Here is a 52,345-nt window from a genome sequence, read left to right as displayed (position 1 = left end):
AACCCCCACTCCAACTCCGACGCCGGCGCCAACTCCGACGCCGGCGCCAACTCCGACTCCAACTCCCACGCCCGCGCCAACTCCGACGCCCGCGCCAACTCCGACGCCGGCGCCAACTCCGACTCCAACTCCGACGCCGGCGCCAACTCCGACTCCAACTCCGACTCCGACTCCAACTCCGACGCCGGCGCCAACTCCCACTCCCGCGCCAACTCCGACGCCGGCGCCAACTCCCACTGAGACACCGACACCGACGCCGGCGCCCACTCCGACACCGACACCGACACCGACACCGACGCCCGCGCCAACTCCGACTCCAACACCGACTCCGGCGCCGACTCCCACGCCCGCGCCAACTCCCACTCCGACACCGACTCCGGCACCGACTCCCACGCCCGCGCCAACTCCCACTCCGACACCGACTCCGGCACCGACTCCCACGCCCGCGCCGACTCCGACTCCGGCCTCGGATGGTTCCCTGCTCGATGACCTAAACGCCCCGCAACTCGACTCTGCCACCATCACCCCCAACCCCGTCGAACAAACTCTCAACGGCGGCGAAGGTACCGATTTCATCATGGGCGGCGACATCAACGAGTCGATTAACGGACTTGTCGGCAACGATATTCTTTACGGTATGGGCGGCAATGACAACATTGACGGCGGTGCAGATAACGACTCCATCTTCGGCAATAAAGGCAGCGATTTCATCTCTGGCGACGCTGGCAACGATACCATCTACGCTGGCAAAGATAATGACACTGTTGTTGGTGGTGAGGGCGACGACTTGTTGAGGGGAGATCTCGGCAATGATACAGTTGCCGGCGGCGTTGGTAACGACAGCATTTTCGGCGGTAAAGATGACGATATCTTACTCGGTGAAGATGGCGACGACTACATTTTAGGCAACTTAGGAAATGACACAATTAATGCTGGAAATGGCAACGATATTGCCTTTGGCAATGAAGGTGCAGACCTGATTTTTGGCTTATTGGGAAATGACACGCTTTACGGCGGCAAAGAAAACGACAGTCTCGATGGCGGTGAGGGCAACGACTTGTTGTTCGGCGGCAATGAAAACGATGTGCTCTTCGGCGACACCGATAACGATACCCTGTACGGAGGCAAAGGTAATGATATCCTCAGCGGCGGTGCTGGTTCCGATTTCCTTTCCGGGGATGTTGGGGACGATACTTTGACCGGAGGTTCGGGAAATGATGTGTTTTTCCTGAATCAAATTTTGGGTAGCGACATCATTAATGATTTCCGCAAGGGAGAGGATTTAATTGGGTTGAATTCTGCTTTGAGTTTTAATCAACTCAGTATTACTTCCAGCAACAATCAAACTTTGATTACTGTGACGGATACCAATCAATTGTTGGCGAAGCTTAACAATATTACCCCCGGTATTCTCACTGCTAGCGATTTCACTCAGGTAACAATCTAACTGCCAGGGGTAGGGTGCGCTATAAGCAGCCAGCCCGCTTAGAAGTGGTGAAGAAAGCTCTCAAACTCCTGAAATTTGGTGGATGACGTTAGCGCCGATCGCCCCTACGGGCAGGGCTGTTTCATTCTCTTGTAAGGGCAGCCCCCCCTGGCAGCCCCAATATTTGAAACACCGATTCCCTCGTCCGTGGAGGGGGTAGGAGGGGGTAGGCACGGGGAGTAGGGGTAGCACTACCCCTACAAAAGGATGATTTCCCTGAGAATGAAACAGCCCGCCCCTACGGGGGCTACGCCCACGAATAGGAGCGATCGATCTGATTCTTTTCAACAGCGATGGGTAATAAATCTTGTTTATTGCCGATCGCCCCCACCTAGAATGAGGCACATCCGTCTATTGCAATCCTGAGCTGGCTAGCCAGCTCAGGATTGCCCGAATAAAGCAAGCTTTCTCAACCACTAAATTTCTGATTTTTGGGAAGTTTTTGCGAGGATAAAAAAAGTTAAATTTATCAAAGATTTAGGCAATTTTCCTGGTTTTCCCTAATGTGAATGTATCAGGTACTAGCTAGAGCAATTGTCAGGAATTCGGAAGGCCATAAAATCTTTTATGAATTTTACCTGACCAAGGCTTTCAAATGGTTTGATGCACTACTTATCTCGCTAATGGTGTGCATGGCAAATCTACATATAGAGGTTACCCGTGCCGGACTATTTACATTACATCCTCTGCTGTTAATTGCTTGCTATAAAAATCGCAAGTTTCACACAGCTTAAGCTGATTTGGGAGACAAGTCTCGGATTTCACTTAGGGATAAAATTAAAGTTTTCCCCTAAATTTTAATCTCCCCGATGGATCACCGAGGTTTTAATTCTGCCTACTGCCTTCTGCATCTCTAGCCTTCTGCTTTCAAGGTGAATCTACCAGCAAATAGTAAACATTCTCATGGGTATGCGAAATGAGTTCAACTTTTGCCACTAACATGGATTCACAATCTGTTCTCCACAATGCTGGTTCTAAATCTATTGTCTTCATTGATTCCGACTTAGATGACTATCAAACTCTTGCGGGTGGCGTGCTTCCCGGTGCAGAGATTATCATTTTAGATAAAAATGGTAACGGAGTAGAGCAAATTACTGCGAAACTGCAAACAATTTCTGCTGCGGGGGAAAGTGTAGACCAACTTCACGTTTTTTCTCACGGCAATTCTGGCAGCTTGCAGCTAGGTTCGGCAACGCTGACTTCGGATAATTTATCACAATATGAAAGCCTGTTGCAAGGGTGGCGAAATGCGCTAAGCGACAAAGCAGATATTGTGCTTTATGGTTGCGATGTTGCGGCGGGTTCGGGAAGCGATTTTGTCGATCGCCTGGGCGAGTTAACCGGAGCTGATATTGCGGCATCTAGCGATCGCACTGGCCGCGGTGGTAACTGGAATTTGGAGTTTGCCAAGGGTGATATTGAAGCACCGCTAGCCTTGACTCCAGAGGCAATGGCGGATTATCAAGGGACTTTAAAGACTATTACCGTTACCAACAATAATGATAGCGGGCCCGGTTCCTTGAGAAATGCGATCGCCTCCGCAGCAACCGGCGATACCATTCAATTTGCCTCCACTCTTGCGAGCCAAACAATTACTCTTACTTCCGGTCAACTTGTCATCAACAAAAACTTGACAATTGATGCAGTTGGTGCAGCCAATTTAACCATCAGTGGCAACAATGCTTCGCGGGTAATCCTCACTGAAGCTTCAACCAATGTTACTCTAAAAAACCTGATTGTTGCCAACGGCAAAGTTTCTGGTACTGACCCCAATAATCAGACAACTAGCGCAGGTGGTGGCATTCAAACAGGAGGTAGCAGCACTTTAACTTTAGAAAATTGCCAAGTCAATAATAATGTTGCCGGTTTTGGTGGTGGCATTTACACGGGTTTCCGCAGCACGACAAATGTAATTAACAGCAAGTTTAGCGGCAATGACGGTTCGCGAGCGGACAATACCGAACGTGGTGGGGGCGCGATCGCCACTAAAAGCGGCGGTGTTCTGACTATCAGAGATAGCGAATTTACCAACAACAAAGGCAGCTATGGTGGTGCTGTTAATAACCTGTTGGGCAGCATGACGATCGAAAACTCTAAATTCATCGGCAACCGCACAGAAAAAGGCGTTGGTGGGGCCGTTTACGTCGATGGCGCTAATGCTTCCGGCCCGAATGCAACCCCCGGCCCGGTGGCCGGAAATATTGCCATCCGCCACAGCGTTTTTGATGGCAATATCGGAGCGAGAGAAGGAGGAGCAGGGTTTTTATTTGGCTATCTTCAAGATAAGATAGTTTTGGAAAATAGCACTTTTGTTAACAATAAAGCTGTTAAGGATCTAGCAGGAGTTGGAGGTTCGGGAGGCGCAATTCGTCACGGAAATGTGGATCTTACTGTCACAAACTCCACTTTTGCTAACAACCAAGCTGAAGATAATGGGGGCGGTTTGTGGGCAGGAGGGAATGGAAATATTAGCGTTGTCAACAGTACCTTTTCTGGCAACAGCGCTGCTAAGCAGGGCGGAGGAATGCTGGTCGCTAACAGAGATTCCTTTTCGACTAACATCGTCAATTCGACTTTTGCTAAGAATACTGCTGAATTTTCGGGAGGTATTGCTACTTTTAACGATCCTGTGAAATCGCCAATTACTGTCAAGAATTCGATTTTTGATAGGAATACGGCAAGTAATTCTTTTAAAACTAGGCAGCACACGGGCCGGCAGCTAATCGATGGGGGAAACAATCTTCAATTTCCCGCTAAACTGACGACCGGAGATCCTAATGATAGTAATGTTACGGCAAATGTGACGATCGCAGATCCCTTACTCGGCCCTTTACAAAATATTAACGGCGCTTTCGTGCTGCCGCTGCTAACAGGAAGTCCGGCAATTGATACGGGTACTGGTGCGGGCGCGCCGGCAGCAGATCAGCGCGGTGTGAGTCGCCCTCAAGATGGTGATAATAACGGAAGTGCGATCGTTGATATTGGCGCTTATGAATTTAACCCTACAGTCACGCCGACTCCAACTCCGACTCCAACTCCAACTGAGACTCCCACACCGACTCCCACACCGACTCCCACACCGACTCCCACACCGACTCCGACTCCGACTCCCACACCGACTCCGACTCCGACTCCCACACCGACTCCGACTCCGACTCCCACACCGGAACCAACTCCCACGCCCACACCGGAACCAACTCCCACGCCCACACCGGAACCAACTCCCACGCCCACACCAACTCCGGCCGTAGATGATTGCCTACTCGATAGCCTCAACGCCCCGCAACTCGACTCTGCCACCATCACCCCCAACCCCGTCCAACAAACTATCAACGGTGGCGACACTACCGACTTCATCATGGGCGGTGTCATCAACGATTCAATTAACGGACTTACCGGCAACGATACACTCTACGGCATGGGCGGCAATGACAACATTGACGGCGGTGCAGATAACGACTCCATCTTCGGCAATGAAGGCAGCGATTTCATCTCTGGCGGCGCTGGCAACGATACCATCTACGCTGGCAAAGATCCTGACACTGTTGTTGGGGGAGATGACGAGGACTTTTTGAGGGGAGATATCGGCAATGATACAGTTGCCGGCGGCGTTGGTAACGACAGCATTTTCGGCGGTAAAGATGACGATATCTTGCTCGGTGAAGATGGGGACGACTACATTTTAGGCAACTTAGGAAATGACACAATTAATGCTGGAAATGGCAACGATATTGCCTTTGGCAATGAAGGTGCAGACCTGATTTTTGGCGACATCGGTAACGATACCCTGTACGGCGGCAAAGAAAACGACAGTCTCGATGGCGGTGAGGGCAACGACTTGCTGCTGGGTGGCAATGAAAACGATGTGATCTGTGGCGACATCGGTAACGATACGCTTTACGGAGGCAAAGGCAACGATATTCTCAGTGGCGGCAGCGGTGCTGATTTCCTCAGTGGCGATGTTGGGGACGATACTTTGACAGGCGGTTCGGGAAATGATGTGTTTTTCCTCAATCAAAGTGTGGGTAGCGACATCATTAATGATTTCCGCAGGGGAGAGGATTTAATTGGGTTGAATCCTGATTTGAGTTTCAATCAACTCAGTATTACTTCTAGCAACAATCAAACTTTGATTACTGTGACGGACACCAATCAATTGTTGGCGAAGCTTAACAATATTACCCCCGGTATTCTCACCGCTAGCGATTTTATTACTCTGTAGTTATTATAATTAAATCCGGTTTGGCTATACCTCGATCGTTCTGCGTATCCTTCGGCGGTTGAAACCAGGGCAACCACGGGGGGATTGCCCCTACAAAAACGAAGTCCGCCTCTGCAGACTGAGAGATAAAGGGAGTAGTTAAGCCGGATTTAGTATTATACAATCTTTCAATAAAAAGTAGCCAAGCCTGATAAAAATTCTCTAATCTTATGATGATCTAGCCACACATATTAATCTCTTTTTCCTAATAAAGCGGACTTGATATTATTCCGTTTTAATACGATCGCACAAATGTCTGTCCTCCTCCTTCACATCGGCATTAGTTCGCAGATAATCCCCCACGCGATCGCACGCATAACCCAGTTCATCGAGTTTGAGAATGGGCTCTAGATCCCATAAAATCACCGTGCGATCGTCCCCAACAGAAGCAATTTGTTTGCCATCGGGACTAAACGCCACCGCCCAAACATTCCCCTCATGTCGGGTTAGCGTCGTTATTTCCGTGCCGTCAATTTTCCAGAGTTTGACAGCGCCAGATGCGCCTCCCGCCACCAGCATTAGACCGTCTGGACTTAAATCAACCGCCATCATGCCTCTAGTATTTCCCTTGATAGTTTTCAGCAACGTGCCATCGATCGTCCAAAGTTTAATCGTGTCATCCATGCTCGCACTTGCCAAAGTCCGACCGTCTGGACTGACAGCCACTTCCCAAATTCCACTGCGATGACCTTTCAAAGTCTTGTTCAAGCGACCGTCCATACTCCACAACCGAACTGTGCCATCTGCACTGACAGAAACCAGCCTGTTTCCGTCGGGGGTAAAGTCCACATCGTAAACCCTAGCCTCATGTCCTGTGAACGTTCGTAGGGGCGGTGCCCCCGTGCCCGCCCTGCCCTCTGGCTTCCACAGTTTGACGGTTTTGTCGTCGCTGGCAGAAGCGAAGAACTGACCGTCTGGACTGACGGAGACATCCCAAACGCTCGCCCCATGTCCTGTTATGGTTTTCAGCAGCGTCCCGTCGAACTGCCAGAGTTTAATCGTTTTATCTGTACCAGCAAAAGCGAGTACAGGCGAGATATCTTCTTTGGCAAAGCTAGCAGGAGAGACGAAAGCAACCGAGTAAACGGGAGCCTTGTATCCCGCCAAAGACTTCAGCAACGTACCGTCTTTTGCCCACACTTTGAAGCTGCCATCCGAACTAGCTGAAGCTAACATCTGACCGTCCCGGCTGAAGTCCACATCCCAAATGATGCCGCTATGTCCGTACAGGACTTTCGAGAAAGGGTTTGTCGGGTTCCATAGCCGGACGGTATTGTCGTCGCTGGCGGAGACAGCGATTTGAGTGTTGGGAATAAAGGTAACGCCGCGGATTCCAGATTGATGCCCTTTGAGGACTTTCAAAAGCGTCCCGTCCGGCTTCCAGAGGTTGATGGTTCCGTCGGCGCTGGCGGAAGCAATGACATCGCCCGTATCGCTGACGGCAATTTCCAACACTTCCGAACTATGACCCCTGAGAGTTCGTAGCAGCGTTCCGTCGGGCTGCCAGATTTTAACCGTGTTGTCAGCGCTGGCAGAGAGAATAGCGAGACGTTTTGTGCCGTCACTGTCTGCGAGGAAGGCGAACTTAACGTCCCAAACGGCAGCCGGGTGCCCTTCCAGAGTTCTCACTCCTTTGCCGTCCTTGGTCCAGACCTTGACCGTACCGTCGGTGCTACTAGAGGCGAGCAGGTTTCCATCCGAACTGAAGGCAAGACCCCAAACCCCACCTTGATGTCCGCTTAGTGTCTCGATCAGTTTGCCATTAAAGTCCCACAGGCGAATCGTGCTGTCTTCGCTGCCAGTGGCAATGCGATCGCCGCCCGGACTGACGGCAATGTCCCATATTGCAGCGCTGTGTCCCTGAAAGGTTTTGAGGAGCTTGCCGTCTCGATCCCACAGATAAATGCTGCCGTTGAGACTGGATGTGACCAAGCGCTGGCTGTCGGGACTGAATTTGAGCCCGAAGACAGCAGCCTGGTGTTGCAGGTTGTGGAGCAGCGCACCGTCCCGCTGCCACAGCTTGACTGTTCGGTCGCCGCCGCCGGTGGCGATGAGTTGGGCGTCGGGGCTGATATCAAGGCCCAGAACCACGCTGGAATGCCCCGTCAGGCGATTGAATTCTGCCGTTCCGTAGATGGCCTGTTGCAGGACTTGTCGAACTTGCGATCGCAACTGGGGGTTGGAATTAGGGAGGCCATCGAGCCTGCGTCTGGCTTTGATGGCAGTGACGAGGGCGTCTAATCGCTGTTGGGAGGCGAATTGCCCTGTGGAGGAGATGCTGAGGGCTTGTATTTCGCTTTTGGCGGCGCGGTAATATTGCCAGAGGGCGAACATGGCGGATGCGATCGCAACTATCAGCAACCCACTCAACGCTGCAATAAACTTGCGCTGTCGCTGTGCTGTCTTTCTTTCATAAGCTACGCGCTTGCGTTCTTCTACCAGTCGTGCTTCGACTTCTTTTACTCGTTCTGCTTCCAGTGCTTGCTGCATTTCCAACTTGTCTAATTCACCAGAAGCAGCTAAAAATTGATAGTCCAAATCGCTCAAACTTTTTCCTTGCGCCCAAAATTGAGCGTCTTTCAGCGCTTGACCGCGCAACAGCCGCGATTCATCCTGTTGTTTAGAAGCAATCCAAGCATCGAAGGCTTGGGAGTAAGGGCGCAGTTTCCCTAATTGTTTCTCTACCCATTCGAGGTTAAATACTTCTCCATAAATTCGGTTTTTTACCTGCAAATAACCCGGCTGTTTGACGACTAATCCCGATAGCAATAGTTCGATTTGCTCTCGGCTGTCATCGGTTTCCACTTTTACACCTTGTAAGATTTGCTGATAAATGCCTAGCAATCTAGCTGCGCGTTGTTCGTTGCGAAGAAGGCGATCGCGTATCGTTTTCAAATGCTCTGGTTCGTCTTGCGATTCCCAGTTATCGATAACTTGCGCTTTGACCACAGATTCGACAAAAAATCCTTCAGTTATCGGTAGTATTGTTAAATCACCGCCGTAGGATTCTTTAGCAGTTTTTACCACCAATTCACATATTTTTTGGGTCATAAATGGCTGCCCTCCAGTCCAAGCTAATATTTCTTTTATAACTGCTGGTGGATTGGGGATTATATTTTGTAATCCTAAAGCTAATGGTTGTGATTCCTCACAACAAAAACCCTGCAAATCTATCGGTCGTCCGATATTAAAAGGAGTCCGATTTTTATCTACTATTAAATCGCTGGGCGTCGCTACTCCGAAAATGGCGAAGGTAATTCGATTGTATTCTGGATTGATGGCTCTTTGGTTGTAACAATACCTAATCAAGGCAAAAAAATCATCGACGGGAAAATCTAAACTTAAAATGCTATCAATTTCATCAACAAATATAATAATTCTGTCTTCTGGAAATTGGGCTAACAAGATGTCTTCGATGAAATGGCTCAATCTTTGGAGGAGAGAAACTTTTTCTTCTTGTTTCCACCAACTTTTCAAATTAACTTGTCCTAATAAGTTGAAACTTCGCCACAAATCCCCAACAATTCCTTTGTACCACTGTAAAGGAGTAATGTTTTCACTGCCGATGCGCGTCATGTCGATCGTGCTGCATTGAAATCCTTCGGCTTGCAATCGATGGAAGGTGCGAACGAGAAGGGAAGATTTGCCCATTTGTCGCGAGTTGAGGACGTAACAAAACTCGCCGTTTTTTAATGCTTGGTAGATTTGGTCATCAGCTTTTCGCTTGACATAAGTGAGTGCATCTGTATTGAGACTGCCGCCAATTTGATAGGTGATTTCCGTCATAGGTAATAGTAAGTTTGGAGCGGGCGAAGATTTAATTTATTAGTAAAAAAATCACTGTTTTTGAGTATTGTTGGTAATTCGATCGCACAAATGTCTGTCCTCCTCCTTGACTTCAGCATTGGTTCGCAGATAATCCCCCACGCGATCGCACGCATAACCCAGTTCATCGAGTTTGAGAATACGCTCTAGATCCCATAAAATCACAGTGCGATCGTCCCCGGCGGAGGCAATGAGTTTACCATCGGGACTAAACGCCACCCCCCAAACGTTCCCTTCATGTCCCGTTAGCGTCGTTATTTCTGTCCCGTCGGTTTTCCAAAGCTGGAGTGCCCCAGTTGAGCCTCCCCCCACCAGCATTTGACCGTCTGGACTGAAATCAACCGCCATCATGCCTCTAGTATTTCCCTTGAGGGTTTTGAGCAACGCGCCATCACTCGTCCAGAGTTTAATCGTGTCATCCCTGCTAGCAGTTGCCAAAGTGCGACCGTCTGGACTGATGGCAACTTCCCAAACAGGGCTGCGATGACCCTTTAGGGTCTTGGAAAATCTACCGTCAAGACTCCACAACCGAGCAGTGCTGTCGCTACTGGCTGAAAGCAGCCTCTGTCCGTCAGGGGTAAAATCCACATCGTAAACCCTGGCCCGATGCCCTGTGAAAGTTCGTAGGGGCGGTGCCCCCGTGCCCGCCCTGCCGTCCTTGTTCCACAGTTTCACAGTTTTATCGTTGCTAGCAGAAGCCAGTAGCCCATCTGGACTGACGGAGATATCCCAAACTCCAGCTTCATGACCTGTTATGGTTTTCAGTAGCGTCCCGTCGAACTGCCAGAATTTAATTGTTTTATCTTCACTAGCGGTAGCAAGGAAAGGTGCGATCGCAGGATTGGCAAAGCTAGCACCAGAGAGGAAAGCAACCGAGTGAACGGCAGTATCGTTTCCGGCAAAAGACTTCAGCAACGTGCCGTCTCGCGCCCACAGTTTGAAACTGCCATCGGAAGAGGCGGAAGCTAGCATCTGACCTTCGGGGGAGAAATCCACATCCCAAATCGTGCCGCCATGTCCGTAAAGGACTTTCGAGAAGGGGTTTATCGGGTTCCACAGTCGAGCGGTATTGTCGTCGCTAGCGGAGACAACCATTTTACTGTTGGGAATAAAAGCAAGCCCTCGAATTCCAGATTGATGCCCTTTGAGGACTTTCAACAGCGTCCCGTCCGGCTTCCAGAGATTGATAGTTTGGTCGGCGCTGGCGGAAGCAATCACATCGCCTGCTGTACTGACAGCGACTTCAAACACTTCCGAACTGTGACCGCTAAGAGTAAGTAGGGGCTGTGCCCCCGTGCCAGCCCTTCCGTCTGGTTGCCAGAGTTTGACAGTGTTGTCAGCGCTGGCAGAGACAATGGTGGGACGTTTTGTGCCACTATTGTCTGCAAGCAAAGCAAACTCAACGTCCCAAACTGCGGCGCTGTGACCTTCCAGGGTTCTCACGAGTTCGCCATCTAGAGTCCAGACCTTGACCGTATTATCTGTGCTGCTAGAGGCGAGGAGGTTTCCATCCGGGCTAAAGGCAACACCCCAAACTGCACCTTGATGTCCTGTCAGAGTCTTGAGCGGTTTGCCATCAAAGCTCCACAGGCGAATGGTGCTGTCTTCACTGGCGGAGGCGATGCGCTCACCGTCTGGACTCACGGCGATCGCCCAGATCGCAGCGTTGTGTCCCTGAAAGGTTTTGAGCAGTTTGCCTTCCCGACTCCACAGATAAATGTTGCCGTCCACGCTGGATGTTACCAGGCGCTGGCTGTTGGGAGTAAAACGGAGGGCGTAGACGCTGCTGATTGTGTGTTGGAGAGTATGCAGCAAGGTACCATCCCGTTGCCACACCTTGGCTGTTTGGTCGCCGCCTCCGGTGGCGATGAGTTGACCGTCTGGGCTGACATCAACTGCCAGAACCGGGCTGGAATGCCCCAACAGGCGATTAAATTCTGCCGTTCCATAGATGGCTTGTTGCAGCACTTGTTGAACTTGAGATGGCAACTGGGGGCTGGAATTAGCTAGGCTGTCGAGCCTGCGTCTGGCTTTGATGGCGCTCACGAGGGCATCTAATCGCTGTTGGGAGGCGAATTGCCCTGCAGATGAGGAGGATAGAGCTTGAACTTCGCTGATGCGGGCTTGCTGCTCGCTGGTGATGGCGTAATGATATTGCCAAAGGGCGAGAATGCCAAAGGCGATCGCAACTATTAGCGCTGCACTCAGCGCCCCAAGAAATCTTCGCTGCCGCTTCGCTGTCTCTCGCTCCAAAACCAACCGCTTGCGTTCTTCTGTGAGTCTGGCTTCAACTTCTCTGAGCCTCGCTGCTTCGAGCGCTTGCTGCACTTCCAGCCTGTCTAATTCAACAGAAGCGGCTAAAAAGTGATAATCCAAATCGCTCAAACTTTTTCCCTGGGCCCAGTAGGAAGCGTCTTTTAACGATTGTCCGCGCAACAATCGCGATTCATCGGTTTGTTTTGAAGCGATCCAAGCGTTGAAAGCTTGGGAGTAAGGACGCAGTTGCTCTAACTGTTTTTCTACCCATTGTAGGTGAAACACTGCTTGATAAATCGGGTTACTGACCTTTAAAAAACCTTGTTGCTTTACTACCAAACCTGACAGCAGCAATTCGATCTGCTCTCGACTATCATCCGCTTCACTTTCACCAGCTTGTAAGAGGTTTTGATAGATACCTAAGCTACGTGCAGTAAGTTGTTCGTTGCGAAGGATGCGATCGCGAATTGTCTTTAAATGCTCAGGCTCATCTTGCGATTCCCATTTATTGATGATGTTTTCTGTCACCAAGGATTCCACAAAAAATCCCTCGGTTCCCCGTGGAATTTTTAAATCACCCGTGTGGGCTTCCCCCGCCATTTTTACTACTAATTCACATATTTTTTGCGTTAAAAAGGGCTGTCCTCCCGTCCAATATAAGATTTCTTTGAGAACTGCCTGCGGATTGGCTATGACCTTTTCTAACCCTTGCGCTAATGGTTGCGCTTCTTCTACGCTAAATCCTGACAAATCGATCGAGTGTCCGATATTAAAAGGTGTCCGATTTTTATCTACTATTAAATCGCTGGGTGTAGCTACTCCGAAAATCGCGAAGGTAATCCGGTTATATTCTGGATTAATGGCTCGTTGGTTGTAACAATAACGAATCAAGGCGAAAAAGTCATCGACGGGAAAATCTAAGCCTAAAATACTATCAATCTCATCGACAAATATAAAAATTCGCTCGTTAGCAAAGGTTTTTAATAAAATTTCTTCAATAAATTGACTCAATTTTTGCAGGAGAGAAACTTCTTCTTGTTCTTGCCACCAGGTTTTTAAGTTGACTTTTCCTACAAGATTGAAACTGCGCCACAAATCCCCAACAATTCCTTTGTACCACTGTAAAGGAGTAATGTTTTCACTGCCGATGCGGGTCATGTCGATCGTGCTGCATTGAAATCCTTCGGCTTGCAGTCGATGGAAGGTGCGAACGAGAAGGGAAGATTTGCCCATTTGTCGCGAATTGAGAATGTAGCAAAACTCGCCTCGTTTTAAGGCTTGATAAAGTTCGATATCTGCTTGTCGTTCGACATAGGTAGGCGCATCAGTTGTGAGACTGCCACCAATTTGATAAGAGTAATCTTTCATAATTGATAGTTAATTTTTTCGGATAATTTAGCGATCGCCCACGGCATCGCACAAATGTCTATCTTCCTCCTTCACTTCGGCATTTGTTCGCAAATAATCCCGCACGCGATCGCATCCAGAGGCTAGTACCCGATCTAACTCTACACTCTCCTCTAAATTCCAGAGAATTACTGTTTTATCCTCTGAAGCAGAAGCAAGAGTTTTGCCCTCAGAACTAAAAACTAAAGACCCCACCCGTGCGTTATGTCCAATTAAAGTGGTAATCTCATTGCCGTCACGTTGCCAAAGTTTAATCATACCGTCACTACCCCCTGTAGCGATCGTTTTATTGTCTGGACTAAAAGCCACACTCCAAATTCCAGAAATATGTCCCTTGAGAGTGTGTAGCAACTTACCATCACGACTCCAAAGTTTAGCCGTTTTGTCATCACTCGCCGAAACAATTACCTCGCCGTCCGGGCTGAAAGCTACACCAAAAACTAAACTACTGTGACCTTGAAGGGTCTTAATTAACCTACCATCAAGCCGCCAAAGCTTAACTGTCTTATCTCCACTTGTTGAAGCAATAACCTTCCCATCAGGACTAAAAGCTACCCCCCAAACCCCAGCTTTATGTCCTCTGAGGGGAGCCAATTCGGTTCCGTCTAACCGCCAAAGTTTGACTGTTCTATCCCCACTGGAAGAAGCTATAATTTTGCCGTCAGGACTAAAAACGACTCTCCTCATATCAACTCCTGCTGCGAGAGTCTTTAATAAAGTGCCATCAGCACTCCAAAGTTTAACTGATTTGTCTGCACTAGCTACAGCAATAATTTTGCTATCGGGACTGATAGCAACACCACTAAACGCAGAGTTACGCCCCTCAAATCGCCTCAGTAACTTACCGTTTCTGTGCCAAAGGAAAACTTCGTTTCCGCTTGATGAAACAACTAATCCTTGATTTTTGCTTAAAGCTACTCCCCAAACGCCAGCAGTATGTCTCCGTAGAATTGTCAGCAAGGAATTACTGAATTTCCAGAGTTTAACAGTGCCATCAAAAGAAGTCGATGCCAGATATTCCCCATTGTGACTAAATGAAAGATCGCTAATTGCGCTGCCATGTGCTTTGATTGTGGTGAGTAAGGTGCCGTCAATGTTCCAGAGTTTGAGTATTTGGTTATCAGAACCAGAGGCGATCGTTTCTCCATCGGGGCTAAAAGCTAATGCCTGAATTCCGGCCTCATGGGCGGCAATTGTTCTTAACAAAGTGCCGTCACGGTGCCAGAGTTTAATAGTACCATCTCCAGTGCCCGCAGCAATGGTATTACCATCAGGACTAAAGGTAATGGATAAGACAGGAGATTCATTTTGTGAAAGCGTTTTGAGCAAGGTGCCATCGCGCCGCCAGATTTTCACAGTGCTATCTTCAGAAGCTGAGGCAATTAACTCTCCATCTGGGCTAAAAATGGCTTTCCTGACTACGCCGAGATGCCCTGTTAATGTCTTGAATAATGTGCCATTGCGCCGCCACAGTTTCACCGTACTATCTTGGGAAGCTGAGACAATTAATTCTCCATCTTGGCTAAACTTGACGCTGTAAATTGGAGCTTTATGTCCTGTGAGAGTGTGTAAAGGTAGTGCTGCTTTATCTGTGCTACTGTTAAGCTGCCAGAGTTTAATTGTTAAGTCTCCACTCCCAGAAACGATAAGCTGACGATCGGGACTGATCGCAATTCCTAGAACGGGTGCTATATGTGCTTTGAAGGTGCGAATTAATCTGCCATCTTGATGCCAAATTTGCACTTCCCCGTCGCTTGTCCCCACAGCGATCTTCTCATCATCAGGACTAATGGCTAAGGCATTCATCCAACCACTATTGCCTGAAAAACGGTTATATTCAATTGCTCCATAAATTGCTCGACGTAGCGCCGATTCAACCATGTCATTTGTCGGGCGATCTGTACCGTTTAATAGTTGTAGTTCTTTTCTGGCTTTGAGGGCTTCTATTAAGGCATCTAACCGCTTATCTAAGGCAAACAAGGCTTCGGAATACCGCGTTATGCTTTGAATTTTACCAATTTTTTCGTTGCGTTGGCTTTGAGTAGCTTGATGATATTGTGAAAAGGCGATCGCTCCCAATCCTAAAGCTAAGATTAATGCCATACTTAGTGTTACTATAAAGTGTTTTTGTCGTTTGGCATTTTTTTTCTGCTCGAACAGTCGCGCTTCAACCTCTGTTAGTCGTGCTGCTTCTAGTGCTTGTTGCACTTCGATTCGGTCTAATTCTTCACTTTGGGATAAAAACTGATAATCTAGGTCACTTAAACTTTTTCCTCGCGCCCAATTCTGAGCGTCTTGCAATGCTTTTCCCCGCAATAGGCGCGATTTATCTTGTTGTTTTGCCGCCCACCACGCATCTAAGTTTTGCGAGTAAGGACGTAGTAATCCTAATTTGGTTTCGATCCATTCGCTGTCAAAAACTTTTTGATAAATTCGATTTTTTACTTTCAGGAAACCTTGTTTTTTTTCTACCAAGCCACTGAGTAGCAATTCTATTTGTTCTCGACTGTCATCGGTTGGCACTGCCACGCCTTGCCAAATTTTCTGGTAAATTCCCAGCCATCTACCCATGCGTTGCTCGTTTCGCAAGATGCGATCGCGGATTGTCTTTAAATGCTCAGGTTCATCTTGCGATTCCCAGTTATTGATGATGTTTTCTGTCACTACCGATTCCACAAAAAATTCCTCGGTTCCCGGTGGTATTTTTAAATCCCCGCTGTGGGATGCGCCCGCTATTCTTACCACTAATTCACATATTTTTTGAGTTAAAAATGGCTGCCCTCCAGTCCAAGCTAAGATTTCTTTGAGAACTGCTTGCGGATTTGCTATGACATTTTCTAACCCTTTCGCTAATGGTTGCGCTTCTTCTAAGCTAAATCCTGACAAATCGATTGCTTGTCCGATATTAAAAGGTGTCCGATTTTTATCGGCGATTAAATCGCTTGGTGTAGCTACTCCAAAAATCGCGAAGGTAATCCGGTTGTATTCTGGATTAATGGATCGTTGGTTGTAACAATAACGAATCAAGGCAAAAAAGTCATCAACGGGAAAATCTAAGCTTAAAATACTATCAATCTCATCGACAAATATAAAAATTCGCTCGTTAGCAAAGTTTTCTAATAAAAGATCTTCAATAAATTGACTCAATCTTTGCAGAAGAGAAACTTCTTCTTGTTCTTTCCACCAAGTTTTTAAATTAACTTTTTCTAACAAATTGAAGCTGCGCCACAAATCCCCAACAATTCCTTTATACCATTGTAATGGAGTGATATTTTCGCTGCCGATGCGGGTCATGTCGATCGTGCTGCATTGAAATCCTTCGGCTTGCAGTCGGTGCAGGGTACGGACTAAGAGAGAAGATTTGCCCATTTGCCGGGAGTTAAGCACGTAACAAAATTCGCCAGCTTTTAAGGCTTCATAAAGTTCGGAATCTGCTTGTCGCACTACGTATGTAGGCGCATCACTGGCGAGACTGCCACCAATTTGGTATGTTACCTGGGTCATGCCGTTTATGGGTGGGTTTAAAGATGAGTATTTAGTAAATTTATTTAGAGGTGAGGATGTGGTGCTGGAGCTTCATTATAATATAAATAATTCCAAATATTGGTTAATTACCCCCTTTTTTTTAGTCCGCCTATGCGGACTTTGTTTGTATAGCAGCGATTTCCAATCGCCAGAAAACGTCGAGTTTTTAAGGCTGATATTGGACGCAAAGAAACTGTAAAGTGGGGTCTAAATAAAGTTGTGCGAACCAAAATAGAGGCGGTACAACTCGCAGCTTAGCGTACAGCGGTTGTTATCGATATGAATCAGCCCCATACTCAATAATTTAGAAGCCACTATCGGATCTAATTCGACTCCGTGTTCCGATTTTACCACTTGTTTAAGTGCAACCGCAAGTTCGGGATAGTCTTGCAATGTTGCCCAAAAACTCCGCAGGTAATCTTTATAAATTCCCGCTATTGTCGGAGCTTGTTGTAGTACCTGATCTAGCGTTACACTGTTTTGACAGAGGTGGTAAAGAGCTAGCCGCACCAGATAAGGATGTCCCCCCACCATTGCCATCAGTCGATCGGCATCGGGGCTATCTGTCCAATCCAGTCCGTGACGCTGGGCTAAAGCAAGTATCTGCTCTTCTGTAAAATAGGGCAATTGCAGCGGTAAACCGACATTAAAAGGCGATTCAGTTATCTTTAAAGGAATATAAATTTCTGTGGAGTGAAGAACAATTAACCGCAGTTTTCCCAAAGTTTCAATCCGCTTTGCTTCTTCATGCCAGCTTCGCAGCAGCGGCAAAAATTCTCTAGCAATTTTGGGATATTCAAAAATTATATTTACTTCATTTAAAGCTAACACAAGAGGAGTATTTATTTCTGCTAATACATATTGTTGCAAATAGATGGTGCAGCTTACTTTGCTACCCATGTCTTCATCCCAATAATCATCTAATAGAGGTGGTAATTCTAGGTTACGGCTGATGTTGGCACAAAACCAGCGTAAAAATTTATCGATATTGGCTAAGACAGCTTCCTCGGCTTGCTGAAAATCTAAACTTACAGTTCGATAGTCAAGAGAAGTCGCGCGATCTAAAATCCGTAGCAGAAGGGAACTTTTTCCCATCTTCCTGGGAGCTTTAATCCGCAGCACACTTCCTGGTTTGGTAATCTCTCGATAGGCGAGTTCTTCAATTAGCGGGTGAGGGATATAAAATGGCGAATCCAGGGGCACGGGAGAACCGGGAAATTCTAAAGGTGTTGCTAGGCATTTGCTGCGGGTGAATGCTTCAATTAATTCTCGTTCCTCTGCGGTGAGGGAACGTGATTCTACACAAGAGCGAAAATTTGATTTGCTAATAGATGTCTGCAAGATTTGAGAGAGAGATTGCCACAAAGACGAGGCGATGTTTCTCAGGTAATGCTCTCCGTAATGAGAGCCCGATGCAATACTTGTATAAGTCTTTCCTTCCCAAACTTGGCGGAGTATGATTTCTTGTACTGGATATAAATCTTTTTGTAATCGCACACGAGTTAGCTGTAGTACCTCATCTATCGTCATAACTGGCAATAACTATATAAGTGTATCGTTGATATTATCACTTATGATTGACTGTAAAGCTGAAAGCGATCGCCTATTGGATTGCCACACGATCCTGTCGCGACATTTCTCAGGGGGTAATTGGTCACATCGGTTAATTATCCCCCGAAGAGTATCACTATCAATAAATAATTCCCTCGCGGGGTGGGGACGGGTGTATTTAACCTGTCTGCACTCTTCAAGGGTACAAGAGTGAACCGACCTCTAGAGGTTTTTGAGAATGGTTCTCTTGATTATGTTAAATCCGTGACATCCGTTAAATCTGGTGATTACCCCGTTGCCTGACTGATCGCTGAGTGCTATAACCTAATTTCAATGGGCGCTGGCGCTCTTACTGGAAAGGAATCTGCGCTCAGTTTGTCTTGATCCTTTGCCAAAATGTCATGCCGGTGTCACAGTTGGTAGTAAAGGCAGAATAAAAAATGTGACAGTTGACTTTGCTAAAGCTTAGTCGATTGATGTTAATTTAATTAACAGTAGTTTCAGATCGCTGCATTTACTCATCACAAGCGTTAACTCCAAAAGCATAATTCTTCTTTTTGTGCTAGCAGGTTTTTTGATTTCCCTGTAATCCTGTTTTAAAAACTTTAGCAAATAACCTAGTTGATTTAATGCAAATGGTTCATAAAATATTTCCTAATTATTTTATTCCTCACGGTCATTGCTACTTGTGGAAGCCGGGATTAGTGGGGCTACACGTTTTGTCCGATGGCTTGATAGCCGTCGCTTACTTTGTGATACCGCTCACGCTGATTTATATTGTCAAAAAGCGGAAAGATGTGCCTTTTGACTGGGTTTTCATGCTGTTTAGCTCTTTTATTATCTGCTGCGGGATTACCCATATTATGGAAATATGGACGCTGTGGCATCCTAATTATTGGTTCTCTGGTTTTCTTAAAGCGATTACGGCGCTGATTTCGCTATCTACAGCAGCAGTGCTGGTGGAACTAATCCCAAAAATCTTGGCTATTCCCAGTCCAGATCAATTGGCGGTGGCAAATGTAGCTTTACAAAAGGAGATTGGCGAGCGCAAACAAGCTCAAGAAGCACTCTCGGAATTAATGCTAGAATTGGAAAAACGGGTTATTGAGAGGACGATCGCTTTAGAATCCACTAATGAACTTTTGCTACAGGAAAATCGCGATCGCTCTTTGGCTGAAAATTCATTGCGGCACTCGGAAGCTAAACTGCTAGAACAAACTCAGCATTTAGAAAACGCTCTGCAACAACTTAAAGGCGCTCAAGCTCAACTCGTGCAAACTGAAAAAATGTCGTCTTTGGGGCAAATGGTAGCTGGGGTTGCCCACGAAATAAATAACCCTGTCAACTTCATTTATGGCAATCTGATTCCGGCTGAGGAATACATTAAAGATATTGTGGCATTGATTAAGGCTTATCAAGTTTATTACCCCACTCCTGCGCCGGAAATTGCAGACAAAATTCACACTATCGAACTCGATTTTATTTTAAAAGACCTGCAAAAACTTTTGGGTTCGATCAAAATTGGAGCAGAGCGAATTAGGGAGATTGTTAAATCTTTACGGACTTTCTCTCGGTTAGACGAAGCCGACATGAAAAAGGTAAATATCCATGAAGGTCTCGATAGCACTTTAATGATTTTGCAGCACCGCTTGAAAGAACAACCAAACCGTCCGCCTATCCAAGTGATTAAAGAGTATGGAGATTTGCCAAAATTGGAATGCTACGCTGGGCAGCTTAACCAAGTATTTATGAATATTTGTTCTAATGCTATTGACGCTTTAGAACAGATGGCACAGCAGGGAGATTTGGCCAACGGCTATTGGGAAAATAATTTCTCTGGCAACTTACAAAACACCTATTGCCCACTTCTAAAAATTCGCATCCGCACGCTTTTAGTTGATGGCAAGTGGGTGCAGATTCACATTGCTGATAATGGCACTGGCATAGATTATGATGCGATCGCAAAAATTTACGATCCATTTTATACGACGAAACCTATCGGTGCTGGTACCGGGCTGGGTTTGGCAATTTCTTATCAGATTATTCAAGCCCATGAAGGTTATTTGCGCTGCACTTCCGAGGTTGGGAGAGGTACTGAGTTTATCATTGAAATTCCTTTGCGATCGCAATTTGGCGATCGCCACCTAGTGCAAAAGCAAGCTGTTATGAACAAGCTGGGTTGAGGCGTTAATAAATAATAAATAATGCTGAATCCAGCTACAATTTTCGTTTTTTTTATTTTTTGCCTAACTGAGGCATCATCAAATTCATACTATCTACCAATAACAAGTATTATGTGGGAAGCACTCAAAAATATCTTTTCCCCAACTCAGTATATGCCTCACGGTCATTGCTATCTTTGGCAAACGCCTTTAGTGTGGCTGCACGTAACTGGGGACTTTTTAATCGCGATCGCCTACTATTCAATTCCGGCGATGCTAATTTATTTTATCTTCAAGCGGCGCGATGTTCCTTTTTTAGGAATATTTGCTTTATTTGGTGCATTTATTATTCTGTGCGGCACGGGTCACTTGCTAGACATTTGGACGTTGTGGCATTCCGCTTATTGGCTGTCGGGGATTGAAAAAGGAATTACTGCACTGGTTTCCTGCTTCACAGCCGCCTCGATGGTAACACTATTGCCCCAGTTTTTGTCTTTAAAAACCCCCCAAGAATTAGAGACCATAAATCGCCAATTGCAGAGTGAGATTTCTGTGCGGGAAGATGCTGAATTAGCGTTGCGCCACGCTTATGATGATTTAGAAATTAAAGTCCAAGAGCGCACCGCAGAGTTGACAGAAATTAATGGTTATTTAGAAGCAGAAATTAGAGAAAGAATAGCTGCTGAATCGGCTTTGCGCGAACGAGAAACTAGGTTAACAGAACAACAAACTGGCTTGCTAGAATTAGCCAAAAATTCTAGTATATACGAGGGAAATATCGGCGAGGCGTTGAGAGAGATTACGCAAATGGCAACCCGTACTCTGAATGTTGAGCGGGCAAGTATTTGGTTTTATCAGGAAGATAAATCCGCAATGTGCTGTGCGGATCTTTACGAACTGACGCCCAATCAACACAGCGCCGGTGCAGAACTGAAAGTTGCTGACTATCCTAGCTATTTCCAAGCTTTGAATACAGAACAGGCGATCGCAGCGGTTGATGCCAAAACCGATCCGCGCACCCGAGAATTTAGCGAATCTTATTTGATGCCTTTAAACATCTCGTCGATGCTAGATGTTCCTATTACCCATAAAGGGCAAATTGCGGGTGTAATTTGTTTAGAACATCTGGGAACGACCAGGAATTGGACGCTCGACGAACAAAGCTTCGCTAGCTATGTGGCGCAGATCGCAGCTTTAGCAATGGAAGCTCGCGATCGTAAGCAAGCTGAGTTAAACTTGCGTTCTGTCACCGAACGTTTGCAATATTTGCTGGCGACTACCCCGGCGGTGATTTTTAGCTGCAAATTAGGGGGAAATTATGATGTAACATTTGTCAGCGATAATATTGTTTCAATGATTGGTTACGAAGCGCGAGAATTGGTTGATGGTTCCCTTGATTGGCATAGCCTGGTTCATCCAGAAGATCGAGAGATTGTTGATACTTCATTCGCTCAGATATTGGAAAAAGAATCGATTTCCTACGAATACCGCGAACGGCACAAAGACGGTAGTTATCGCTGGATTTACGATGAGATCAAGTTAGTCAAAAATTCTGCTGGCATACCTGTGGAGTGCGTGGGTTATGGAGTAGATATTACTGCTCGCAAACAGGCGGAAGCAGCTTTGCAGCAACAAGTTAAAAGAGAGCGGCTCGTGAATGCTATTCAAGAGCGGATTCGCTCCTCTCTTAACCTAGAAGAAGTAATGAAAATGGCTGTGGAAGAAATTCGCCAGTTTTTGTCAACTGATAGAACAGTTATTTACCGCTTTAACCCAGATTGGAGTGGATTTATAGCCGTCGAGTCGGTATCTGTCAGTACGATGCCGATTTTGGGAATTGACATTAATGACCCTTGTTTTCGAGAACGCTACGTCTCTGTTTACGAGCAGGGACACCTGCGCGCGATCGACAATATTTATACGGCAGGTATTTCAGAGTGCCACGTTAATTTACTGAGCGAGTTGGAAATTAAAGCTAACCTCGTGGTTCCCATTTTGCAAGGTGAAAAACTCTGGGGGCTACTAATTGCTCATCACTGCCGCAGTCAAAGGCATTGGACTTCTTCTGAGATAGAATCTCTCCAGCAAATTTCCGTGCAGCTAGCAATTGCCATCCAGCAATCCACCCTTTTTGAACAAGCCAAAACAGAAATTGCGGAACGCAAATTAGCAGAAACAGCATTACAAAAAGCTGTCGTAGCTGCTGATACAGCTAACCGCGCCAAGAGCGAATTCCTTTCTTCTATGAGCCACGAACTGCGGACTCCTCTGAATGCCATTCTCGGATTTAGTCAGGTGATGGTGCGCGATTCATCTCTCAACAATCAACACCAGCAGCACCTAGAAATTATTAATCGCGCCGGTGAACACTTGCTTTCGCTAATTAATGACATTTTGGAAATGTCCAAAATTGAAGCGGGCAGAAGTCAGCTTAATAAAAGCAGTTTTAATTTAATGCGCTTGCTAAAAACCTTAGAAGAAATGTTTCGATTAAAAGCTAAATCTAAGAAATTGCAGCTAAATTTGGAAGTGGGTGACGGTGTACCGGATTTTGTTAGTGGAGATGAAGGTAAATTGCGCCAAATTTTGATTAATCTTGTAGGAAATGCGATCAAGTTTACAGAGATGGGTAGCGTTACTTTGCGAGTTAAAAAGAAGGTAGAAGAAAGTTTGGGGGCTGAAACCGCAGAGTTTTCGGACACACAAAAACAACTTGCCGACGCGGGTTGTGAACATTCCGAAAGCTTAGCGGTTGAAACCACAGCTATACAAAAAAAACCCGGATGGTGCACTGGTTTTAATCAGTCCGAAAGGTTGGCGGACTTTGATGCTGTAGACGCGAATGACCTTCGCCCGGAATTGTTACGCCTTCAGTTTGAAATTGAAGATACTGGCCTTGGCATTGCCGCAGAAGAGATGAATAAGTTATTTGAACCCTTTGAGCAAACAAAAACAGGTCAAAAGTCTCAACAGGGGACTGGATTAGGTTTACCAATTAGCCGCAAATTTGTACAAATGATGGGAGGAGATATTACTGTCAGCAGTACACCTGAGTTGGGAAGTAAGTTTGCATTTGATATTCAAATCCGCCTTGCCCCTCCCAGCGAGATTAAAATCCTTAAACCGCAGAAAAAAGTCATTAGTTTAGCACCGAATCAACCAGAATACCGGATTTTGGTTGTTGACGATCGCGCCGATAACTGCCTAGTAATAGAGAGATTATTGTCACCACTAGGCCTCATGGTGCGATCGGCTAGAGATGGTCAAGAAGCTATTGCTGTATGGGAGGATTGGCAACCGCACCTGATCTGGATGGATATGCAAATGCCTGTCATGGATGGCTATGAAGCCACAAGACAAATTAAAGCTCATCCTCTTGGAAAACAAACTGCAATAGTTGCTCTTACTGCTAGCGCTTTTGAAGAAGAACGACAAACTATTTTAGGAGCAGGCTGCGATGATTTCATGCGTAAACCCTTCGAGGCAAAGATATTATTTGCGAAAATGGAAGAACTTTTAGGAGTGCGTTACATTTACGAGGAATCTGTTGATGCACCACTAGAAAAGGAAAGCGAAATTAGCGGAGTGACTAGCAATCAATCTGTCGAGTCACAACTCTGTCAAATGCCTATTGAGTGGGTACAAAAGATATCTCATGCTGCTCATGAATGTTGCGACGATAAAATTGTCAAGTTGATTGAGGAAATGCCGAGTCAGTTTGCTTTATCCGCACAATATTTAACTACTTTGGTGCAGGATTTCCTATTTGACGATATTATAGATATAGCGCAGTCAGCAGTTGCGATGAGGTAAAAATACCAGTTTTCAACTAATCTAAAGTTGGGAGGTTATTTTTTTTTAAAAAGACCTAACATTAAGCCCAAATAGCGTCTCCTTGCCATCTCTTTTTAGGATAGAAAATCGAAATTTATACTATGGCGTTTTTTTTTGAGGTAAACTTCTTAAGTGTTAATATCTTTTCTCTTAATAAACTACCGTGAGCGATCGCATGGACAGCAATCAATATTTTACAATTCAACCCAACATTTTAGTAGTTGATGATAAGCCCGATAATGTGCGGCTTTTATCTACAATTTTGACCGAACAAGGGTATCAGGTTCGTAAAGCGCTGAACGGGCAAAGGGCGATCGCTACAGTGCAAGAGTTTCCGCCGACTCTAATTTTGCTGGACGTGATGATGCCAGACATGAATGGATATGAGGTATGTGCAAAGTTGAAAGCTTCACCAAAAACCAGTTCCATTCCCGTGATTTTCTTAAGCGCCTTAGATGACGTTTTAGATAAGGTGAAAGCTTTTGATGTGGGAGCAGTTGACTATATTACTAAACCTTTTCAAGGTAAAGAAGTGTTGGCACGAGTGGCAAATCAGTTAACAATTCAAAGTCAACAACAGTTACTTCAAGAGCAAACGAAGCAATTCCAAGAACTTGTCGAACGTTTGCAAAACGAAATTAAAGAGCGGCAGGGGGTGGAGGTAGCTTTACGGCTTGCTCAAACAAAGTCGGATCATTTATTGCTGAATATTTTACCAGCAGCGATTGTTGAAAATTTGAAAAAGGGCCAGGGTTCTCCTGCCCAGAGGTTTGATTCAGCAACAGTTCTTTTTGCCGATATTGTCGATTTTACGTCTATTGCTGCTAGAATGTTACCTCTAGAATTGGTAAATGTACTGAACCAGATTTTTTCAAGGTTTGACCAACTAACTGAAAAACACGGTTTGGAAAAAATTAAAACAATTGGAGATGCTTATATGGTAGCGGGGGGGTTGCCTGTGCCGAGGGCAGATCATGTAGAAGCGATCGCGAAAATGGCCTTGGATATGCAGGAAGCGATCGCGGATTTTCAAACTGACAGAGGCGAACCATTTCAAATTCGGATTGGCATTCATACAGGGCCCGTAGTTGCTGGCGTAATTGGCACTAAAAAATTTATATATGACTTGTGGGGAGATACTGTTAATGTTGCTTCTCGGATGGAATGTCAAGGATTACCGGGATATATTCAAGTTACTACGGCTATTTACGAACTGTTAAAAGATCAGTATTTATTTGAGGAAAGAGGTGCGATCGCGGTTAAAGGAAAAGGAGAGATGATCGCCTATTGGCTAAAGGCTACAAAAGATAATTCAGCGGTTGAAACCGATGCTTGTCAAACGCAGTCCACTCCTACCGAACTAAGAGAATACCCACATACCCGAATTATTTAAGAAGTCGGGCATCTCACCTACGAACTATGGATGAACGTCGAGCTAATCCTTAAAAAATGAAAATAATTTGCAGCTTCCAATTTGTATTTTCCCGGACGATTTCAATGCGATCGATAAATTCTCGAAAGTAAAACCTGCGTTCTGATTCTGATAAATCGAGCCAAAATTGCGGCAGGGAAACTGTTTGGGCAATTTCTCGCAAATTTACTGGGGGTAGTTGCGCTAATTTGCTTTGCTGTTCGGCAATTTCGGTGCGAATTTTGTATGCTCTCAACTCTGCCGTTTCCGTGTCTAATATGCCGCTGTCAATCAGGGCCCCAAGTTGCTGTATGATTTCTTGTTTTGATGCGATCGCCCTGACAATTCCTGCTTTAATTCCATTCATATTCGGCATTTGTAACCCAGCAACAGCATCGGGTAAATCTCGACAAATACCGGCGATGGTTAATTGCAATACTTCATCGTAGGAAAGGCCGCTACATTTAGGCTGTTTTGGACAGTTAATCGGTCGCAAATAAAGGTATTCTTTTTCTTTGCGGTAGGAGGTGACTTTGGCAACTGTCATGGGCGATTTGCATTCTGCACAAATTGCTAAACCTGCGAGGGAACGTGGGGCGCTAGCGCTGCGAGGAGAAAGGCAGCGGTTGCGGCGCAGCAACCTGTCTATTTGGGCGGCTTCTTCTCTGGAAATAATCGGGACGTGGGTGTTAGAAATTACTTGACCGTTTTGATATTCCAAATCGCCTCGGTAGGCGGGATTTGTCAGCCAGCGGCGGCCGGTACTTACAGAGATTTTTTTGTTATATTTCTTGGCTAAATACCGCACGGAACCTCGTAAGGAACCGTAAATTAAAAAGTGTTCAAAAAAGTCTTTGACGGTGGGGGCGGTGGTTTTATCGATCGTATAACAATCTTTGCCGCGCCGGTAGCCGTAAGGAGCCTTACCCGGTGGAATCCGGGATTTGATGCGGTTGCGCGCGTGTCCTTTGCGAATACTCCGGCTGTGTTGGCTGCGCTGGATTTCTGCGAGGATTTGCAGCAAGTTTTGGCGGTTTCGCGGTTCTGTTTCTGCTTGTACGATGATTTCGACGCCGAGGTTTTCGAGTTGGGCGAGGTGCGAACACACTTGCTGCAATGTGTCGCCTAGTTCTTCAAACCGCTGAATTAACAAGTATTTGACTGGTTCTGTTTGGCAGTCTTTGAGGAGTTGCTGCAGTTGTTGTCGCCCTCCTAAGTCTTGATAGGTGCGATCGACTTCTTGACCCCAAATTTCCGGTGGAGGTGCTGCTTCCAGTAGCGGTTCGGTGTAAGAATAAGCGATGATTTTCATCTGTTACTCGCTGAGTTCGATGATGTTACCGTCGGGATCTTGGGTAAATAATGCCGATCGACCTGACGCACTCATTTGGAACGGGCAATTGTGAGCGATTAACTGCTGTTTGGCTGCCTCTAAGTTGGCCACAGAAAATGCTAGATGTCGGTTGCGTCCCCATTTGGCATGGTCTACGGCATCTGGGATAATTGTTGCACCTAAAATTAGGTGGAGCTGGAAGTCGCCGATTTGATACCAGATTCCAGGAAATTTTAAGTCTCGATCTATTTTTGGCAGTCCTAATACGGTGCTATAAAAGTGTTGGGATTTTTCCAGGTTGGAGATGAGTATGGCGCTGTGGAGGGATTGAGTAATTTGCATTTCTGTTTGGTATTTATTTTTTTTATTTTAACCACTGATGCAGGCTGATGAGCGCTGATGAACGCAGATTGGTTGATGTTTGTTCAGTTTTTGATATGATAACATTGTCCGTCGCTCTTAATATATCCATTATCAAGTCTTGTAACAAAAAACTGCCCGCTGGGAGTGTTTTTAACAATGGTTTCTCAAAAAAGTGCGATCGTCTCCAGATCGGGCAAATTCCGTCTCCGCAATGTCTTGGTAGTTCCCTTTGTTCTCCAAATTTTGGCGGCTGTTGGCTGCGTTGGCTATCTCTCTTACAGAAACGGAGAGCAGATAGTCAACGATATTGTTAGTCAGTTGCGGCACGAAGTGAGTGCGAGAGTTTACGAACGTGTTCAAACCTATTTGGAAGCTCCGCCACTGGTGAATCAGATCAATCAGGATGCTGTACCTTTGGGGGTGTTGAACTTTGACGATTTGGAGCAAGCTAGACCATATTTTTGGAAACAAGTTCTGCAATTTAAGTCGATCGGTCACGCGGGAATTGCCAACGAAAAAGGTCAGTACCTGCGTGTGGGTTGGGTAAATCGGCTAGTTGGACTTGAAAAACCTCAGCTTGCCCAGCAACTGATTCCGGGGGGCGGCGACTTGATATATTACAACCTTGACGATAATGGAAACCCGACAACAATCGAAAAAAACACGCCCAATTATGACGTTCGCACGCGCCCTTTTTACAGAGTAGCTGTTGAGAAGAAACAGGCAGCTTGGAGTAAAGTTTATATTAATTTTGGCTACGGTACGCTGCAAATTAATGCGAGTCTACCCTATTATGATGCCGAAGGGAAACTAATTGGCGTGCTGACTTGCCAGATGGGACTAGATCAAATTCGCCACTTCCTGCAAACCTTAAGGGTGGGTAATTCCGGTCAAGTATTTATCATTGAACCCCAGGGTGAGTTAATAGCCACTTCGGTTAAAGAACAGCCTCTTTCGGTGGGAATAGGCAAAGATACAAAGCGGCTCAAAGCACAGGAAAGCAGCAACCCATTGATGCGTCAAAGTGTGATTTATCTGCTCGAACGCTTCAAGCATTTGGAAGACATCGATCAAACTGTTCAACTTGACTTTAAGTTTAACGGTGAGCGGCAATTTATCCAAGTTTCTCCGCTAACTGACAAGTACGGCCTCAATTGGCTGAGTGTAGTAGTAGTTCCTGAAGCCGACTTTATGGCGCAAATTTATACTAACACTCGCCAGACCATTTTGCTGTGTATTGTGGCTCTCATTGTCTCTGTTGGAGCGGGTATTCTCACTGCTAGCTGGATTACTCGCCCCCTGAAACAAATTGCTCAAGCTTCAGAATATCTAGCAGGTGGTGCTCTTAACCAGAACGTTGATTCCAGTCTGATTTTGGAAATTGAAACCTTAAGAAATTCCTTTAACAGCATGGCGAGACAACAGCAAGAATCTTTTGAAACCCTAGAAGATAAAGTCAAAGAACGTACCTCTGAACTCGCTACAGCCACTAAACAAATTGCTGCTCTCAACCAGCGCCTGAAAGCGGAAAACCTCCGCATGAGCTCTGAGCTCGATATGCTCAAACAAATGCAGCAGTTGATTCTGCCAAAACCTGCTGAACTTGCAGCCCTTGAAGATTTAGATATTGCCGGATTTATGGAGCCAGCCTCGGAAGTAGGTGGTGATTACTACGACGTACTTTGTACTAACGGAGTTGTCACGATTTGCATTGGTGATGTCACCGGACACGGATTGGAAAGCGGCATTTTGATGGTGATGACTCAAGCTGCTGTCCGCACTCTTCAGGAAATGCAAGAATCCAACCCGGTGCGTTTTTTAGATACCCTCAACCGCACTATTTATAAAAATGTCCAGCGCATGAACTCCGACAAAAATATGACACTAGCTTTGCTAAACTATGCGAATCGCACCATTAGTATCAGCGGCCAACATGAGGAAACTCTTGTGGTCAGGAAAGGCGGTAAAATCCAGCGGATAGACACCATAAATTTAGGATTTCCTATCGGCTTAGATGAGGATATTTCCGATTGGATAAGCCATGTTTTAGTAGACTTAGAGCCGGGGGACGGGGTGGTGCTTTATACTGACGGCATCCCCGAAGCTAGAAATATGCACAAAAAATTCTACGGTATTGAAAGACTCTGTGAAGTGGTTTCTCAAAACTGGCATTTGAGCGCCGAACAAATCAAGGAAGCCACCATCGCTGATTTGCGAAAATTTATTGGAGAACAAAAGGTATTTGATGACATTACTTTGCTAGTATTGAAGCAACAGGGAAATATTGTGCATAATTTATGAGTGACGGTCGTCAACGCGGTTCCTACGACGAGGGGTCTTGGATTTACTGGTCAAGCATCGAAGCATAAACCGGATTTCGAGTTCCGCGCCTGTAAGTTCTAATATTTTACAGCGAGCGAGTCAAACAATTTTTCGCTTCCCGATTCGGAAGTATAAATTATGAAACCACAAATAAATTTAGCATCATCTAAATCTCCAGAAGAACTCCATACCCAGCTACGGGAGTTGAGCGAAAAACTTGAGGAAGTAGAGGATGAAAAAAATAGCTATGAAACCTTAGTAGAAATTATCACGGAACACTCCACGGATCTGGAAAACCAGATCCGTCATAAAAACCGAGAGATGCAGACTTACATCGAGCAGGTAAAAAAGGTTATAGATGCAGCTATTGCTGTAAAAAACAATAGCTTTCAACCCCAGATATTGTCAGATGTGGCAGCGCGCAGTGATGCACTGGGAGAACTGGCACAGGTATTTTCCCATATGGTGCAAACGGTGAAAGCGCGGGAACAAGAATTAGAGAAACTTTTGCAGGCTTACGGACGTTTTGTTCCCGATGAATTTCTCCAATTTCTCGGCAAGCAAAGCATGGTTGATTTCCAGCTTGGAGATCACGTGAGCAAAGAGATGGCAATTATGTTTTCCGATATGCGTTCGTTCACCACGATGGCGGAGCAAATGACTCCTCAAGAAAACTTTGACTTCATCAATAACTATTTACAGCAAGTTAGTCCAGAAATTCGGAAGCACAACGGTTTTATTGTCAAGTATATTGGAGATGGAGTCATGGCAGTTTTTCCCGATGGCGTTGATGATGCTATTCAGGCAGGAATTGTGAAGTTGGAACAGTTGCAAAAATACAATCAAAGCCGTAAAATAAATGGGGATATACCGCTAAAGATTGGCATTGGTATCCATGTGGGTGATACGATGGTTGGGATTATTGGAGATGCGAATCGGATGCAAGCAGATGCGCTCTCAGATCATGTCAATCTCACCGCTCGTCTGGAAGGTTTGACTAAGTATTATGGCGTATCTTTATTAATTTCTGGAGATGTGGTACAACGTTTGAGTCAACCCGAAAAGTATCATATCCGTTTTTTGGATCGGGCTATTGTCAAAGGTAGACAAGAAGCCATTACAGTTTGTGAGGTGTTAGATGTTGAAGTAGAACCAGTGCGATCGCTCAAAATTCAAACTTTGCCTATATTTGAGGAGGGACTCCAAGAATATTGTCAGGGAAATTTTGCTAAGGCCATAGTTTGTTTTGAACAGATAGTAGCCCTAAATCCAGATGACAAGCCCAGTCAACTTTACCTAAAACGCATCCAATCGCTGTTAGAAAATAGTCTTCCGGCTAACTGGAATGGCGTGTGGAAATTCACCAAGAAGTGACCTTAATACATCAATTGGATAGAGAAAAATCATGACATCTGGAAGCTTAAAAACAATGACACAAATATTTGGAGAATTCATTGAAGAATTTCCTCCTGAACACGACTCCCTAGAACTTACATTTACTCCCAGTTCTCGCCCGATCAAACAGCGCTGGCGCAACAACAGGCTTTCAGCTCATTTTGTAGCCGATTATTTGTCTAGCTTTCTACCTGTGGATGAGGAGGATGCTAGCAGCGAGAAACGGATCAAACAAAGCAAGGGAGCAGTGAGCTACGTAGCCAACGAACTGTTAGAAAATGCGATAAAATTCAATAACGATGATACCAATTACAAGGTCAGATTTGGCATCCACTTTATTGGTGAAACAGAGGTGACGGCGGTAATTTTTGCCAGTAATAGTGTCACTTCAGAAGGGGCGAATAAGTTGAAGGAGTTTATTGAAGAAATTATGGCTTCCGATCCAAATGAACTTTATTTGCAGCAGCTTGAAAAGAATGCGGAATCGGAAAGTGATACCTCTGGATTGGGATTGCTGACGATGATTAATGACTATTCAGCTAAGATAGGTTGGAAATTCGAGCCCAGGCCAGATAGTGATACCATCATTGTTACGACTGTGGTTCAAATTAGGGTCTAGTTTCTAGCATTTCAATATTTACTCTCTTGTGCGATCGCAATATTTTAGTCAGGAAACAAAATCACAATGGGCATTCAAGAAATTAAAGGTGAAGATTACAGCATTCAATACGATCGAGAATCAGTCACAGTCACTTTCAAAGGCGAACTCAGCCTGAGCGGCCCAGCAGAGTATGCACCAATAGCCGAATTGTTAGATGAGGTCGCCAATGGCGAACCGCCTACTATTACCTTGAACCTAAAACAATTGGAATTTGTTAACAGTTCCGGTATCAGTATGCTGTCTAAATTTGTCATTAGCGTCCGAAAAAAGAAAACTATTCAACTTTTGGTATTGGGTTCAAATGATATTCCTTGGCAACAGAAATCTCTCAGAAATTTAGAAAAGCTGTTGCCAACTTTGAAGCTCGAATTAGCGTAGGATATGTGTAAATTTTAACTACAGTTAACACAGGCGGGACGCCCGTGCCACACACAGTTAACACAGGCGGGACGCCCGTGCCACAGTTAACACAGGCGGGACGTCCGTGCCACAGTTAACACAGGGGGGACGCCCGTGCCACACATAGTTAACACAGGCGGGACGCCCGTGCCACACATAGTTAACACAGGCGGGACGCCCGTGCCACACACAGTTAACACAGGCGGGACGCCCGTGCCACACACAGTTAACACAGGCGGGACGCCCGTGCCACACATAGTTAACACAGGCGGGACGCCCGTGCCACACATAGTTAAAATAGATAAATTTGGATGTTAGTAAATTGCTTAAGTTTGCTGGATCGGCAGTTCCATGATAAACTCGGTTCCCTTGCAGGGTTCCGACTCGCACCGAAGCGATCCTCGGTGATTCTCTACTAAGATTTTGTAGACAATAGACAATCCTAAACCGGTACCTTTACCGATTTCCTTGGTGGTGAAAAACTGCTCGAACATTCGTTCTTTTATCTGTGGTGTCATTCCGGGTCCCGTGTCAGCAATCCGCACTCTCACGCGATCGGGCCCTGCTAATTCTGTGCTGATAAAAATTTTTAGCGCAGCATTGGGCTGATTTTGTGCTGCCTCGTCCAAAGCATCGATCGCGTTGGTAATTAGATTCATAAATACTTGATTTAGCTGTCCTGAATAACACTCTACAGGAGGCAATTTTCCATATTTTTTAATTACTTGAATATCGCGACGGTCTATTTGAGAATTGAGACGGTTTCGCAAAATTAACACGGTGCTATCAATGCTGTCGTGCAAGTCGCACATGGTCATGTTACTGTTATCGGTGCGCGAAAAGTTGCCCATAGATTTGACAATTTCGCGAATGCGATTGGAACCCATTTGCATGGAAGACATAACTTTAGGCAAGTCTTCAACTAGAAAATCAAGATCTATCTCTTCGATTTTAGCTGTGATTTCGGGACAGGGATTGGGATAGCATTCTTGATAGAGACGCAGCAGGTTCAGCAAATCTTGAGTATAAATTGCGGCATGGCTCAAGTTGCCGTAAATAAAACTAACTGGGTTATTAATTTCGTGGACGATACTAGCCATTAGCGCCCCCAGCGAAGACATTTTTTCGCTGTGGAGGAGTTGAGCTTGAGTTTGTTTGAGTTCGCAAAGTGCGCGATCGAGCTGGGCCGCTTGAGCTTCCGCTTTCGAGGTAGCAGCACAACTTTCTTGATAAAGTTCAACCTGTTTGAGGTCGATTTCAAATTGTTCGATTTCGCTTTCTTGCTGGTATTGACTCACCACGGCATCGAAAGCTTCTAGCAAGTCGCCGCCCGCTGCTTCCACAATGTACAGCAGGTGGGGGTTTTCCAGCCTGAGTTCGGCATCGGGAACTTGCACCAAGGCTTTTATTCGATCGATATATGCGCGCACTTGTTTGTCTAAATACAGTGGCGGCTCAAAATACATTGCCTTGACGGTGGCTGAAGGCGGACTCAATAAGTTGATGCTGCTGCTAGTATTAATTAAGTCGCGGTGCGATTTTTCCATAAGCTCGATCGCCTCTAACAAATTCACCCGCAGTTTTGCTCTTTCTGCCGCATTCTCCGAGCAAACTAACCTCATGCAAAAAAAAGCCGTTCGTTGGGAAAGCATTCGCTGGCGGCCGCTGATGTTAATTACCGCAGCACTAATTTTTCTGGCTGTCGTAATTTCTTCCAGATTAAAGTAGTTGCTCAGTGCTGCCATTGGTAATACCCCCGACTCCACTAAATGTCTGTAGCTCCTGCTGACACAAGATTTAAGAGCCATAAAAAAAATTGTACAATACACTAATCAATATATTCTGTATTTCCTAATAAAGTAGTATACTAAAACACAATTATTTTCCATTTGTGGCTTATCACAATTTTTATGATTCGGCTTCTTGCACAGTTTTTCTTAATTATTCAAAAATTCACAAGTCAACTTCGCCATAATTGGAGCTTGAGTTTGCGGCAACCCGTGAGTGGCATTGGGAATAATTGCTAACTCTGCCCCCGGTATCTCGCCCGCGTAGGTTTCACAGTGCCATAGAGGAATTGTTTCGTCACTCTCTGCTGCGATAACTAAGGTAGGAATTTGCAATTTGTGAATTTCTTTTTCTACTGTATCAACTGCATCTTCTGGCCGCATCCGACTCATTAGAAATGACCTTGCTACTGGTTGAGACATTAACTCCCTGCGCCACCCGGAAATTTGCTGCAATTTCTCACTTTTTCCCGCTAAACTAGCAAAAGGTTTTGCCAACTGCAAGGCCCAATCAACAACTGGAGTTTCCCACAATAGCGGCCGCAAAGCATCGTATTGACCGCAAAAACTGTCGTCCCGAATTCCGGCTGGTGCTGCTAACACTAAACTGCTGACAGAATTAGGATATTTGAGGGAATATGCAGATGCTACCCAACCGCCAAAAGAATGTCCGATGATGCAGCAGGGTTCGATATTTAGTTGTTCTACAACTTGCCGCACAAAAGCCACTTCTACAGCTACGTCGTAGCGGATTTCTGGTTTGCTGGATTCTCCAAAACCTAACATATCTAAACTGATGCACCGAAACTGAGATTGCAATAACTCAATTAATGGCAGCCAGCAAGTCTTTTCTCCGAAGAAACCGTGCAACATCAATAAGGGTCTGCCGCACCCGATGTCGAGGTAGGTGGCTGTTTGGGTGGTGCTATTGACAAATGTACTTAATGTGTGCTTTTGTCCTACAAGTGCTTGAGACTGCATGGGGATCGACTCCTGATAGGTAAGAAATATTTGTAAAGGATTGTAACAAAAAAGCAGTCCAAACGTTAAACTTCATTACGGAGTACACAGTTAGAAATAGACCATGATATTGTCTATGATTATTAGAAAATTCTACAAACTCAAAGCAGGAGAACACTTTGAACTCTACTTTAAAACAGTACCCGGCTTGCTCTCTTCGCGAAGATGTCAGTGAGTACGTAGCACACCTACAGCTTCACATGACGTTACAAGCTCGCAACTTGCTCCCTACCATTACTACCGCTAAGGATAGTCGCGAACAACTGTTGCAGCAGACTCAGGCTCATTTTGAGAAACGTGTTTCTCGACAAGCTATTTAAACAAATTTTCGGTTTCCCCAATTTACGATCGCCCGCGGTCGATCGAACTTTCCCACATTTCAGCATCCCAGAAACCCGGTAGCCTCAAAAATACCGGGTTTCTTTTCGGCTAATTATGCAGGGAACCCGGTTTTGGGTAATATGCGTTGGGTGTGCTTTAAATTTAATGTCTATGCGAATTTCGATTATTGCATTTTTGACTTTGGCGGCGCTGGGTGGCGGCGAATTGGCAGCGCGGGCGATAGATCCGAGTGCCGCACCGACTGAGACGGAGTTTAGAGAGGGAACCGCAGAGGCGCAGAGAGCGCAGAGGGAGGAGGATGAGGTCATTGGTGATAACTTAACGTTAAACCCACCGTCTCTCTTGTTTGTAGCGAAGTCTAGATCCCCCCTAACCAAGGGCGGGCACGGGGGCACCGCCCCTAGTAAGGGGGGGACAAGAAATATGCTCAAAGTCCCCCTTGTTAAGGGGGATTTAGGGGGATCTAGACTAGATGACAAGCGACATTTGTTATCGGTTCCAGTCTTAAATAGTCACCAATCGGATGAGGTGAACCCAACTGTGCGGGGTTTGCCGGCATCCGATGAGATCCCAACTTCTCCAGAAGTACGCGCGGCGCAGCTATCCCCTAGGGAATCGCCCTCATATCCTTTCGAGTTGCATCACAATAATAAAATTGAGTCAACAGTTAACACTCAACCATTGAGTTTTTCCACCCCAAGTCCACAGTCAACAGTCACCAGTCAACAGTCAACAATCATTCCGGTGCAACCGGAATTGATATCACTCAAGTCCAGCCACAATAAAGATTTTACATCTCTGTTAAAAACTCCGGCGACGATCGCAGCCAACGCCGAAATGCCCGAAGCAGTAAACAGCAACGCCCGACAGCTAGGTGGTACTCTACAAATCAGTCAAGCGGGCAATGCTGAAGGTGTTTACGTTACAGAGGTGAAAATTCGCTTTGTCAATTCCAGAGGCGAAGCTGTTGATAGAAAAGGGAATCGAATTGAGGGCAGAATTTCGGAAGATTTTATCCGAGGTGAGCTCAAACTCAAGGCGGGGGATAACTACAGCCGGGAAGTTGTACGATCGGATTTGCAGCAGTTGCAGCAGTTGGGATTGTTTGACAAGGTTACGGTTTCGATCGAAGAAGTTGGCACGGATGTTAATGTAATCTACAACGTTCAAGAGCGATCGGCTCGCTCTTTTAGCGTGAGTGCCAGTCTTAGTGATGATGTTGGCGTTGCTGTTCCTCTTTCCTATACCGATCGAACTTTCGGAACAACCCCACAGTGGCTGGCGGTGGAACTTGAGCCCAGCCTCCGAGGTATCCAGTACGATGTCCAGTTTGTCAGCCCTTACGTTGCCGCCAAAGACCGTTTGGGATACAGTGTGAGAGCTTTTGGCGATCGCAGAATATCGGAAATTTTCAACAAAGATATTGATTTGCCCAACGGGAACCGAGTTCGGGAAATTCGGATGGGGGGAAATCTCAGGTTTACCAGACCTTTGGGCGATTGGCAATCGACTTTGGGACTGAATTATACAAACATCAGTACGCGCGATCGCAACTTAAATATTGCCCGCCGCGACGAACTCGGCAATCCTCTCACATTCAGTGGCAGCGGCGTTGACGAGTTATACACTGTTTCTTTGGGTGCGATGCTCGATCGGCGGGACAATCCCTTTAACCCCACCAGAGGATCGATTCTGGGCCTCAGCACCGAGCAGTCGATACCTCTGGGTCGAGGTAACATTGTGAGTAACAGACTGTTGGCGAATTATATACATTATGTACCCGTAACTTTGTTGGGCATTAGCGAGTCCGAAGCCTTGCCCGAAATGCTGGCTTTTAACTTGCAAGCGGGCACGGTAATCGGGGATTTGCCACCAACGGAAGCTTTTCGCCTCGGCGGCCGCAATTCCGTGCGGGGCTACGATAGCGGGGATATTGGCAGTGGGCGGAGTTATTTTTTAGCTTCCGGGGAATATCGGTTTCCTGTGGGTCAGGATGTTGGCGGCGTGATATTTGTTGATTTTGCGTCGGATTTGGGAACGGGAGATAGCGTGTTGGGGAAACCGGCGGTAGTCAGGGACAAACCGGGGACTGGGGCGGGTGTTGGGGTGGGTGTGAGGGTGCGATCGTCCTTTGGATTAATTCGCTTAGATATGGCTGTTAGCGACTCCGGCGACCTCAAATTTATACTCGGTACAAAGCAGCGATTTTAAATTAGTCATCAGTCAGTAGTCATTAGTCACAAGTTACAGCATATTCTGGAATATGCTGTAAAATCGAGTCAACAGTTAACACTCAACCATTCAGTTTTTCCACCCCTCCTTCTACAGTCAACAGTCAACAGTCAACAGTCAACAATCACGGACGGTGCAACCGGAATTGATATAAATGCTTAACGCTTTGGTTTCTTCAGATCAACAGTTTTCGGCTTAGCCGCCGGAGTTCGCGGATAAAACTTAAACTTATTGAGCGCCGCACTTGCCGATTTAGCCACACCGCTATCTATATCTCGCAAAGCTTTTTGTAGCAGCGGAATCACTTTTTCCGACTTAATCATTGCTAGTGCTTCCACAGCAGCTTCGCGCACCTCCGGGTGAATATCTTGAGCTAATTTTCCCAAGGTTTCTATTGCTCGCTGACCTTCGGATCTCAGAGCATTAGCAGCAGCCATTTTACCTAAAGCAGACGCTGCAAACTTGCGGGTTTCTTTGTCCTGACTTTGAACACATCCCATCAACTGTGGCAGGGAATAGCTTGGTGCTTGTCTGGCAATAGGAAGCTGTTGTTCGACTTCGGGTTGATGTAAATCAATTGATTGTGGTTCGGAAAAATCTGTGTAATTTAACTCTTCAACTTCTGTTTGATTTAACTCAGTTGACAGTTCCTGCCAAACTTCTTCTTGTGAGAAACCTTCGGGAAATTCTGTTGAATTTAACTGACTAAACTGCTGATCGGGGACTTCTTGTTGTTGTACATTACTCTCGTACTGCTCTTGCAAAGACCTGATAGTAGCTTGCATCTGAGCTTCGTGGTCTCTCAACTGCTCGTGAGCCGCTTGCAACTGACTCTCGTATTGCTCTTGCAAAGCCTCCATATTTAACTGCATCTCAACCTCGCGGTTCTCATATTCCTCGGCAGTTTGCCTCAAGCGAATTTCGTGTTCATTTTGCAGGTTTTGCAAATGTTGCTCCATCTGAGCTTGATAATTTAAATGCAATTCGTCAGCAACTCTAAGTAAATGATGTTCGTGTTCTGCTTGCAAAGATTGGATATTTTGCTGCATCCTAGCATTGTTAGCGGCTTCTAATTCCTCGCTGATTTTTCTCCGCAGCTCAGGCTCGTGTGCGCTGACAACTTGTTGGAGCTGACTGTCGCGTTCTGCATGAACTTGTTGGAGCTGACTGTCGCGTTCTGCCAAAACTTGTTGGAGCTGATTTTCATATTGAGCCGCAACTTGTTTGAGCTGGTTTTCGTATTGGGTAGTAACTTGTCTGAGTAAATTTTCGTGTTCGATAGTAGCTTTTCTAAGCTGATTTTCCCGTTCTCCTTTCTGAGATTCGACAGCTTGTTGCACCCGAGACATCTGAGCTAATTCTATTTCCTCAGTAATTCTGCGAGTTTGCTGCAAGTATTCTTGTTTTTGCTTGTTTAAGCGCTTTTCTACTAACCAGTAAGCAACTGCTATCCCTGCCAAAAAACCTACGATCGCTCCTATGATACCCACAACTGAGATCCTCCCGACAAAATAGTGATGCTGGACTTTTTACATTTAACCATACAGCCTCCTGTAACCGCCCAGTAGCAACAGCCAGGCTGTCACTGCTAGCCAGTGAACCGCCACCGCAGGCCAGATAGAACCGCTTTGCAGGTATGCGAGGGAGCACGCAACTCCCAAAATTGCTGCCAGTAGCAAAAATACTGGATTCATAAAGGTCGATCGACCAACCGGGTAAAAAGTCAGCGCGTTCAGCGGGTGGTAAACTATAAAAACCGCCAAACTCGCGCATCCCCAATACCACAGCATTAACCCAGAAGCCTTCTCAAACGGGTGCGGCAGCATTAACACCCGGAACAATAATTCCTCGGTGATGCCCGGACTTAACAAACAGCCAAGAAGCACTCCCACAATTGTACGCCGAGAGGTTTGCACGTCTACTTTTAGAAATCCCGACCAAAAACCGACGGAAAGAGCGATCAAAGTGTAAACCAGCGCGAGCATAGCTGCAACCAGCCAATCAGTGAAATCGGGAATAGTTGAAAAAGCTAGGGTGACGCGGCGTATCAGGAATCCCGGCAGCGTCATCGCGCTAAAATTTAACATAATCAAACTGATCCTTAAAATTTTCAAACAGATGTTAGCAGTAAGTTGAGCCGTTTATTATGCAAAACCAATCATTGCCGCCCGTCAGAGTCCGCGTTTTTGTTTCGGGATTAGTTCAAGGAGTAGGATTCCGATATTCAACGAGGAATCAAGCAAAGTATTTCGGCCTCAGCGGCTGGGTGAGAAATCTCCCCGATGGGCGCGTCGAGGCTGTCTTTGAAGGCTCCAAAAAAGCTGTGGAAGGAATGATTAGTTGGTGCCGCCGCGGCCCCACCGGTGCTACGGTTAGTGAGTTGGTTTTGGAATACGAAGACCCGGAGGGCGATTCCCTTCAAGATAGCTCCCCCGCGCGTACTTTTGAGATCCGCCGATAAAAGAATAAGGAATGAGAATTAAATAACTTCCACTCTTGAAAGTGGGATGGGCGTCCCGCCCGTCCTTTTTGGACGGGCGGGACGCCCATCCCACAATAACAATTAAAATTGTAAGTTATTTAATTCGCGATCCTAAACGGCATAAACTGCGGTTGAAACCGCTACTGTAGAAACGATGTCTGCCTTGCATAAGGCAGGCTGCGCTCACGCTGACTAAAGAATGAATCGGATAAAAAGCGCGAATTTGCTAAGCTGTTCTGCATTTAATTTGTATGTTGAGGGCGGGCTTTCCGGCCCAACCCCTACTCCCCACAAGAGGAAAAATTTATTTTACTATGCAATTTAAATGCGGATTAGCTTATTGCTAATTTATCAATGATTAGCAAGTTGACTTAAATTAGCAAACAACTGAGCAACTTTGGTCAAATCTTTATCTCCAGGCGCAATTTCTACGCCGCTAGAAAGGTCAACACCGCTGAAGTTATTGCCGATCGCACTATCAATTGCATTTAAAATATTATCGGGTGTTAAACCGCCCGCCAGCAGCCAAGGACACTGCGGTCTAAACTCTGATAACATCATCCAGTCGATCGTTTTACCAGTACCGCCCAATTGCCCTGGATGGTAAGCATCCAGCAGTAAAGTATCGACACGAACAGCATAAACAGCAGCGGTGGCTAAAGTTTCAGGAGTCTTAACTCTCAGGGCTTTGATAATTTCAATTTCCGGCAAAAACTCGCGCAGTCGATCGCAATATTCCGCTGTTTCATCTCCATGCAACTGCACCCCGCTTAAATTTGACTCTGCCGCTACTTGACAGATATTTTCTATTGTGGTATTTGCAAAAACGCCGATGCGATCGACATTTTCCGGCAACTGCTCGACAATCAGGCGAATTGTTTCTGGGCTGACATAGCGGGGGGAAGCAGGCACACAGATAAACCCCAAAGCCTGGGCTCCCAAGCGGGCGATCGCAATTCCTTGGTCTAATTTAGTGATTCCGCAAATTTTAACCCGCAATCCGACTCCTCCCTTCCGAATTTGTATCAAAATATAAACGAATTGTTAACTATTAAAACAAATCTTAGTTTAATGCAAAACGCTTTTTATAATCTGGGAACTCAATATATCTGTGAAATCAGGAGATAAGAACATGATTAATTCATCTTTGTTGTTAGCCGTACAATCTACCGCACCCTCAACACCGGAGTGGTCGCCACTGGTAGGACTGACAATGATTTTATGCAATTTGCTGGCGATCACGATCGGCTACTACGGCATCTCCAAGCAAAACCGAGGCAAGGGCCCAGCTTTACCCGTTGCACTCCCTGGAATGTTCAAAGGCTTCGGCGTACCAGAATTGCTGGCAACAGCCAGCTTCGGCCACTTGCTGGGAGCCGGAGTAATCTTGGGCTTGGGTAACGCCGGAGTTCTTTGACACTCCTCTGCCTAAAGGCGAGAGGATTCTTTGTTCGCAGACTCAACTTGCTTGCGACAGGATTTCTCCAGCCAAAGTAGAGGTCGAATCTCCCAAAGCGTTCGGATCTAAGATCCAAGTTCCGGTATGACCTACCGTACTCAATGCCCTTTTCAGGATATTAATCGCAGCATTCAAATCCCTATCCATAACGAACCCACATTCACAAACATGGGTTCTTACTGATAGGGATTTTTTGACGATTGCACCGCAGTTAGAACATTTTTGTGATGTGTAGGCAGGGTTGACGGCAACCGTTACCCTGTTAAACTTCACTCCAAAATACTCTAACCACTTCCTGAACTGATACCAACCAGCATCATTAATCGATTTGGCGAGACAGTGATTTTTAACTAAGTTTTTAATCCTCAAGTCTTCGTAGGCTACCAAATCGTTAGATTGGATTACGCAACGCGCCACTCTCTTGGCGTGTTCTTCGCGTTGCCTACTTATTTTGAGGTGTACTCTTCCTAGTCGATTAATAGCTTTCTTGCGGTTGGCAGAGCCTTTCTTTTTACGAGAAACGAGCCGCTGCTTAAACTTCAACCGTTTTTCACTCTCTCGATAAAACTTGGGACTGAGTTCGCTGTAACCGTCAGAGTCGGTATAAAACTCTTTAAGTCCAACATCTAAGCCAATCGTTTTGCCTGTTGGAGCTGTGTCTACTTTGTTTTGAGCACCGATCTGGAACTGAACGTAGTAGCCGTCAGCACGGCGGATCAAACGTACCCGTTTTATCTGATCGAGTTGGTAGAAGTTTAGATCCCACGTTCCTTTAAGCTTAAGCTTGCCAATTCCTTTCTTGTCGGTGAAAGTGATTTGCTTCCTGGTTTCTGAAAGTTTCCAGCCACTAACTTTATATTCAACTGAGCGGCAGTTTTTCTTAAATTGCGGATAGCCTTTCTTTCCGGGAACAGCTTTTTTGCAATTATCGTAGAACCGAGCAATTGCAGAATAAGCTCTTTCGACTGAAGCTTGGCAAGCGCTAGAATTCAAGGTTTTGACAAAGGAAAACTCTTCTCTGAGTACGGTGCTGTGACGGTACAGTTCTTTTTGCCCTACGCCTCGGTTATCCATCCAGAAACGGATGCACTTGTTCCGAACGAACTGAGCAGTCCTGATTGCCTCGTCTATTGCTGCGTACTGATTTGGTTTTCCTTTAGCCTTGAACTCTAAAGCAAACATTTTACGTGGAAAGTCGCTACGTTAAAATACTAGCACAAAGCCGTCCTAAAAGGACGGGGCTTTAAACCCAATTTTTTGGTAAAAATCAGGGGAAAGGCAAAGGCAAGGGGTAGAAAAGATATAATAGAAACTCTTTCTTGCTCTCCTTTCCCAGGAAAATTCATGCAGACAGGTTGGCGAATCGGCTCTTTATTTGGCATCCCCCTAGTTATAGATTATTCGTGGTTTATAATTTTAGCCTTAGCAACCCGCGAATACGCCAGCAGTTACCGCCTGTGGGGGCCTGCGCTCTCCTGGAGTGCGGGGTTAGCAATAGCTCTGCTACTGTTTGCTTCCGTGCTCTTGCACGAACTCGGACACAGCTTGGCGGCGATATCGCAAGGCATTAAAGTTAATTCTATTACCTTATTCTTATTTGGCGGAGTAGCTTCGATCGACTCGGAATCAAAAACTCCCGGTCAAGCTTTTCAAGTAGCCATTGCCGGCCCTCTAGTCAGCTTTGCGTTGTTTTTAATCCTCGGTTTGGGTTCTCAAGTTCTTCCCCCGAAAAGTTTGCTAGCAATTGTCACTGAAAGGGTAGCACTAATCAATCTCGTTTTGGGATTATTTAACTTAATTCCCGGTCTGCCTTTGGATGGAGGACAAGTTTTAAAAGCAGCAATTTGGAAAATCACCGGCTCTCGATTTGCAGGCGTTCGCTGGGCGGCAAAAACAGGACAAGTTTTAGGTTGGCTGGCTGTTGCTTTGGGTCTGAGTTTATGCTTTTTAGCGCGGGAGTACGGCGGCTTGTGGATTGCACTGATTGGCTGGTTTGGCATTCGCAATGCCACTGCTTATAGCCAAGTTACTTCGCTGCAAGAAGCCTTGGTTAAAATTAAAGCCAGCGATGCGATGAGCCGCGATTTTAGAGTTGTAGATGCAGATTTGACTCTGCGAGAATTTGCCGATCGATATTTGTTAGAAGTCAATCCGTTTCCATTTTACATTGCTGCGACCAACGGCCGGGATTTGGGCTTAGTGTCGATCGACGATATTCGCTTCACAGAACGCAGTCAATGGCAAGTTCAGACTTTGCACAACATTTTGAAACCCCTGGGAAAAACCCCCACAGTCTCCGAAAAAGCATCCCTCGCCGAAGTAATTAACAGCATGGAAGCCCGTCAACTCCCCCGAATCATCGTCCTCTCGCCGATTGGTTCAGTAGCGGGGACGATCGATCGGGGCGACGTGGTTAAAGTTTTGGCAACATACCTCAAACCCCAGATTTCAATGGCCGACATCAAGCGCAGCAAAGAAGAAAACAGCTATCCGCAGGGATTGCAGTTAAGTGCGATCGCGAAAACCGCACAAGAAAACTAAAAATTGGGCATCGGTAAGGGGCATCAGCGATAAGTTAAGATGTAGCAAACTTTGTCAATGAGGGTTAAAACAAAAAATTTTATGCCCAAATTCTTTAATAGAATTTATCAGAAATTGGCAGATGGACGTGGAAAACACTTAACTTATTTCTTCCCCTTCCCTGACTGGCAGCCTCTTGCTATTATCTGGATTGTCGTGACCGGAACTCTATTGGGAGTGCGGCATTTAGGCGGGTTGCAGCCACTAGAATTAAATGCTTACGACCTCATGGTGCAGTTGCGGCAAGATCGGGGCCCTGACCCCAGGTTGCTGATAGTTGAAGTCACGGATCGGGACATTAGTGCTTTAAACAGATGGCCAATTTCCGATCGCGTTTTAGCAAAAGCGATCGCCGAAATAGCGCGTTTGGAACCCACAGCTATTGGTCTCGATATAATTCGTGATATTCCCTACGAACCGGGGACTGCAGAATTAGCAACTCAACTGAAAAACCCCAAAGTATTTCCCATTACCTTCATCGGCTCCTTAAAGTACGATCGAGTGCAGGCACCTCCCAACATACCCGACCAGCGGGTAGGATTTAACGATTTGTATCTCGATCCAGATGGTATAGTGCGTCGTAATGTGATGTCTATTGGCGATGGTAAAAACACGTTTTATTCATTTCCCTCCAGGCTAGCTTTTGCATATTTTGATAGCAAAAAAATAGAATCTAAAGCTACAGAAAACAATGAATTTTTAGTAGATAAAACAGTATTTTCAAAGTTGCGCTCAAACTCAGGAGGTTATCAAAACATTCCTGCCCAAGGCTATCAAATATTGCTCAATTACCGCTCTCCTAAAAAGATAGCAGAAACCGTGACCATAACTCAAGTTTTGGAGGGCAAAGTTGACCCCAAATTGGTAAAAGGTAAAATAGTCTTAATCGGGGTGACAGCCCCAACTGTAAAAGATATTTTTTCTACCCCTTACAGCGCTACTAAAAACGGTAATATCCCGACGCCTGGGGTATTAATTCATGCAACTGCCACCAGCCAAATTCTCAGTGCAGTTTTAGACGGCCAAGGGCTATTTTGGTATTGGGACGAAGGGCAAGAAATTCTCTGGATCGGTGTGTGGAGTGCCGTGGGCGGCTGTTTAGCTTGGCGGCTAGAAAAATCGCTGAATTTGATGGGAAGTGCGATCGTAGCTTGCGGCTCATTATTCGGATTCACCTTTTTCCTCTTCATGCAACAGGGGTGGATACCTCTAATTGCTCCAGCCCTAGCCCTTTTAATCACCGCAGGAGTCGCAGTTACCTATAAATACGAGCAGTCGAGGCAACAGCAAGGGATTGTGATGAAATTATTAGGACAACAAACTTCACCGGCGATCGCAAATGCCTTGTGGAAAGAGCGCGTCCATCTGCTCGAATCAGGGTTATTGCCAGGTCAAAAAGTTACTGCTACGATCGTCCTCACCGACGTGCAGGGTTTTAGTACAATCTCCGAAAAACTACCACCAGAAGTGGTAATGAGTTGGTTAAATGAGTATTTATCAGCAATGGCCCAAGAAGTCCAAGCACATCAAGGCGTGATTAATAAATTTACCGGAGATGGAATGCTGGCAGTATTTGGCGTACCCATTCCCCGCACCACACCAGAAGAAATTGCAGAAGATGCTCGCCTTGCCGTATCTTCCGCTTTAGCTATAAGTTCGCGCTTGCCAGAAATGAATCAAAATTGGCTCGATCGCGGTTTACCGGCCGTAAAAATGCGAGTAGGCATCTTTACAGGGCCTGTTATGGTGGGTAGTCTGGGAGGCACAACCCGTTTAGAATATGGAGTGATCGGCGACAGCGTAAATATTGCCTCTCGCCTAGAAAGCTGCGAAAAGGAGCGGCACGAGGACACTTGCCGGATATTGATTGCAGAAGAAACCTTTCTGCATTTGGCCGACAAATTTGAGGTAGAATCTTGGGGAGCTTTGCCTTTAAGAGGTAGGGAACAAAAAGTTAATGTCTACCGGATTTTGGGAAGGAAAAAGAAATAAAAAGAGAGAATCTCTCCCTACAAATTCATGGAGTTAATGTGAAAACAATTACTAAGTTTCTGATCGATCTGATATCAGTTGGCTCAATAGTATTGATAGCCACACTTAACATTTCTCAATTGGCAGTTGTGGGACAGCCCAGCATAAACACACCTGATCGGCCACCAAACCCTATACCGGGAGGGCCGCGCTTCATTCAGCCTACTGAAGATATAGATGAGCGGCCGCCCACTCAACCGGCACGCCCTGTGCGCGGTGGCTGCGCGAGCATTAGTCAGCTAGGTCTCACAGCCTTAGTGCCTACAAATAAGATGGGACGGACTGTTTCCGACTATCCAACGTTCTTTTTCTACTTGCCTCAAACAGAGGCCGAATCAGCCGAATTTATCCTACAAGATCAAAGCGGCAAGGAGATTTATAAACAGGAGCTCACAATTAGCAATTTATCAGGGGTAATCGGCGTTAGTATCCCCGCTAACCAAAATGTGCCGCCCTTGGAAGTAGGCAAAAGTTACACTTGGAATTTTACAGTGATTTGCGACTCTCAAGACCGATCGGCAGATCAGATCGAAAGCGGTACTGTACGGCGAGTTGAACTCAGTGCAGATATCCGCCGTCAATTAGATGAGGCAGATCCGCGCCAGAAAACCGTTATTTATGCTGAAAATGGGATTTGGCAAGATGCCCTCAGCACCCTAGCTGCCGCTCGTCGCGATCAGCCTAATGATACAACGTTCAAGGCTGATTGGGAAAGCTTGCTGGATTCTGTGAAATTGGGCGAAGTTGCCAAAGAGCCGATCGTTCAAACTCAGCCACAGCCATAAGCTATACTGCATTTAAATTTAACTTTTTTGGCGTTATAGCAACGGGCTAGAAGACTTTTAATAAAAAGAAGTGTACAAGTTTTTAACTTGTATCAGTAACAGCCAAGATGGTCGTTCCACAACAAATAATTTTTCTTGTGGAACGGCCATCTTGGCTGTTCCCAAAAGGCGGTATACCCCACAATAATTATCCCAAAAATCTCTTGTGGAACGGCCATCTTGGCTGTTCCGAAAAGGTGGCAGTAAACCCCGCCCCCAAATATGGAGGTTAAATGTGAAACAGCTTATTACTTGTTAATTCCAAAATATCCTGCCATTCCCGATCCGAAAGGGGCTGCACCTCCAACTCCATCCCAAAACAGCCACAAGCCGCCCCACTCAAAACATCAATTACAGTGGCAATCAAATCATCTCCCCCTTCAGATAGAGGTAATTGCACAGGAATTAATTGCTCCCCAAACACTTGAGAAAATAATTTAACATCCGGCTGCAAACGCATAGAACCGTGCTGCAAAATAGCATCACCCCTGCGTAATTGAGCGCTACCAATTAACTTGCAGCCATCAGCGGTAACTAAATCCGCACCCGTCGCAGTACCAAAACAATTCGGATTGTGAATATAACCCCTTCCAGCTTCCCCATAGTGCAAATCCAAACCCATCGCCCTCCAACCCTCAATCAAAAACTCGCAAATAGTCTGATAAGCTTTCATACGGCTGCTTCCAAATCCCGACGCCACAACTGCATAAGTTAAATCCCCTTGATGCAGCACGGCCCGCCCGCCGCTGGGCCTCCTCACCAAATCCACAGGCATTCCCCGCCAAGACAACTGCTGCCAAAACTCCGGCCATCGGCGCTGGTGGTAGCCCAAGGAAATCGCCGTCGGTTGCCAAGTGTAAAATCGCAGAGTTGGCGGATTTTTCCCCGCTAGATGCTGTTCCAGTAGCCATTGGTCGATCGCCATCTGCACGCTACCAGACGCCGACAACAGTGGAATTAAACGCCATACAGAATGAGCCATCAGTCGCGAGTCCTTAGTTTCTACTCAATAATTCGCAGAATGTTTTAAAATTAGTAACAGTTTTTTGGGCCTGTCTTCTAAGTTGGTGCAAATTTCACCCCCGCCGGTGCTTTAGAAATAAATAGAAAAAATAATCGCAGAACCATGAGCAACAGTGTAATTGTCATTAACGACGAAAAATTTGAAACAGAAGTCCTGAAAGCAGAGCAACCAGTGCTTGCCTATTTTTGGGCTACTTGGTGCGGGCCTTGCAAACTGATCGCGCCTTCGGTAGACTGGGTGGCGGCCAACTACAGCGATCGGCTGAAAGTGGTTAAAATGGAAATTGACCCCAATCCTAATACTGTCAAGCAGTATAAAGTAGAAGGAGTCCCAGCTCTCAGGCTGTTTAAAAATGCCGAAGTAGTGCTTTCTCACGAGGGAGCCATTACTAAACAAACTTTAATCGGTTTGCTAGACGGTCACTTATAAAGTTGGGAAATGATTCGGGAGTTTCCAACTCCCAAATTACAATTATAGCAATCGCAAATATTTTTTTAAGATATCTCTTTTATCCTCAATATTCCTCTCTGACTCTGCGCCCTCTGCGCTCTCTGCGGTTAGTAAAAAAAATCCAAAGCCAATAAAAATGCCATCTAAAAAAAATCAATAATAATTAACCCACTATAAAAAGATTCATTAAAGTTCCCAAAAATATGCAATTTGCTAAACGTTTAGAACCACTGAAATTTAATGTATTTGCCGATATGGATCGGGCAAAAGCTCAAGCTAGAGCAGCGGGGCAAAATGTGATTGACTTGTCTCTGGGTTCTTCAGATTTGCCAGCGGCGGCTCACATTACAGATGCGATCGCACATTCTCTGTCCGACACCAGCACCCACGGCTATTTGCTATTTAACGGCACAAGAGATTTTCGGGAAGCAGCAGCTATTTGGTACGAGCAAAAATTTGGGATAGCAGTCAATCCAGAAACAGAAGTGCTGCCGTTAATTGGTTCCCAAGAAGGCACGGCGCATATGCCTTTAGCTGTACTCAACCCGGGAGATTTTGCATTGCTACTCGATCCGGGCTATCCTTCCCACGCGGGCGGTGTGCATTTGGCTGGCGGTCAAATTTATCCGATGCCGATATTAGCAGAAAATGCGTTTTTGCCGATATTTGAAGATATTCCGGCAGCAGTGCTGGCTCAGTCGAAGATGATGGTTTTGAGCTATCCTCACAATCCTACAACTGCGATCGCCCCGGTTGCTTTTTTTGAGAAAGCTGTGGCTTTTTGTCGGGAACATCGGCTGGTTTTGGTGCACGATTTCCCTTATGTGGATTTGGTGTTTGACGATCGCAATTCTCTCACAGAGGCAGAGCCTGGTAACGAGGAAGAAAATCGAAAAGTGATGGCGCCGTCCATTTTTCAGGCGGATCGAGATAAGAGTGTGGCGATCGAGTTTTTTACATTATCCAAATCCTACAGTATGGGAGGTTTTCGAGTCGGATATGCGATCGGCAATTCCGAACTAATTGCAGCGCTGCGACAGGTAAAAGCCGCAGTGGACTTCAACCAATACCGAGGGATTTTGAACGGAGCGATCGCCGCATTAACCGGCCCTCAAGATACCGTCAGAACCAGCGTAGAAACCTTCAGAAAACGGCGGGATGCCTTTGTAAACGCGCTACAGGGCATCGGCTGGCAAGTACCCGTACCCCCCGCCACCATGTACGTCTGGGCGAAACTGCCGGAACCTTGGGCCCAAGATTCCGTGAAATTTTGCACTCAGCTAGTACAGAGTACAGGAGTCGCAGCTTCCCCCGGTGCCGGTTTCGGAAAATCAGGAGAAGGCTACGTGCGATTTGCCTTAGTCGAGTCGCCAGCAATTTTGGAAGCAGCAGTTAGAAAAATTGCTGAGTTTCTAAATTGAGTACACGCCTACGGCGAGCGCCGTAGGCGTGTCAACTTAAGCTTTTAGTCCGCCAGTCCTCCCGCTCACCCGGCACTCTTCGCCAGGGAATGATCTTCCACAGAGCTTATAGCTAAAGCCCTCTCAAAGAGGACTCAAAAACTCATTAGGATCGCGAATTAAATAACTTACAATTTTAATTGTTATTGTGGGACGGGCGGGACGCCCATCCCACAAACTTGTGGAAGTTATTTAATTCTCATTCCTTAGTCGTCTTCAGACGACTTTAGCTTTGAGGCAGGGGTTTCAACCCCTGTCGGACTATCGGTTGCACGTTAAGTTGACACCTACGGGCACGGCGCTTTCCCTACAAGGGCTAGGACAGGTCAGTTCCGTGTCCCTACAGCTCGTACCTACTTACGTGAAAAGTGCTCTACGTTTGACACTCCCCAGCCCTAAAGGGACGGGGATTCTTGAAGAGTTCGTATTTGAACTTTCAAAGGCTTGCATCAAAGCGCCTCTACCCACTCAGCTTAGATAAATCTAAACTTTGCGTATACTTTTAGCTTTTGTGTTTTCGGAGTCCACCACTAATGCCAGATAGGTACGCTCAACAATCTGCCTTTTGTTTGCCCTTTAACTATTCCGAATCAAGTCGGATATGTCCGTTGCCGGGATTTCACCGCACGCTTGTTGTTTCAATACGCAGATGGTTATTCTTACTTGCTGCTTGAATTATACCAAGAATTGAAGGCGGTTGAAACCGCAGCCGACTTATCCCCGTGTCTGAAGCCAGGGGCTTGCGTCTCGTTTTTCGGTCAACTTAACCCGAAACACCCTCGTGAGACTTAAGCCCACCCGACTTGAGCTTTGAGGCAGGGGTTTTAACCCCTGCCGGACTGGGGTTTTGACGTTTTTGGGCACAGGAAGAAGGGCACGGCGTCTAAGCGCTTACCCGTAGCTTAAGATGGATGCAATGGCTAAAATAGTGTGATTTCTACCTAAAGGAATAGATATTTGCACGCAGTATCTGTCACAATTTCTTTTAAGAAATGTTAACGTGAGACATCTTGGGAATTACCAGTTCCGCTCACCCACTCTAAAAATCCTTGAAGTGAATTCTGTCGGGGTAGCGATTGTTCCGTAGCCGCGAGCGCACACCCGAAAAAGACCACACTGCCCAAAATAGCAATCAGCGGAAAAGGCTTACCCAGTCCAAAGTCCCGCTGAAGGCGAGCTAAGGGTCTGCTCTCGCGCCTGAGCATCTTTCCTACCGTCAGTTGTTTGAGACTAAAAGGATCGCGCACAAAATGACCGCTCCAGCTAATTACCATATGAGAATGGCAGTGGGGACAAGTGAATAGTCCACTGACCATCCCGACTGGGCCTACGACGCTGGAACGGTTGCAGATCGGGCAAGTGACAGAATGAGTGTTATAGGTGGGAGCGTTCATAACTGTTTTTCTTGAGTAAAAAAAACTAACAAGTAATTGGGAGCCTGTGTTAACGCCAAAGGTATAGACCTTGAGAGGCACTTTTCCTTAATTCCTAGTTTACCGCTCCGATCGGGTCGATCGGAGCTCACTGCTTGGGAAAACCTTCAAATTGCCAATCCCGCAGCGAGTGCAAGTCGGGAGCACAGGTGAGATTATATTGCAAAGGAGTTACGGTTATTCTGTTGTCGCGAATAGCTTGTACGTCTGTAGGAATATCATGCGGCACCGCCGAATCGGCGATTTCTTCTACATCTTCTAACAATTCCCCAGCCAGCCAATAATAAGTTTTGCCGCGCGGATCGGTACGCTTTTGAAATATGTCGAAATAGCGGCGAATGCCTTGACGGGCGATCGCAACTCCGGTAATTTCTGCTGATGTGACTGCTGGTATGTTGACATTCAACAGCATCGGTTTCGCCATTGGCTGTTTTTCCAACTGTGCCAGCAAGCTGACAGCGAAATCCACCGCCGGCCCAAATTCCTGCGAAGTAAAGCTCGCGAGGCTGAAAGCAATGCTGGGAATGCCTTCCATAATTCCTTCCATTGCTGCCGAAACCGTACCCGAACAGATGATATCCGTGCCTAAATTGGGCCCGTGATTGATACCGGAAAGGACAAAATCCGGCGGTTTGTCAAGTAAAGCCCACAAAGCAAGTTTTACGCAGTCGGCGGGAGTACCCGAACAGGCCCAAGCTTGGACTGCGGGCTCAAAAATAGATTCGACAATTTCGGCGCGGATGGGTTGGTGCAGGGTAAGGCCGTGGCCGGTAGCGGAGCGCTCTCTATCGGGACAAACTACGCTCACCTCGTGGCCTGCGGCGGCGAGAGCGTTGGCGAGGCTACGGATGCCTTGTGCAAAGATGCCGTCGTCGTTGCTAATTAAAAGTTTCATTGAAATTTTTATAGGCCTTATAGCAATCTTAAACTAGATTCAACTAGGGCGATCGCTCTGGGAGCATCTCACTTTTGCAGTTAAGCTAGAAATTGGAGTTTTAAGGCAGGAGGCAGGAGGCAGGAGGCAGGAGGA

General features: G+C 46.1%; 33 protein-coding genes. 18 read left to right on the top strand and 15 right to left on the bottom strand.

From position 1 onward, the window contains the following. Positions 1–1,447, top strand: a 1,447-nt coding sequence (locus QUB24_RS24630; protein WP_333156162.1) for a calcium-binding protein, incomplete at its 5' end; no start/stop codon positions are given. Between the two features lie 955 nt (positions 1,448–2,402). Next, positions 2,403–5,708, top strand: coding sequence for a DUF4347 domain-containing protein (locus tag QUB24_RS24625; protein WP_333156161.1), 3,306 nt, complete (start codon positions 2,403–2,405; stop codon positions 5,706–5,708). A gap of 264 nt (positions 5,709–5,972) precedes the next feature. Here the strand turns inward: QUB24_RS24625 and QUB24_RS24620 are convergent, their stop codons facing one another. The 4 genes from QUB24_RS24620 to QUB24_RS24605 form a co-directional block, all read right to left on the bottom strand. Next, positions 5,973–9,533: an AAA-like domain-containing protein gene (locus QUB24_RS24620; RefSeq protein WP_333156159.1), complete on the bottom strand. Its 3,561-nt coding sequence runs from the start codon at positions 9,531–9,533 to the stop codon at positions 5,973–5,975. A 51-nt stretch (positions 9,534–9,584) separates the two neighbouring features. Beyond that, entirely contained in the window at positions 9,585–13,196 is a 3,612-nt protein-coding gene (locus QUB24_RS24615) for an AAA-like domain-containing protein (protein WP_333156157.1), read from the bottom strand. Positions 13,197–13,223: 27 nt separating this feature from the next. Further along, on the bottom strand, positions 13,224–16,739 hold the full coding sequence (locus QUB24_RS24610) for a WD40 domain-containing protein (protein WP_333156156.1): 3,516 nt from the start codon (positions 16,737–16,739) through the stop codon (positions 13,224–13,226). Positions 16,740–16,967: 228 nt separating this feature from the next. Next, the gene (locus tag QUB24_RS24605) at positions 16,968–18,290 is read right to left on the bottom strand and encodes an AAA-like domain-containing protein (protein ID WP_333156153.1); all 1,323 of its coding nucleotides are present in this window, start codon (positions 18,288–18,290) and stop codon (positions 16,968–16,970) included. Between the two features lie 650 nt (positions 18,291–18,940). On the opposite strand from QUB24_RS24605, the gene QUB24_RS24600 reads away from it, so the two are divergent. The 3 genes from QUB24_RS24600 to QUB24_RS24590 all read left to right on the top strand — a co-directional run bounded on the left by QUB24_RS24600 (position 18,941) and on the right by QUB24_RS24590 (position 25,700). Continuing rightward, positions 18,941–20,494, top strand: coding sequence for an ATP-binding protein (locus tag QUB24_RS24600; protein ID WP_333156151.1), 1,554 nt, complete (start codon positions 18,941–18,943; stop codon positions 20,492–20,494). Positions 20,495–20,605: 111 nt separating this feature from the next. Then, entirely contained in the window at positions 20,606–24,286 is a 3,681-nt protein-coding gene (locus tag QUB24_RS24595) for a GAF domain-containing protein (protein ID WP_333156149.1), read from the top strand. Between the two features lie 196 nt (positions 24,287–24,482). Then, on the top strand, positions 24,483–25,700 hold the full coding sequence (locus tag QUB24_RS24590; RefSeq protein ID WP_333156164.1) for an adenylate/guanylate cyclase domain-containing protein: 1,218 nt from the start codon (positions 24,483–24,485) through the stop codon (positions 25,698–25,700). Positions 25,701–25,749: 49 nt separating this feature from the next. On the opposite strand, the gene QUB24_RS24585 is transcribed toward QUB24_RS24590, so the two are convergent. Both QUB24_RS24585 and QUB24_RS24580 read right to left on the bottom strand, forming a co-directional pair. Further along, on the bottom strand, positions 25,750–27,030 hold the full coding sequence (locus QUB24_RS24585; RefSeq protein ID WP_333156147.1) for a recombinase family protein: 1,281 nt from the start codon (positions 27,028–27,030) through the stop codon (positions 25,750–25,752). Between the two features lie 3 nt (positions 27,031–27,033). After that, positions 27,034–27,393, bottom strand: coding sequence for a VOC family protein (locus tag QUB24_RS24580; protein ID WP_333156146.1), 360 nt, complete (start codon positions 27,391–27,393; stop codon positions 27,034–27,036). A 177-nt stretch (positions 27,394–27,570) separates the two neighbouring features. Here QUB24_RS24580 and QUB24_RS24575 point away from each other — a divergent pair, with 177 nt between their 5' ends. From QUB24_RS24575 to QUB24_RS24560, 4 genes are all read left to right on the top strand, one after another. Further along, positions 27,571–29,715, top strand: a complete 2,145-nt coding sequence (locus QUB24_RS24575; RefSeq protein WP_333156145.1) for a SpoIIE family protein phosphatase — start codon at positions 27,571–27,573, stop codon at positions 29,713–29,715. A gap of 159 nt (positions 29,716–29,874) precedes the next feature. Continuing rightward, entirely contained in the window at positions 29,875–31,110 is a 1,236-nt protein-coding gene (locus QUB24_RS24570) for an adenylate/guanylate cyclase domain-containing protein (RefSeq protein WP_333156144.1), read from the top strand. Between the two features lie 31 nt (positions 31,111–31,141). Beyond that, positions 31,142–31,750 (top strand): DUF6272 family protein, encoded by a 609-nt coding sequence (locus QUB24_RS24565; RefSeq protein WP_333156142.1) that lies wholly within the window; start codon positions 31,142–31,144, stop codon positions 31,748–31,750. A 66-nt stretch (positions 31,751–31,816) separates the two neighbouring features. Next, positions 31,817–32,170, top strand: a complete 354-nt coding sequence (locus QUB24_RS24560; RefSeq protein WP_333156140.1) for a slr1659 superfamily regulator — start codon at positions 31,817–31,819, stop codon at positions 32,168–32,170. Between the two features lie 347 nt (positions 32,171–32,517). Here the strand turns inward: QUB24_RS24560 and QUB24_RS24555 are convergent, their stop codons facing one another. After that, complete coding sequence (locus QUB24_RS24555; RefSeq protein ID WP_333156138.1) at positions 32,518–33,999, bottom strand: ATP-binding protein; 1,482 nt, start codon at positions 33,997–33,999, stop codon at positions 32,518–32,520. 129 nt (positions 34,000–34,128) lie between these two features. Beyond that, the gene (locus QUB24_RS24550; protein WP_333156136.1) at positions 34,129–34,959 is read right to left on the bottom strand and encodes an alpha/beta hydrolase; all 831 of its coding nucleotides are present in this window, start codon (positions 34,957–34,959) and stop codon (positions 34,129–34,131) included. Positions 34,960–35,117: 158 nt separating this feature from the next. Here QUB24_RS24550 and QUB24_RS24545 point away from each other — a divergent pair, with 158 nt between their 5' ends. Beyond that, positions 35,118–35,318 carry a hypothetical protein gene (locus QUB24_RS24545; protein ID WP_006634481.1) on the top strand — a complete coding sequence of 67 codons (201 nt, stop codon included), beginning with the start codon at positions 35,118–35,120 and terminating at the stop codon, positions 35,316–35,318. 166 nt (positions 35,319–35,484) lie between these two features. Beyond that, positions 35,485–37,551: a BamA/TamA family outer membrane protein gene (locus QUB24_RS24540; protein ID WP_333156135.1), complete on the top strand. Its 2,067-nt coding sequence runs from the start codon at positions 35,485–35,487 to the stop codon at positions 37,549–37,551. 179 nt (positions 37,552–37,730) lie between these two features. Here the strand turns inward: QUB24_RS24540 and QUB24_RS24535 are convergent, their stop codons facing one another. Further along, positions 37,731–39,062, bottom strand: a complete 1,332-nt coding sequence (locus QUB24_RS24535; protein ID WP_333156134.1) for a HEAT repeat domain-containing protein — start codon at positions 39,060–39,062, stop codon at positions 37,731–37,733. A 45-nt stretch (positions 39,063–39,107) separates the two neighbouring features. Continuing rightward, on the bottom strand, positions 39,108–39,659 hold the full coding sequence (locus QUB24_RS24530) for a CPBP family glutamic-type intramembrane protease (RefSeq protein WP_333156133.1): 552 nt from the start codon (positions 39,657–39,659) through the stop codon (positions 39,108–39,110). A 59-nt stretch (positions 39,660–39,718) separates the two neighbouring features. Here QUB24_RS24530 and QUB24_RS24525 point away from each other — a divergent pair, with 59 nt between their 5' ends. Then, a complete protein-coding gene (locus tag QUB24_RS24525) occupies positions 39,719–40,033 on the top strand; it encodes an acylphosphatase (protein WP_333156132.1) in 315 nt (104 codons plus the stop codon). A 372-nt stretch (positions 40,034–40,405) separates the two neighbouring features. Here the strand turns inward: QUB24_RS24525 and QUB24_RS24520 are convergent, their stop codons facing one another. Then, positions 40,406–41,053, bottom strand: a complete 648-nt coding sequence (locus QUB24_RS24520) for a phosphoribosylanthranilate isomerase (RefSeq protein WP_333156131.1) — start codon at positions 41,051–41,053, stop codon at positions 40,406–40,408. A 133-nt stretch (positions 41,054–41,186) separates the two neighbouring features. Between QUB24_RS24520 and psaK the strand changes: the two genes are divergently transcribed. Beyond that, positions 41,187–41,471, top strand: coding sequence for a photosystem I reaction center subunit PsaK (gene psaK, locus QUB24_RS24515; protein ID WP_333070476.1), 285 nt, complete (start codon positions 41,187–41,189; stop codon positions 41,469–41,471). A 42-nt stretch (positions 41,472–41,513) separates the two neighbouring features. On the opposite strand, the gene QUB24_RS24510 is transcribed toward psaK, so the two are convergent. Then, on the bottom strand, positions 41,514–42,695 hold the full coding sequence (locus QUB24_RS24510; protein WP_333156130.1) for a transposase: 1,182 nt from the start codon (positions 42,693–42,695) through the stop codon (positions 41,514–41,516). Between the two features lie 162 nt (positions 42,696–42,857). Here QUB24_RS24510 and QUB24_RS24505 point away from each other — a divergent pair, with 162 nt between their 5' ends. The 3 genes from QUB24_RS24505 to QUB24_RS24495 all read left to right on the top strand — a co-directional run bounded on the left by QUB24_RS24505 (position 42,858) and on the right by QUB24_RS24495 (position 46,909). After that, complete coding sequence (locus QUB24_RS24505) at positions 42,858–44,054, top strand: site-2 protease family protein (protein ID WP_333156129.1); 1,197 nt, start codon at positions 42,858–42,860, stop codon at positions 44,052–44,054. An 81-nt stretch (positions 44,055–44,135) separates the two neighbouring features. Further along, positions 44,136–46,085, top strand: a complete 1,950-nt coding sequence (locus QUB24_RS24500) for an adenylate/guanylate cyclase domain-containing protein (RefSeq protein ID WP_333156128.1) — start codon at positions 44,136–44,138, stop codon at positions 46,083–46,085. A gap of 38 nt (positions 46,086–46,123) precedes the next feature. Continuing rightward, positions 46,124–46,909, top strand: a complete 786-nt coding sequence (locus QUB24_RS24495) for a DUF928 domain-containing protein (protein WP_333156127.1) — start codon at positions 46,124–46,126, stop codon at positions 46,907–46,909. Positions 46,910–47,177: 268 nt separating this feature from the next. Here QUB24_RS24495 and QUB24_RS24490 read toward each other — a convergent pair whose 3' ends face one another. After that, complete coding sequence (locus QUB24_RS24490) at positions 47,178–47,930, bottom strand: biotin/lipoate A/B protein ligase family protein (RefSeq protein ID WP_333156126.1); 753 nt, start codon at positions 47,928–47,930, stop codon at positions 47,178–47,180. Positions 47,931–48,074: 144 nt separating this feature from the next. On the opposite strand from QUB24_RS24490, the gene QUB24_RS24485 reads away from it, so the two are divergent. Both QUB24_RS24485 and QUB24_RS24480 read left to right on the top strand, forming a co-directional pair. Then, the gene (locus tag QUB24_RS24485) at positions 48,075–48,401 is read left to right on the top strand and encodes a thioredoxin domain-containing protein (protein ID WP_333156125.1); all 327 of its coding nucleotides are present in this window, start codon (positions 48,075–48,077) and stop codon (positions 48,399–48,401) included. Between the two features lie 224 nt (positions 48,402–48,625). Continuing rightward, positions 48,626–49,843: an LL-diaminopimelate aminotransferase gene (locus tag QUB24_RS24480; RefSeq protein ID WP_333156124.1), complete on the top strand. Its 1,218-nt coding sequence runs from the start codon at positions 48,626–48,628 to the stop codon at positions 49,841–49,843. A 1,034-nt stretch (positions 49,844–50,877) separates the two neighbouring features. Here the strand turns inward: QUB24_RS24480 and QUB24_RS24475 are convergent. Together QUB24_RS24475 and surE are read right to left on the bottom strand one after the other, a co-directional pair. Next, the gene (locus QUB24_RS24475; RefSeq protein ID WP_333070462.1) at positions 50,878–51,276 is read right to left on the bottom strand and encodes a hypothetical protein; all 399 of its coding nucleotides are present in this window, start codon (positions 51,274–51,276) and stop codon (positions 50,878–50,880) included. A gap of 127 nt (positions 51,277–51,403) precedes the next feature. Then, a complete protein-coding gene (surE, locus tag QUB24_RS24470; RefSeq protein WP_333156123.1) occupies positions 51,404–52,210 on the bottom strand; it encodes a 5'/3'-nucleotidase SurE in 807 nt (268 codons plus the stop codon). Positions 52,211–52,345 lie beyond the last annotated feature (135 nt).

The organism is Microcoleus sp. B9-D4, from assembly GCF_036705105.1.
In the GTDB taxonomy this organism is placed as follows: Bacteria; Cyanobacteriota; Cyanobacteriia; order Cyanobacteriales; family Microcoleaceae; genus Microcoleus.
This window is presented reverse-complemented; position numbering and strand designations above follow the sequence as displayed.

Bases quoted from the DNA above. Each gene is read 5' to 3' on its own strand.
- QUB24_RS24550 (WP_333156136.1), bottom strand. From the start codon at position 34,959: ATGCAGTCTCAAGCACTTGTAGGACAAAAGCACACATTAAGTACATTT.
- QUB24_RS24590 (WP_333156164.1), top strand. From the start codon at position 24,483: ATGGACAGCAATCAATATTTTACAATTCAACCCAACATTTTAGTAGTT.
- QUB24_RS24575 (WP_333156145.1), top strand. From the start codon at position 27,571: ATGGTTTCTCAAAAAAGTGCGATCGTCTCCAGATCGGGCAAATTCCGT.
- QUB24_RS24500 (WP_333156128.1), top strand. From the start codon at position 44,136: ATGCCCAAATTCTTTAATAGAATTTATCAGAAATTGGCAGATGGACGT.
- QUB24_RS24560 (WP_333156140.1), top strand. From the start codon at position 31,817: ATGGGCATTCAAGAAATTAAAGGTGAAGATTACAGCATTCAATACGAT.
- QUB24_RS24480 (WP_333156124.1), top strand. From the start codon at position 48,626: ATGCAATTTGCTAAACGTTTAGAACCACTGAAATTTAATGTATTTGCC.
- surE (WP_333156123.1), bottom strand. From the start codon at position 52,210: ATGAAACTTTTAATTAGCAACGACGACGGCATCTTTGCACAAGGCATC.
- QUB24_RS24525 (WP_333156132.1), top strand. From the start codon at position 39,719: ATGCAAAACCAATCATTGCCGCCCGTCAGAGTCCGCGTTTTTGTTTCG.
- QUB24_RS24610 (WP_333156156.1), bottom strand. From the start codon at position 16,739: ATGACCCAGGTAACATACCAAATTGGTGGCAGTCTCGCCAGTGATGCG.
- QUB24_RS24570 (WP_333156144.1), top strand. From the start codon at position 29,875: ATGAAACCACAAATAAATTTAGCATCATCTAAATCTCCAGAAGAACTC.
- QUB24_RS24595 (WP_333156149.1), top strand. From the start codon at position 20,606: ATGTGGGAAGCACTCAAAAATATCTTTTCCCCAACTCAGTATATGCCT.
- QUB24_RS24605 (WP_333156153.1), bottom strand. From the start codon at position 18,290: ATGACGATAGATGAGGTACTACAGCTAACTCGTGTGCGATTACAAAAA.
- QUB24_RS24530 (WP_333156133.1), bottom strand. From the start codon at position 39,659: ATGTTAAATTTTAGCGCGATGACGCTGCCGGGATTCCTGATACGCCGC.
- QUB24_RS24620 (WP_333156159.1), bottom strand. From the start codon at position 9,533: ATGACGGAAATCACCTATCAAATTGGCGGCAGTCTCAATACAGATGCA.
- QUB24_RS24505 (WP_333156129.1), top strand. From the start codon at position 42,858: ATGCAGACAGGTTGGCGAATCGGCTCTTTATTTGGCATCCCCCTAGTT.
- QUB24_RS24600 (WP_333156151.1), top strand. From the start codon at position 18,941: ATGCAAATGGTTCATAAAATATTTCCTAATTATTTTATTCCTCACGGT.
- QUB24_RS24585 (WP_333156147.1), bottom strand. From the start codon at position 27,030: ATGAAAATCATCGCTTATTCTTACACCGAACCGCTACTGGAAGCAGCA.
- QUB24_RS24555 (WP_333156138.1), bottom strand. From the start codon at position 33,999: ATGGCTCTTAAATCTTGTGTCAGCAGGAGCTACAGACATTTAGTGGAG.
- QUB24_RS24540 (WP_333156135.1), top strand. From the start codon at position 35,485: ATGTCTATGCGAATTTCGATTATTGCATTTTTGACTTTGGCGGCGCTG.
- QUB24_RS24485 (WP_333156125.1), top strand. From the start codon at position 48,075: ATGAGCAACAGTGTAATTGTCATTAACGACGAAAAATTTGAAACAGAA.
- QUB24_RS24615 (WP_333156157.1), bottom strand. From the start codon at position 13,196: ATGAAAGATTACTCTTATCAAATTGGTGGCAGTCTCACAACTGATGCG.
- QUB24_RS24475 (WP_333070462.1), bottom strand. From the start codon at position 51,276: ATGAACGCTCCCACCTATAACACTCATTCTGTCACTTGCCCGATCTGC.
- psaK (WP_333070476.1), top strand. From the start codon at position 41,187: ATGATTAATTCATCTTTGTTGTTAGCCGTACAATCTACCGCACCCTCA.
- QUB24_RS24625 (WP_333156161.1), top strand. From the start codon at position 2,403: ATGAGTTCAACTTTTGCCACTAACATGGATTCACAATCTGTTCTCCAC.
- QUB24_RS24510 (WP_333156130.1), bottom strand. From the start codon at position 42,695: ATGTTTGCTTTAGAGTTCAAGGCTAAAGGAAAACCAAATCAGTACGCA.
- QUB24_RS24490 (WP_333156126.1), bottom strand. From the start codon at position 47,930: ATGGCTCATTCTGTATGGCGTTTAATTCCACTGTTGTCGGCGTCTGGT.
- QUB24_RS24565 (WP_333156142.1), top strand. From the start codon at position 31,142: ATGACATCTGGAAGCTTAAAAACAATGACACAAATATTTGGAGAATTC.
- QUB24_RS24580 (WP_333156146.1), bottom strand. From the start codon at position 27,393: ATGCAAATTACTCAATCCCTCCACAGCGCCATACTCATCTCCAACCTG.